43 protein-coding genes (1 of these 43 only partly in view) are annotated in these 45,297 nt (G+C 72.5%); 20 read left to right on the forward strand and 23 right to left on the reverse strand.

The features are described from left to right. The 4 genes from IEZ25_RS18975 to IEZ25_RS18990 form a co-directional block, all read left to right on the forward strand. On the forward strand, positions 1–50 hold the final stretch of the coding sequence (locus IEZ25_RS18975; RefSeq protein ID WP_191201031.1) for a PadR family transcriptional regulator. Its footprint begins 481 nt before the window's first position; only the last 50 of its 531 coding nucleotides appear in the window; the start codon falls outside the window, past its left edge; it ends in the stop codon at positions 48–50. Beyond that, the gene (locus IEZ25_RS18980; protein WP_191201032.1) at positions 47–2,104 is read left to right on the forward strand and encodes an NADPH-dependent 2,4-dienoyl-CoA reductase; all 2,058 of its coding nucleotides are present in this window, start codon (positions 47–49) and stop codon (positions 2,102–2,104) included. Before IEZ25_RS18975 ends, IEZ25_RS18980 begins: the two co-directional genes overlap by 4 nt. Positions 2,105–2,541: 437 nt before the next feature. Continuing rightward, positions 2,542–3,177: a sensor histidine kinase gene (locus IEZ25_RS18985; RefSeq protein ID WP_191201033.1), complete on the forward strand. Its 636-nt coding sequence runs from the start codon at positions 2,542–2,544 to the stop codon at positions 3,175–3,177. A gap of 83 nt (positions 3,178–3,260) precedes the next feature. Then, positions 3,261–3,701 (forward strand): VOC family protein, encoded by a 441-nt coding sequence (locus tag IEZ25_RS18990; protein WP_191201034.1) that lies wholly within the window; start codon positions 3,261–3,263, stop codon positions 3,699–3,701. A 41-nt stretch (positions 3,702–3,742) separates the two neighbouring features. On the opposite strand, the gene IEZ25_RS21950 is transcribed toward IEZ25_RS18990, so the two are convergent. The 6 genes from IEZ25_RS21950 to IEZ25_RS19015 all read right to left on the reverse strand — a co-directional run bounded on the left by IEZ25_RS21950 (position 3,743) and on the right by IEZ25_RS19015 (position 8,867). Continuing rightward, positions 3,743–3,868 (reverse strand): hypothetical protein, encoded by a 126-nt coding sequence (locus tag IEZ25_RS21950; RefSeq protein ID WP_263575255.1) that lies wholly within the window; start codon positions 3,866–3,868, stop codon positions 3,743–3,745. A 106-nt stretch (positions 3,869–3,974) separates the two neighbouring features. Continuing rightward, the gene (locus tag IEZ25_RS18995; protein WP_191201035.1) at positions 3,975–5,300 is read right to left on the reverse strand and encodes an MFS transporter; all 1,326 of its coding nucleotides are present in this window, start codon (positions 5,298–5,300) and stop codon (positions 3,975–3,977) included. Positions 5,301–5,355: 55 nt separating this feature from the next. Then, complete coding sequence (locus IEZ25_RS19000; protein ID WP_191201036.1) at positions 5,356–6,777, reverse strand: FAD-dependent oxidoreductase; 1,422 nt, start codon at positions 6,775–6,777, stop codon at positions 5,356–5,358. Continuing rightward, complete coding sequence (locus IEZ25_RS19005) at positions 6,774–7,556, reverse strand: SDR family NAD(P)-dependent oxidoreductase (RefSeq protein WP_191201037.1); 783 nt, start codon at positions 7,554–7,556, stop codon at positions 6,774–6,776. Before IEZ25_RS19005 ends, IEZ25_RS19000 begins: the two co-directional genes overlap by 4 nt. Next, positions 7,549–8,379 (reverse strand): SDR family NAD(P)-dependent oxidoreductase, encoded by an 831-nt coding sequence (locus IEZ25_RS19010; RefSeq protein WP_191201038.1) that lies wholly within the window; start codon positions 8,377–8,379, stop codon positions 7,549–7,551. Before IEZ25_RS19010 ends, IEZ25_RS19005 begins: the two co-directional genes overlap by 8 nt. Then, a complete protein-coding gene (locus IEZ25_RS19015; RefSeq protein ID WP_191201039.1) occupies positions 8,376–8,867 on the reverse strand; it encodes a nuclear transport factor 2 family protein in 492 nt (163 codons plus the stop codon). The genes IEZ25_RS19010 and IEZ25_RS19015 overlap by 4 nt, the downstream gene beginning before the upstream one ends. A 139-nt stretch (positions 8,868–9,006) precedes the next feature. Between IEZ25_RS19015 and IEZ25_RS19020 the strand changes: the two genes are divergently transcribed. Both IEZ25_RS19020 and IEZ25_RS19025 read left to right on the forward strand, forming a co-directional pair. Further along, positions 9,007–9,705 carry an IclR family transcriptional regulator gene (locus tag IEZ25_RS19020; protein ID WP_318152335.1) on the forward strand — a complete coding sequence of 233 codons (699 nt, stop codon included), beginning with the start codon at positions 9,007–9,009 and terminating at the stop codon, positions 9,703–9,705. A 38-nt stretch (positions 9,706–9,743) separates the two neighbouring features. Then, positions 9,744–10,340 (forward strand): DUF998 domain-containing protein, encoded by a 597-nt coding sequence (locus IEZ25_RS19025; protein WP_191201040.1) that lies wholly within the window; start codon positions 9,744–9,746, stop codon positions 10,338–10,340. On the opposite strand, the gene IEZ25_RS21955 is transcribed toward IEZ25_RS19025, so the two are convergent. Further along, positions 10,341–10,472, reverse strand: a complete 132-nt coding sequence (locus IEZ25_RS21955) for a hypothetical protein (RefSeq protein ID WP_263575256.1) — start codon at positions 10,470–10,472, stop codon at positions 10,341–10,343. Between the two features lie 170 nt (positions 10,473–10,642). Here IEZ25_RS21955 and IEZ25_RS19030 point away from each other — a divergent pair, with 170 nt between their 5' ends. From IEZ25_RS19030 to IEZ25_RS19040, 3 genes are read left to right on the forward strand one after another with little or no spacing between them, the layout of a single operon-like run. Next, on the forward strand, positions 10,643–11,404 hold the full coding sequence (locus IEZ25_RS19030) for a hypothetical protein (RefSeq protein ID WP_191201041.1): 762 nt from the start codon (positions 10,643–10,645) through the stop codon (positions 11,402–11,404). A gap of 24 nt (positions 11,405–11,428) precedes the next feature. Next, positions 11,429–12,139, forward strand: coding sequence for a hypothetical protein (locus IEZ25_RS19035; RefSeq protein WP_191201042.1), 711 nt, complete (start codon positions 11,429–11,431; stop codon positions 12,137–12,139). Between the two features lie 50 nt (positions 12,140–12,189). Beyond that, a complete protein-coding gene (locus tag IEZ25_RS19040) occupies positions 12,190–13,362 on the forward strand; it encodes a nucleotide sugar dehydrogenase (protein ID WP_318152336.1) in 1,173 nt (390 codons plus the stop codon). A gap of 119 nt (positions 13,363–13,481) precedes the next feature. Here the strand turns inward: IEZ25_RS19040 and IEZ25_RS19045 are convergent, their stop codons facing one another. From IEZ25_RS19045 to IEZ25_RS19075, 7 genes are all read right to left on the reverse strand, one after another. After that, the gene (locus tag IEZ25_RS19045) at positions 13,482–15,059 is read right to left on the reverse strand and encodes a glycosyltransferase family 2 protein (protein ID WP_191201043.1); all 1,578 of its coding nucleotides are present in this window, start codon (positions 15,057–15,059) and stop codon (positions 13,482–13,484) included. Continuing rightward, positions 15,059–16,831: a glycosyltransferase gene (locus IEZ25_RS19050; protein WP_191201044.1), complete on the reverse strand. Its 1,773-nt coding sequence runs from the start codon at positions 16,829–16,831 to the stop codon at positions 15,059–15,061. The genes IEZ25_RS19045 and IEZ25_RS19050 overlap by 1 nt, the downstream gene beginning before the upstream one ends. Next, the gene (locus IEZ25_RS19055; RefSeq protein WP_191201045.1) at positions 16,828–17,766 is read right to left on the reverse strand and encodes a glycosyltransferase family 2 protein; all 939 of its coding nucleotides are present in this window, start codon (positions 17,764–17,766) and stop codon (positions 16,828–16,830) included. Before IEZ25_RS19055 ends, IEZ25_RS19050 begins: the two co-directional genes overlap by 4 nt. After that, the gene (locus tag IEZ25_RS19060; protein ID WP_191201046.1) at positions 17,766–18,827 is read right to left on the reverse strand and encodes a sulfotransferase family protein; all 1,062 of its coding nucleotides are present in this window, start codon (positions 18,825–18,827) and stop codon (positions 17,766–17,768) included. The genes IEZ25_RS19055 and IEZ25_RS19060 overlap by 1 nt, the downstream gene beginning before the upstream one ends. A 57-nt stretch (positions 18,828–18,884) precedes the next feature. Next, on the reverse strand, positions 18,885–19,391 hold the full coding sequence (locus IEZ25_RS19065; protein ID WP_191201047.1) for a hypothetical protein: 507 nt from the start codon (positions 19,389–19,391) through the stop codon (positions 18,885–18,887). A 127-nt stretch (positions 19,392–19,518) separates the two neighbouring features. After that, complete coding sequence (locus IEZ25_RS19070) at positions 19,519–19,836, reverse strand: GIY-YIG nuclease family protein (RefSeq protein WP_191201048.1); 318 nt, start codon at positions 19,834–19,836, stop codon at positions 19,519–19,521. Positions 19,837–20,177: 341 nt separating this feature from the next. Further along, positions 20,178–21,527, reverse strand: coding sequence for a GH1 family beta-glucosidase (locus IEZ25_RS19075; RefSeq protein WP_318152337.1), 1,350 nt, complete (start codon positions 21,525–21,527; stop codon positions 20,178–20,180). Between the two features lie 18 nt (positions 21,528–21,545). Here IEZ25_RS19075 and IEZ25_RS19080 point away from each other — a divergent pair, with 18 nt between their 5' ends. Both IEZ25_RS19080 and IEZ25_RS19085 read left to right on the forward strand, forming a co-directional pair. Then, positions 21,546–22,232: a pirin family protein gene (locus tag IEZ25_RS19080; protein ID WP_191201050.1), complete on the forward strand. Its 687-nt coding sequence runs from the start codon at positions 21,546–21,548 to the stop codon at positions 22,230–22,232. Between the two features lie 16 nt (positions 22,233–22,248). Further along, entirely contained in the window at positions 22,249–23,793 is a 1,545-nt protein-coding gene (locus IEZ25_RS19085) for a hypothetical protein (protein WP_191201051.1), read from the forward strand. Positions 23,794–23,831: 38 nt separating this feature from the next. Here the strand turns inward: IEZ25_RS19085 and IEZ25_RS19090 are convergent, their stop codons facing one another. Further along, a complete protein-coding gene (locus tag IEZ25_RS19090) occupies positions 23,832–25,418 on the reverse strand; it encodes an FAD-binding oxidoreductase (RefSeq protein WP_191201052.1) in 1,587 nt (528 codons plus the stop codon). A gap of 17 nt (positions 25,419–25,435) precedes the next feature. Between IEZ25_RS19090 and IEZ25_RS21665 the strand changes: the two genes are divergently transcribed. Continuing rightward, complete coding sequence (locus IEZ25_RS21665) at positions 25,436–26,041, forward strand: TetR/AcrR family transcriptional regulator (protein ID WP_224749280.1); 606 nt, start codon at positions 25,436–25,438, stop codon at positions 26,039–26,041. Further along, on the forward strand, positions 26,038–27,606 hold the full coding sequence (locus tag IEZ25_RS22395) for a glycerol-3-phosphate dehydrogenase/oxidase (protein ID WP_318152338.1): 1,569 nt from the start codon (positions 26,038–26,040) through the stop codon (positions 27,604–27,606). Before IEZ25_RS21665 ends, IEZ25_RS22395 begins: the two co-directional genes overlap by 4 nt. A 142-nt stretch (positions 27,607–27,748) precedes the next feature. On the opposite strand, the gene glmS is transcribed toward IEZ25_RS22395, so the two are convergent. After that, positions 27,749–29,572, reverse strand: coding sequence for a glutamine--fructose-6-phosphate transaminase (isomerizing) (gene glmS, locus IEZ25_RS19100; protein WP_191201054.1), 1,824 nt, complete (start codon positions 29,570–29,572; stop codon positions 27,749–27,751). Positions 29,573–29,634: 62 nt separating this feature from the next. Continuing rightward, entirely contained in the window at positions 29,635–29,895 is a 261-nt protein-coding gene (locus tag IEZ25_RS19105) for a hypothetical protein (protein ID WP_191201055.1), read from the reverse strand. Positions 29,896–30,142: 247 nt separating this feature from the next. Between IEZ25_RS19105 and IEZ25_RS21960 the strand changes: the two genes are divergently transcribed. The 3 genes from IEZ25_RS21960 to IEZ25_RS19115 all read left to right on the forward strand — a co-directional run bounded on the left by IEZ25_RS21960 (position 30,143) and on the right by IEZ25_RS19115 (position 31,628). After that, positions 30,143–30,268 carry a hypothetical protein gene (locus IEZ25_RS21960; protein WP_263575257.1) on the forward strand — a complete coding sequence of 42 codons (126 nt, stop codon included), beginning with the start codon at positions 30,143–30,145 and terminating at the stop codon, positions 30,266–30,268. A gap of 180 nt (positions 30,269–30,448) precedes the next feature. Then, positions 30,449–31,015: a YceI family protein gene (locus IEZ25_RS19110; protein WP_191201056.1), complete on the forward strand. Its 567-nt coding sequence runs from the start codon at positions 30,449–30,451 to the stop codon at positions 31,013–31,015. Between the two features lie 151 nt (positions 31,016–31,166). Next, a complete protein-coding gene (locus IEZ25_RS19115) occupies positions 31,167–31,628 on the forward strand; it encodes a DoxX family protein (protein WP_318152339.1) in 462 nt (153 codons plus the stop codon). A 102-nt stretch (positions 31,629–31,730) separates the two neighbouring features. On the opposite strand, the gene IEZ25_RS19120 is transcribed toward IEZ25_RS19115, so the two are convergent. After that, positions 31,731–33,464 carry a DEAD/DEAH box helicase gene (locus tag IEZ25_RS19120; protein WP_318152340.1) on the reverse strand — a complete coding sequence of 578 codons (1,734 nt, stop codon included), beginning with the start codon at positions 33,462–33,464 and terminating at the stop codon, positions 31,731–31,733. Between the two features lie 94 nt (positions 33,465–33,558). Between IEZ25_RS19120 and IEZ25_RS19125 the strand changes: the two genes are divergently transcribed. The 3 genes from IEZ25_RS19125 (at position 33,559) to IEZ25_RS19135 (ending at position 36,488) form a co-directional block, all read left to right on the forward strand. Further along, positions 33,559–34,494, forward strand: a complete 936-nt coding sequence (locus IEZ25_RS19125) for a GNAT family N-acetyltransferase (RefSeq protein ID WP_191201059.1) — start codon at positions 33,559–33,561, stop codon at positions 34,492–34,494. A gap of 169 nt (positions 34,495–34,663) precedes the next feature. Then, positions 34,664–35,494 (forward strand): response regulator transcription factor, encoded by an 831-nt coding sequence (locus IEZ25_RS19130; RefSeq protein WP_318152341.1) that lies wholly within the window; start codon positions 34,664–34,666, stop codon positions 35,492–35,494. A gap of 211 nt (positions 35,495–35,705) precedes the next feature. Continuing rightward, the gene (locus tag IEZ25_RS19135; protein WP_224749282.1) at positions 35,706–36,488 is read left to right on the forward strand and encodes a response regulator transcription factor; all 783 of its coding nucleotides are present in this window, start codon (positions 35,706–35,708) and stop codon (positions 36,486–36,488) included. Between the two features lie 10 nt (positions 36,489–36,498). Here the strand turns inward: IEZ25_RS19135 and IEZ25_RS19140 are convergent, their stop codons facing one another. From IEZ25_RS19140 to IEZ25_RS19155, 4 genes are read right to left on the reverse strand one after another with little or no spacing between them, the layout of a single operon-like run. After that, on the reverse strand, positions 36,499–39,570 hold the full coding sequence (locus IEZ25_RS19140; protein WP_191201061.1) for an FtsX-like permease family protein: 3,072 nt from the start codon (positions 39,568–39,570) through the stop codon (positions 36,499–36,501). Further along, positions 39,570–41,963: an ABC transporter permease gene (locus IEZ25_RS19145; protein WP_191201062.1), complete on the reverse strand. Its 2,394-nt coding sequence runs from the start codon at positions 41,961–41,963 to the stop codon at positions 39,570–39,572. The genes IEZ25_RS19140 and IEZ25_RS19145 overlap by 1 nt, the downstream gene beginning before the upstream one ends. A gap of 31 nt (positions 41,964–41,994) precedes the next feature. Then, the gene (locus IEZ25_RS19150) at positions 41,995–42,675 is read right to left on the reverse strand and encodes an ABC transporter ATP-binding protein (protein WP_191201063.1); all 681 of its coding nucleotides are present in this window, start codon (positions 42,673–42,675) and stop codon (positions 41,995–41,997) included. Continuing rightward, positions 42,672–43,556: an ABC transporter ATP-binding protein gene (locus IEZ25_RS19155; RefSeq protein ID WP_318152342.1), complete on the reverse strand. Its 885-nt coding sequence runs from the start codon at positions 43,554–43,556 to the stop codon at positions 42,672–42,674. Before IEZ25_RS19155 ends, IEZ25_RS19150 begins: the two co-directional genes overlap by 4 nt. 59 nt (positions 43,557–43,615) lie before the next feature. Here IEZ25_RS19155 and IEZ25_RS19160 point away from each other — a divergent pair, with 59 nt between their 5' ends. Continuing rightward, a complete protein-coding gene (locus IEZ25_RS19160; RefSeq protein ID WP_191201064.1) occupies positions 43,616–44,266 on the forward strand; it encodes a response regulator transcription factor in 651 nt (216 codons plus the stop codon). A 129-nt stretch (positions 44,267–44,395) separates the two neighbouring features. Here IEZ25_RS19160 and IEZ25_RS19165 read toward each other — a convergent pair. After that, positions 44,396–45,297, reverse strand: a 902-nt coding sequence (locus IEZ25_RS19165) for an Ig-like domain repeat protein (RefSeq protein WP_224749283.1), incomplete at its 5' end; no start/stop codon positions are given.

Below are 45,297 nucleotides of genomic sequence, written 5' to 3' on the forward strand. Positions count from 1 at the left end.
AGCGCTTCTGGATCGACTGGATCACCGACTACCTGGAGAAGACGTCATGACGCACCCCCTCTATCCCCACCTCCTCGAGCCGCTGACGCTCGGCGCGGGCGACGACGCGCTGACGCTGCGCAACCGTGTGGTGATGGGCTCGATGCACACCGGGCTCGAGGACCACCCGTGGGACATCGACCGGCTCGCGGCCTTCTTCGAGGAGCGGGCGCGCGGCGGCGTCGGCCTGATCATCACCGGCGGCTACGCACCCACCAAGCGCGGCTGGCTCAAGCCGTTCGCCAGCGAGATGACCCACCGCCTCCACGCGATGCGCCACGAGCGGATCACCGGTGCGGTGCACGACGCCGGCGGCGCGATCGCGCTGCAGGTGCTCCACGCCGGCCGCTACGGCTACCACCCGCTCTCGCAGAGCGCGTCCGACAAGAAGTCGCCCATCACGCCCTTCAAGCCAAGCGCGATGTCGAGCAAGGAGGTCGACCACACCGCGACCGCCTTCGCGAAGAGCGTCGCCCTGGCCCGCAAGGCCGGCTACGACGCGGTCGAGATCATGGGCTCCGAGGGCTACCTCATCAACCAGTTCCTCGCCGCTCGCACCAACGACCGCGACGACCAGTGGGGCGGCTCGGCGTCTCGCCGGATGCACTTCGCCGTCGAGGTCGTACGACGCTCGCGCGAGCTGGTCGGCGACGACTTCCCGATCGTCTACCGAATCTCGCTGCTCGACCTGGTCGAGGGCGGCCAGACGTGGGAGGAGACGGCCGAGCTCGCGCTGCACCTGCAGGCGGCCGGCGTGACCGTCTTCAACACCGGCATCGGCTGGCACGAGGCCCGCGTCCCGACGATCATCACGCAGGTCCCGCGCGGCGCGTGGCGGTCGCACACCGCCCGACTCAAGCAGGTCGTCGACGTCCCGGTCTGCGCGTCGAACCGGATCAACACCCCCGAGCTCGCCGAGGACATCCTGGCCGCCGGCGAGGCCGACCTCGTGTCGATGGCCCGTCCGCTGCTGGCCGACCCGGCCTTCGTCGCCAAGGCGATGGACGAGCGCGCCGACGAGATCAACACCTGCATCGCCTGCAACCAGGCCTGCCTCGACCACGTCTTCAGCAACGACCGCGCCTCCTGCCTGGTCAACCCGCGCGCCTGCCACGAGACCGAGCTCATGCTCATGCCCACCCTCCGCAAGCAGACCGTCGCGGTCGTCGGCGCCGGTCCGGCCGGCCTGGCCGCGGCCACGAGCGCCGCCGAGCGTGGCTTCGCGGTCACCCTCCTCGAGAGGTCACCGTCGCTCGGCGGCCAGTTCCGTCTCGCGATGGCGGTGCCCGGCAAGGAGGACTTCGCCGAGACGCTGCGCTACTTCACCCGCCGCCTCGACGTCCTCGGCGTCGACGTACGCCTCGGGGTGGAGGCCACCCCCGACGACCTCGCCGGCTTCGACCACGTCGTCGTCGCGACCGGGGTCGAACCCCGGATGCCCGACATCCCCGGCATCGACCACGGGTCCGTGGCGTCGTACGCCGACGTGCTGAGCGGCGCCGTCGTGCCCGGGAAGCGGGTGGCGGTGATCGGCGCGGGCGGCATCGGCGTGGACGTGAGCGTCTTCCTCACCCACGAGCCCGAGGACCTCGAGGACTGGATGGCCCACTGGGGCGTCGGCGACCCGGCGCTCCACGAGGGCGGGCTGGTCGAGAAGAAGCCGCGCACGCCGACCCGCGAGGTCACGCTCGTTCAGCGCAAGACCACGCCCATCGGCATCGGTCTCGGCAAGACGTCGGGCTGGGCGCACCGGGCGGTGCTCAAGCAGTCGCACGTGACCCAGGTCAGCGGCGCGACCTACGACCGGATCTCCGACGAGGGTCTGCACGTCACCGTCGACGGCGTGGCCCGGGTGATCGAGGCCGACACCATCGTGGTCTGCGCCGGCCAGGACTCCGTGCGCGGACTGTACGACGACCTCACCTCCCCGCCGGTCGAGCAGGGCGAGGGACGAGCACGTGTCGAGACCAGGGGCCTCCACCTGATCGGCGGAGCCGACGTCGCCGCCGAGCTCGACGCGAAGCGGGCGATCAAGCAGGGCACCGAGGTCGTGGCCGGGCTCTGAGGTCCTCCCTCCCGACACGTGTCCGAGTTCTCGCCCCCGATCCGGGGCTGGAGGGGCAACTTCTCGGACACGTGTCCCCCGGCCGACCCCGACCCCACACGTGTCCGAGTTCTCGCCCCCGATCAGCCCCTCGGAGGGCCACTTCTCGGACACGTGTCCCCGGCCGACCCCGACCCCACACGTGTCCGAGTTCTCGCCCAAGATCAGCCCTTCCGAGGGCGACATCTCGGACACGTGTCCCGCCCAAGACCGCCGCGCGCTCGCGGCCTGACAGATGTCACGCCGGAGTCGTGACGACCGTTCCGTGTGACCGTGGCCGGGCGGGAGGAGCGGAGCCGAACGACTTGGTCACGCCCTCGAGGCGGACGGCGGGCACCTGTCCGGCCTTCGGGCCCGAGGGTCCGGGTGGGTCGGTGTGCGGGAGCTGGGAGGTGGTCATGCTTGCCACGGGGCTGCGCGCGGTGATCAGCCGCAACGTCGACCTGCTCGTCGCCTACGAGGAGAACGCCCGCCTGGCCGTCGACAACGAGCGCACCCGCTTCGCCCGCGACCTGCACGACATCCTCGGTCACTCGCTGACCGTCATCACCGTCGAGGCCGAGCTCGCCCAGAAGCTCCTGCGCGTCGACCCCGACCGGGCGGAGGCCGAGCTCGCCGACCTCGAGCGGCTCAGCCGCGATGCACTGTTCGACGTACGACGGGCGGTCGAGGGCTACCGCGACATCACCCTGCCCGGCGAGCTGGTCCGGGCCCGCGCGGCCTTGGAGGCGGCCGAGATCGAGCCGACGCTCCCCCACTCCACCGAGGAGGTACCCAGCGACCTGCGCGAGCTCTTCGCGTGGACCGTGCGCGAGGGGGTGACCAACGTGATCCGCCACTCCGGCGCCCACCACTGCGAGGTCCGGCTCACGGCCGGCAGCGCGGAGGTCCGCGACGACGGGCGCGCCGAGCTCGGGCCCACCGGGCACGGCAACGGACTGGCCGGGCTCCGCGAGCGTGCCGCGGCGGTCGGCGCGAAGGTGGTCACCCAGGAGCTGCGCCCGGGGTTCTCGCTCCGCGTGGTCCGAGGGTGATCGGGCCCGCGGTGTCGAGAACCCGGAGTCTGCTCCGTCCCCGGACCGTAGGACGAACCCACCACGCTGGAGGATGAGATCGCATGGGACACATCAAGCGCTTCGACCACGTCGGCGTCACCGTCCGTGACCTGGACCGGGTGACGGACTTCCTCGTGAAGCTCGGCCTGGAGATCGAGGGCCGGACGTTCGTCGAGGGCGACTTCATCGACACCGTGATCGGCATCCCGGGCTCGAGGACCGAGATCGTCATGCTCACCAGCCCCGGCGGGGGGAGCTCGGTCGAGCTCTCCAGCTTCGTGCGCCCCGACGCGGTCGAGGGATCGCCGGACGCGGAGGCCAACGAGCTCGGGTTGCGCAGCCTCGGCTTCGAGGTCGCCGACCTGCAGTCCGCCGTCGACGCGGCGGCCGAGGACGGCTACGGGCTGGTCGGCGGCATCGGCGAGCACGAGGGCGTGTGGAGGATGGCGTACGTCCGCGGCCCGGAGGGGATCCTCGCCGCCCTGGCCGAGCGGATCGGCTGATCCGGTGGACGTCCACCCCGTGGGGGGAAGTCCACCGGGGCTCAGGGCAGGGGGTCGGGCTCCGTCGACGGCGGCTGCGGCTCGGTCGGGATCGGCTCCGGGCCGCCCGGGTCACCGGGCGGGACGATCTCGGGCTCGGGCAGGGGCTCGTTCGGGTTGGTGGTCATGGACTCTTCCTACGCCGCGCCCGCCGGGCTCTCCACACCCCGTGGGGTTGCGTCCCGGCGGCGGCCGCCGACCGTGGGATGGTCGGCGGCCGTCGTCGGAGGTTCCTCAGATGGTCTCGGTCTGGACCGCCGGGCTGTCGTCGGAGGCCGGCTTGACCCAGATCAGCAGCACGATCGCGAGCGACATGCACACCGCCGGGAAGATCAGGCTGAAGATCACGTCGCCGGCGACCGAGGTCTTGCCGATCACGAAGGGCCCGAAGAAGCCACCGGCCGCCGCGATCGCGTTGATGGTGGCCAGGCCGACCGCCGTCTGCGAGCGCGACAGCGCCTCGGACGCGAGCGCCCAGAACGGCCCCAGGTAGGAGAACACGCCGATCGCGAGCAGGCACAGGCCCACGATCCCGATGGCGGGCGTCTCGCGGAAGACCATCGTGATCACCAGGCCGAGCACCGCGACGGCGAGGGTGGCCATCACGATCGGCTTGCGGCTGCCCGCCAGGTCGGAGTAGCGCGCGACGAGGAGCATCGCGATCGCGCCGCAGACGTAGGGGATCGCCCCGACCAGCCCGATGTCGGTCGGTGAGTAGGACGGGTTGAGCTGGGCGACGACCTGTGGCAGGAAGAACGTCATGCCGTAGAGGCCGACGGCGTAGAGCAGGTTGATGAAGGCCAGGTAGAGGATGCGCGGGTTCTTCACCGCGTCGAGCGAGATCTCCATCTCGCCGTCGTCCTCGGCCTGGTACTCGCGGGAGATGTCACCCTCGAGCGCCGCGGCCTCGTCGGTGGTCAGCCAGCGCGCCTTGCTGGGCCGGTCGGCGAGGTAGAGGAGCACCCACACGCCGAGCAGCACCGGGGGTGCGCCCTGGAGGATGAAGACCCACTGCCACGACTCCAGGCCGAACCACTCGACGTGGTCGAGGATCAGGCCGGCGGTCACCGAGCCCACGAGCAGCGCGACCGGCTGGGCCAGCGAGAAGCCGGCGATGCCGCGGCTGCGGTCCTGGGTCACGAACCAGTAGGTCATGAACAGCAGCAGGCCCGGGAACAGACCGGCCTCGGCGATGCCGAGCGCGATGCGCGCGATGTAGAGCTGGGTCGTGTTCTGCACGAACCCGGTCGCCATCGTGACCAGGCCCCAGGTGATGGCGATGCGCGCGAGCCAGATCCGGGCGCCCACCTTCTTCATGATGATGTTCGAGGGGACCTCGAGGACGGTGTAGGCGACGAAGAAGATCGCCGCGACCGTGCCGTAGGTGGCCAGGTCGATGCCGAGGCTCTCCGACATGGTCAGCTGCGCGTAGCCGATGGCCGCGCGGTCCATGTAGTTGAACGCGTAGAGCAGGAACGCGACGGGCAGGATGTTGCGCTTGACCTTGGCCAGGACGCTCGCCCGGTCGACGGTCGGTCCCGTGTGGTCGGTGGTGGTCATGTCTCTCCCAGTGAGATCCAGTATGAGGCGGGGTGAGGTGCCTGTCCCGCGCGGGTCAGGCGGTCGCGCCCGCTGCTGCGGACTGACCGGCGAGCCGGCCCATGGTGACGGCGTTGGCGATGGCGTTCCCGCCACCGACGTAGCGGTTCCCGAGCACGCCGCCGCCGGCCTCGCCGGCGGCGTGGAGACCCGGGATCGGCCGGGCCCTGCTGTCCAGGACCGACGCTCGTACGTCGATCTCCAGACCCGCGTGCGTGCACACCAGCTCGGCCGGGAGCACGCGCGTGGCGTAGAACGGCGGGGACGCGATCTCCGCGAGGGGCGCCGTCGCCCCCTTGGCTGCCAGCGTCTGGTCGCGCTGGAAGTCGATGTCGCTGCCCTGCGGCAGCTGCTGGTTCCACCGGGACACGGTGGCGAGGAGGTGGTCGGCGGGCACGTCGATCTCTGCGGCGAGGTCCTCGACCGAGTCCGCCCGGCGGACCGCTCCGCCGGCGACGAGGTCGGTGACGCGGTCGGCCTCCCAGTCGGCGTAGCCGGCCGGGAGCGCGAGCCGGGCCGCCTCGTCGAAGACCATCCACGCCGGCCCGCCCTGGGCCTCGATCAGTCCGCCGCTCACCGCGTAGGAGGCGTCCTCGTCCATGAACCGGCGCCCGCGGCTGTTGACGTGGACGCGGGAGACGGGTGGGAACCCCGCCTGCCAGTGGTGGTGGCGGACGAACTCGGCCGTCGGGAGCATCAGGCCCCACCCCGCGCCGGCGACGGAGGCGTCGACCTGCTCGCCGAACCCGATGTGGTCGCCGCGGGAGCCGGGTGCCGCCACGACGAACAGCGAGTCGCCGGCCGCGAGGGCGTCGGGGAAGAACCGCTTCACGAGCGCGTCGTCCTGGGCGAGCCCGCCGGAGGCGACGACCACGCCTCCGGCGTGGAGCTCGACGCCGTCGGCGACCACGCCGCTCACCCGACCGTCCTCGACGAGGAGCCGCTCGACGCGCGTGTGGAGCGCGACCTCGACCCCCGCGGCCCGGCGGGCCCGGTCGAGGACCTGCACCAGCCCGTAGCCCTGGTCCTTGGGCACGTGGGCGCGCCAGACGTCCTCGACGCCGGCCCGGCACAGGCCGGGGGTGTGCGCGTTGCCCGACAGCTGCGCCGGCACCTCGAGGCCGAGCCCGAGCAGCCACTCCAGGGTGGGCCCGGACAGCTCGCAGAACCGGCGTACGAGACCGGGCTTGAGCAGCCACTGGTTGAGGTCCATGTAGTGCTGGAAGAAGCGGTCGACGCTGTCGTCGACGCCCAGCTCCTTCTGCACGCTCGTGCCGGCGGCGGTGAACATGCCCGCCGACAGCTGCGTGGAGCCACCCAGCTCGCCCTCGGCCTCGAAGAGGATCACCGATGCGCCGCGCTCTGCGGCGGAGACCGCGGCGGCCAGGCCGGCCCCACCGCCTCCGATCACGATGACGTCGAAGTCGTGGTCGCTCACAGGGAGCCCTCCATCTCGTCGAGGATGCGGTGATAGGTGCCGTTGGAGACCAGGCCTCCGTCGACGGTGAGCTCGGCTCCCGTCATGTACGACGAGCCGTCGCCGAGCAGGAAGGAGACGACGGCGGTGACCTCGTCGGGGCGCCCGGTCCGACCGGCCGGGATGCTGGCGACCGCGCTGTCGACGAAGCCGTCGGACCCGCTGAGCAGCGGCGTCGCGACGAGCCCGGGGTGCACCGAGTTGACCCGGATGCCCCACGCGGCGAGCTCGCCCGCCGCCGACTTGGTGAGCCCGCGCAGCGCCCACTTCGAGGTCGAGTAGGAGGGCGAGAAGTAGCCGATCTGGCCGGCGATCGAGCTGATGTTGACGATGGAGCCGCCGCCTGAGTCGCGCATCAGCGGGGCGCACGCCTGGGTGCCGTGGAAGGGGCCGTCGACGTTGATCGCCATGACCTGGCGCCAGACCTCGGGCGTGGTGTCCATGAAGCGCAGCCGGCGCGAGATCCCGGCGTTGTTGACCAGTCCGTGGAGGCCGCCGTGCGTCTCCCCGACCGCGGCCACGACGTCGTCCCACTGCGCCCGGTCCACCACGTCGAGGCGGTGCGAGGTCGCGACACCGCCCGCGGCACGGATCTCCTCGGCGACGGGCTCGGCGTCGACGACGTCGGCCAGTGCGACGCGCCAACCCGCCCCCGCCAGTGCGCGGGCGTGGCCCGCGCCCATCCCGCCCGCGGCACCGGTGACCAGGACCACGCGCCCCGGGTGCACCTGGTCAGACATGGCGCGACCCGCCGTCGACGGCCAGGATGTGGCCCGTCACGTAGCGCGCGCTGTCACTGGCCAGGAACAGCATCGGTCCCACGATCTCCTCGGGCGAGCCGAGCCGGTGCAGGGGGATGCTGTCGAGCGCCTTCGCCAGCGCCTGCGGGTCGTCCTGGACCCAGCGCGTCATCTCGGTGTCGACGAACCCCGGTGCGATCGCGTTGACCCGCACCCCCAGGTCGCCCAGCTCGACGGCGAGGCACTCGGTCAGGTGGGCGACGGCGGCCTTGGAGGAGCAGTACGCCGAGCGTCCCCGACGCACGCGCACCGCGGCGACCGAGGCCATGTTGATGATCGAGCCGCCCGGCTCCATCACCGACGCCGCCGCCTGGGCGCCGTAGAGCACGCCCTCGACGTTGATCGACAGCGTCGCCTGCATCTGCGACACGGGGACCTCGATGGCGGGGGCCTCGGGGAAGACACCCGCGTTGTTGATCCACAGGTCGAGGCGACCGAAGCGATCGCGCGCCAGCTCGGCGACCCGCTGCTGTGCCTCACGGTCACGGACGTCGACGCCCGTCGCGACGACGTCGCCCGCGCCGTCGACGCCCTCGTGCTCGCGAGTGATCGCCGAGGCGGCCTCGCCCATGAGCGACTCGTCGATGTCGGCGCCGACCACGTGGACACCCCGTCGGGCCAGGGCGGCGGAGAACCGGGCACCCATGCCGCGACCGGCGCCGGTCACCACGGCGACCTTGCCGCGCAGCTCGGGGTGGTCGACCTGCATCAGCGTGCCCTCGACACGTCCGGGGTGCTCGGAGGCGGGGATGGTGGCAGTCATGGTCGGGCTCCTGAAGTGCTCTCGGGGGTGCTGTCGGGGGTGCTGTCGGGGACCGGTGGCACGTCGTCGCGGCGGACGTCGCGGCGCGCGAAGCGCCACCCGTCCGCCGAGGCGACGAGCTGGTCGGTCAGCGTGGTGAGCCGCACCAGGCGGCTCGGCTCGCCGGCCGGGGTGGCGACGATCTGCAGGTAGGCATGGGCGACGACGCTGCCCGGACGCGGGCCGGGCACCACGTCGACGTTCGTCACGACGTGTCGACTGGTGGTGCGAGTGGCCCGGGCGGTCTCGGCGTACTGCTCGACGAACGCGACCAGGGCGTCGGTGCCGACGACGGGCTGCGGGTAGGACGGGGAGGCGAACACGCCGTCGGTGGTGAAGGTCGCGGCCCACCCGGGACCGTCGAAGGAGTCGATGAGGCGGGCCTGGCGGGCGTAGGCGCGCAGCACCTGCACGACCGTCAGGTCGTCGACCTCGCCGTGCTGCTCCATGATCCCGGGCCTCCGATGTGCGTTATTCGCACGTTGTATGCGAAAATGGCACGCACAGTTAGCCACGTCGCGTGACGCTCGTCAACCCCGCGATCGCGAGGGACAGTGACGTGCCCGCCCCACCCAGGAGGATGACCGCGTGCCGAACGATCACGATCCCGCTCCCGACAGGCAGATGAGCAAGACGCTGCACCAGGGGCTGCGCGTCCTGGAGCTCCTCGCCGAGCGCGGCGACGGGCTGACGATCACCGAGATCGCCACGGGGATCGAGGTGCACCGCACCGTCGCCCACCGGCTCGCGCACACCCTGGAGGCCCACCGCCTCGTGCGTCGCGACCGCGCGAAGCGGTTCCACCTCGGGGCGGGCCTGGTGCCGCTGGCCGAGCCGGTCGAGCGCGACCTGCGCCTGGTCGCCACCCCGCTGCTGCAGGAGCTGGCCGACGACCTCCAGGCCACGGCACACCTGGTGGTGCGCGAGGACGAGGACACCGCGAGGGCGATGCTGGTGATCGAGCCGCGCAACGCCACGGTGCACGTCGCGTTCCGCCCCGGGCAGGTCGACCGGATCGACCAGGGCTCCGCCGGGCTGGCACTCCTGGCCGCGCGGCCCCGGCGCGAGGGCGAACGAGCGGAGGTCGCTGCGGCCCGCGAGGTCGGCTACGCCGTGACCTTCGGCGAGGTCACCCCCGCCGTCGGCGGCATCTCGGCCCACGTCCCCGGCGGCCACGACGGCACGGCGCTGTCCATCGGGGTCTCGGTCTTCGACGTCTCCGACGCCGGTCGCATCGGACCAGCGGTCGTCGCCGCGGCGGCACGACTGGGACGCGAGCTCGGCTGAGCCGGAGGGCGCTCGGCCCGGGCACTAGCGTGAGGGTCGTGACCGACACCTCCCGCGCGGCCCGGCTCGGCGCCCTGGTCTTCCTGCTGCGACCGACGTACGTCCTCACCGAGGTCGTGACCGCCGCGGGGACGACGGGCGGCTACAGCTTCGTGTCCGACACCGTCAGCAAGCTCGGCGAGGTCGGGTGCACCGACGGCTACTGCTCTGCACGGCACGAGGTGATGAACGGGTCCTTCATGGCCTACGGGGTCGCACTGGCCGGCGGCGCGCTGCTGATGGCCAGGCCGCTCGGTCCGTGGGTGACGGGACTGCTCGTGGTGTCGGGCGCGAGCTCGTACGCCACGGGGCTGGCGCCGCTCGACCAGGACGCCACGCTCCACGCCATGGCCGCGACGCCGCTCTTCGTCGCCCAGCCGCTCGCACTGATGCTGCTCGGGCACCGGCTGAGGCACGATCGGCCCCAGCTGGCGAAGGCTCTGCTCGCGACGGGCCTGGTCACCGCAGCCGGCGCGGTCGGCTTCGTGCTCTCGGGCGAGGACGGCCGGATGGCCGGCGCCCTCGAGCGGCTCGCGCTCTGGCCGGTGCTCGGCGGGCTGGCCGCCTTCGCGTGGGGTCACCGACGGCGTCGGTGATCAGTGGGGCCGACGCCGGTCCTGCACCTTCTTGACCGCGGCCTTGATCTTGGCCTGGTTGTGCGGCTTGCGCGCCTCGTCGTAGATCTTCTTGGCGATCCCGAAGGCCGCGACCTTCTTTCCCATTCCCATGCGCTCAGCCTGTCAGTGACGACCAAGGCAGCGGCCGTCCGAGGAATCGGCGGGAATCGGCGGGAATCGGCGAGAAGGCTACTTAAGTCGGACATCCGTGGCCCGCGTCACGTCGAACCACCCGGTGAGCCGCCGGTCCCGGCGGCCCTGTCGACGAAGGGTCCAGACCCATGCGCCTCCCCAAGCTCCCCCGCCTCTCCCCGTCCATGGCCGTCGCGGTCATGGCGCTGGTCGTGGCGTCCACCGGCACGTCGTACGCCACCGGCATGATCGGCGGCAAGGACATCCGCGACAACTCCATCACGGCGAAGAACATCAAGAACAACACGATCACGGGCAAGAAGATCAAGAACCGGACCATCGAGGGTCGTGACATCAAGAACAAGACGATCGGCGCCCGCCAGATCAAGGACGGCACGCTGCGTGCCAACGCCTTCCGCCCCGGCGAGCTCGCCGGCCAGCAGGGTCCGGCCGGTCCGGCCGGGGTCGGTCGCTGGGCCCTCGTCGACGCCACCGGTGCGATCGTCGCCCAGTCCGGTGGCTTCACCGTGACCGCCGCCTACCCGACGCTCGCGCCGATGGGCGCCGACACCGCGGGCCTGCGCGCCAACGGCAACGTCTACATCGACGCCGGCGAGAACCTCGCCAACAACGGCGTGATCGCCACCATCGCCCTGCAGAACACCGTCGACCAGAACGGTGACGGCATCACCAACGGCCGCGCCCCCGGTGCGGACGCCAACCCGGAGTTCTCCGGTGAGATCTCCGCGGCGATGTGCCAGCCCAACGTCGTCAACTGCGCGCCTCCCGGCACCGGCAACACCAACCACCTGGTCGTCAGCCCGCGCAACAGCGACGGCACCGTCACCACCGCCGACACCCGCAAGCGCTTCTACGTCGTCGTGACCGGCGACTCGAGCGACCGGGGCTGACCGCGACGCGGTAGAACAGGGGCCATGGGCCTGCTCGAGGACACGATCGACCGGATGCGCGACGCGCTGGCAGGTCGGCCGGGTCCCGGGCGGGCCCATGACCGTCTCGGTCCCGCGCCGCTCGTCGGGCCGCGTGGGACGACGACCGGGCACTTCGTGCAGCCGGACCAGACGACGTGCGGCTCCTCGTGCCTGGTGATGGCTCGCATGCTCGGCGACCCGGCGTACGCCACGTGGATCCATACCGGCAGGGACGGGAGCCCGCGGCCCGAGGCCCGCACGGCGCAGCAGAGGTTCGCCGACGAGGCGCTCGCCACCCACGTGCGCACCAACCGCCTCTCCGACGCGGCAGGCGCTCTCCAGATCCCGTGGCCACGCTCCCTGGGCACCACTCCGTGGGCGCTTGCCACCGAGCTCCGCAACACCGGCGGGACCGCCCCTCCGGGCACGCCTCACCAGGTGCGCGCGGTGGCACCGAGCCGCCGCGCCGAGGCGTACGACGAGGTGGTCGACGCCGTCGCCCGGGGCCACGCGATCGCGACGTTCGTCGGCAACAGGCTGCGACCGGGGCACGTCGTGCTCGCCACCGCGAGCTCCGGCGACGGCACCTCCGTCTACGACCCGGCGTCGGGCCGGACCCGCGCCGTGCGCCGCGACGACTTCGCGAGCGGGTCACTGGGGATCTCCGGCTGGGACGAGCCCTGGTTCGTCGTCCTGCCCACCGAGGTTGGGTAGGTCCGCCTCGGGTTCACCTCCGCGCCGCCGTGGTGCGGCAGACTGACGGCGTGACCACCAAGATCTCCGTCGCCGGTCTCGGCTACGTCGGCCTGTCCATGGCGGTGCTGCTCGCCCGGCACAACACGGTCGTGGGCCTCGACCTCGACGAGGGGCGCATCGAGAGGCTCGAGCGCGGAGAGAGCCCGATCCACGACGACGACATCTCGCGCTTCCTCGCCGAGGAGGACCTCGACCTCACCTTCACCACCGACGCCGAGAGGTCGCACACCGGGGCCGACTTCGTCATCATCGCGACGCCGACGAACTACGACCCGGAGACGAACTACTTCGACACCAGCTCGATCGAGTCGGTGATGCGCGACGTGATGCGGCTCAACCCCCGGGCGACGATGGTCGTGAAGTCGACCGTGCCCGTGGGCTACATCGAGGACGTACGCGCCCGGCTCGGCACCGCCGACGTCATCTTCTCCCCCGAGTTCCTCCGCGAGGGACGCGCGCTGCACGACAACCTCCACCCGGCGCGGATCGTCGTGGGAGAGGACTCCGAGCGGGCCCGCGCCTTCGCCGAGCTGCTCGTCAAGGGCGCCGACGCCGACGACGTGCCCGTGCTCTTCACCGCGCCGACCGAGGCCGAGGCGATCAAGCTCTTCGCCAACACCTACCTCGCGATGCGGGTCGCCTACTTCAACGAGCTCGACTCCTTCGCGCTCTCCCGCGGGCTCGACACCCGCCACATCATCGACGGTGTGGGGCTCGACCCGCGGATCGGCACCCACTACAACAACCCGTCGTTCGGCTACGGCGGCTACTGCCTGCCGAAGGACACCAAGCAGCTGCTGGCCAACTACTCCGACGTCCCGCAGACGCTGATCTCCGCCATCGTCGAGGCCAACACCACCCGCAAGGACTTCATCGCCTTCGACATCCTGGACCGGCGGCCGAAGGTCGTCGGCATCCACCGGCTGATCATGAAGTCGGGCTCGGACAACTTCCGCGAGTCGTCGGTGCAGGGGATCATGAAGCGGCTCAAGGCCAAGGGCGTGAAGGTCGTGATCTACGAGCCCGAGCTCGCCGACAAGCAGTTCTTCGGCTCGAAGGTCTACCGCAACCTCGAGAAGTTCAAGGCGAAGGCCGACGTGATCGTCGCCAACCGGATGGTCGAGGAGCTCGCCGACGTCCGCGAGAAGGTCTACACGCGCGACCTGTTCGGCGCGGACTGACCTCGATCGTCGCGACCGCCGGTCGAGCAGGGCCGCCAGGCCCGTGTCGAGACCCAGGCTCCCGATCTCCTTGGCTTCGACACGCTCGCTGGCGCTCGCTGCTCGACCGGCGGGGAGGATCAGCGGCGGCGGCCGAAGATCCCGCGCCGGTGCGCGGCCTCGGGCTCGACCCCCGGCTCGACCCCCGGGGTGCGGGCGGGCGGGGCGTCGTCGGCCTTGCGCAGGGCACGACGCAGCTTGTTCTCCGACTTGTCGGGGTCCATCGGCGGGCGGGCGCCCAGGGTGAAGCGCTCGACCCCGCGCTGGTCGACCGGCACCCAGCCGACCGATCGGGCGGCGTAGGTCTTCACGCCGAAGGACTCGTCGAGCAGGGCCTCGCGGTCGTCGCCGTCACCTGCCAGCCGGGCGACGCGGGCCAGCGCCGAGGTGCGCTCGAGGCGCGCGGCCACCCCGTCGTCGTACGTCAGCACGCGCGCACCGTGGTGGGTGCGCTCGAGGTCGTCGAGGAGGGCCGACAGCGTCTGCGGGAGCGGGGCGAGCGAGACGTCGGGGAGCGTCAGCACGAACTCGGCGTCCGAGGTGCCGTCGAAGGACTCGACCAGGCGCACCCGCGGCTCGTGGACGTAGGAGCGGTGCACCAGACGGGTCTCGAGCACCGGGTCCTCGACCGGCTGGACGCGGTCCTCGTGCACGTCGCCCCACGGGCCGACGACCGTCACCCGGAGGTCGGGCACGTCACCGTCGAGCAGCGAGTCGACGAGCTGGATCGTCTCGTCGGCCGGCCCCGCTGCGAGCACGACCTCCAGGTAGGGGACCTGGTAGGACCGCCCGTGCCGGTTGCGCTTGGGTCGCATGGTCGGGACGAGATCGGCGAGATAGGGGTCGTTGTAGCGGTTGACCTGCTCGGCGCGGCGGAGCACCTGCGAGCGCCCGAGGTGCCAGCTGCGTGCCTCCCGGTCGACCACGAAGACGCCGCCGGCCTGCGCGAGCGAGTGGCCCAGGTGCATGTCCTCACCGAGCCGCAGCGTGCGGTCGAAGCCGTCGGAGTCGACGTAGAGGGCCTTGGTGACCGAGCCGGTCATGCCGATGTGGAAGCGCTGTGCGCGCGGCCCGGCGGTGCGCAGGTCGTCGGTCTTGGCCCAGTAGTCCTCGACCCACTGGTGCGGCTCGTGCTCCTGGCCGGGGAACAGGTCGCCGGCCTCGCCGGCCGCCACCCGGTCGCGTACGACGGCGGGGTCGGTGTCGAGCAGCGAGGCGGGGTCGACGAAGAGCTTGTGACCGCCCGGGACGGCGTAGTCGACGAGGTGGTGCCACCGCGCGTGCGCCTCCACCTCCTCGCGGTAGGCGAGCATGTCGGCGTCGTACCAGTGCAGCACGTCGCCGTCGGCAGCGAGCGCGCCGAGGTGGCAGGCGTTGGCGCGTCCCCAGCCCTCCTCGACGCGGAGGATCCGGGTGTGGTCGGGCCGCACCTCGGGCAGCTCCTGGGCCGGCGAGCTCTGGTCGTCGACCACGAGCACCTCGAGCAGGTGCGCGGGGTAGGACTGAGCGGCGAGGCCGGCGAGGACGTAGGGCAGCGTGCGCTGGTAGTTGAAGGTCGGGACCACGACCGTGACCGACAGCGTGGGCTCCCAGCTGCCGAGGCTCGCGGGCGTGAGCGAGCCCCAGTCGTTGGCGCGCACCACCGGCTGCCGTGCCATCACTGCCCACCCCCGTCAGGCCGGTCGATCGGGTCGACCTCCAGCGCCAGGCTCGGCTGGAAGCCGCTCCACTCCGAGGCCACGATGTCAGGTCGCCGGAACTCCTCGTCGTCCCGCACCCAGGTGTGCCCGTCTCCGGTGCGCCGCAGGATGTAGCCGAGTCCGTGCGTGCGGTAGATCCGTCCGCCGGCAGCCTCGACGCCGGCGAGCAGCTGCGCGTCGACGAACCTGCGCACCCGCCGGAAGTCGCCCAGCGAGCGGAGCAGGCCGCGGTCGACGAGGATCGTGCCGCCGGCGATGAAGCGGGCGAACACCTCCGACGGGTGCCGGCGCCGCACGGTGAGGGCCTCGCGACTGTCGTTGCCGTGGAGGTAGACGAACTCCGACGGCATCCCGACCACGTCGGCGCCGGAGAAGCGCCGGGCCATGAGCAGGTCGTGGACGGCGTCAGGGGCATACCAGTCGTCGTCGTCCATCTTGAGCAGCACCTCGCTCGACGCGGCCCGCGCGGCGGTGGTGAGCACGTCACCGAAGAACGTCGACTGCTCGAAGCCCAGCACCTGGTGCGGGCGGTCGCCGAGCGCCCGGCGTACGGCGTCGCGGTCGGGCTCGAAGCCGTGGGCGGCCAGCACCAGCTCGATCTCCGCGCCCCGCTGCCGGGCGACCTGCCGCAGCGCGAAGTCGAGCATGTCGGGCCGCCGGGTGGACAGCAGCACACTGACCGGCGGCAGGCCGACGTGGCGGGTGCCGGAGCGGTCGGCGAGCGCGGATCGCCACGCGAGCGTCGAGTGGTGGTCGAACGCCGCGCGCCGCACCGCGAGGCTGTGCTCCTCGCGACGCAGCGGGTCGTCGAGGTCGACGGCGGCGTCCAGGGCCGCCGCCAGCGCGGGCGCGACGTCGAGCACGCCCTCGGTGACGACGGGGACGCCCGAGATGGCCAGCGCGAGGAGGTCGGCGGTCGGGGTGTGCGCGTCGAGGCGGACCCCCTGGAAGGCCCGGGCGGCCGCGACGACGTCCTCGGTGACGGGGCCCCGGCTGATGCGGGAGAGCTCGACGACCGGGTGGTCCCAGTCCTTGCGGAAGCCGACAGGGTTGTAGACGCGCTCGTCGACCGGCTCGGGGCCGGGATCGGTGACGACCGTCGGCGCGCGGTCGATGACGTGGTGGTCGGCGATCTCTCCACCACGACGGGCGACGACGACGTCCGGGGGGACGTCGCGTTCGGCCTCGCCGGCGCCCGAGACGTCCGGCAGCAGGACGGACCGGGCGTCCAGTCCCGGAGCGGCGGGACGACCGGCGTAGGCCACGACGAGGCCGCCGTGGGTGGTGTCGCCCGGCCCGGCGACCTGACGCGCCATCTCCATCACGACGAGCTGGGCGCGGGCACCGGAGGCGAAGCGGGCGACGGTCAGCACGCCTCGATCACCCGCCTCGCGGGCAGCGAGGTGCACCAACCGCGGCCACTCCGGTCGCGGCACGAGCACCCACGGGACGGGCGCGTCGGTCAGCCAGCAGGCGACGACCTTGCACTGCCCGAGGAGGGGTACGGCGCTGGCCATCCGCCGCAGCCGGGCGCGGTCCGCGGCCACGACGAGCACTGAGCCCCAGCCCTTGCGCGGGCCGTCGAGCGAGGAGAGCGGGACGATCGTCGGCTCGAGGCCGGGCACGTCCTCGATGCCGTGCAGCGCCTGGATCGCGAGGCGGTCGGCGTCGTCGACGAGCACCAGGGTGGGACCGGGCATCCGCACGTCGTGGAGCGGGTGGGGACTCATGGGCGCACCCTCTCCTTCAACGAGGCCGGCAGCGAGTGCTGGACCAGCGGACGGGGCTGGCGCCAGAGCCAGTCACGGCTGACGTGGTCGATGATGTGCACTCCCTCGGGGGCGGTCACCTTCACGAGTCCGCCGAGAGCCTCGGGGTCACCGTGGCGGATCGCCTCGTCGACCTCGAACTCGCGCAGCTTGCGGTAGAGCCGGGTGTTGGTGAAGTCGACACCGTCGCGGCGCCAGTGGGCGTACTCGTCGGCGTCGAGCCACTTGACCTCGAGCACCAGCCCCTGCTGGAGCACGACCCGCTCCACGCCGGACGGGAACTCGCGCAGCTCCCAGTCGAAGGCCTTCACGAAGGTGAAGTCCGGCCCCATCGGATAGATCCACGGCTCGAGGAAGCGCAGCGACAGGTCGAGCCAGCCGGTCGAGTCGTCGACCACGGTGAGCGGGTGGCGCGGCATCGCCACGATCGCGCGGGCCGCCTCGAGCTGCCACGTGAGGTCGCGCAGGATCCCGGCGCCCTCGGGCGTGAGGACCATGTCACCGTCCCACTTCATCGAGTAGGTCGTGCGGACGTGGGAGAAGCACCAGTTGTAGAAGTGGGTGAGCGAGTGCACGCTCGTCGCCGGGGTGGCCAGGTGCTCGCCACCGGCCCGCGCGACCTGGTGGGGGTAGGCCAGGACCGTCAGCCGGTCGGCTGCGCCGCACTCCTCCGCGACCCGGCGCGCGACGTCGGCGGTGCCGTCGTCGGAGCCGTTGTCGACGAGCAGGACCTGCTGCACGGCCGAGAAGATCGGCGGCAGCACCCACGGCAGGTTGCGGGCCTCGTTGCGGACCCGGAACACGCACGTCAGGCCGGGCTCGAGCGGTTCCCCGGAGGACCACGGCCACGTGACGTCGTAGGCAGGGTCGCCCTCGAGCGAGACGATGTCGGCCATCAGGCGGGGCGCTCCCGGCCGATCGCCTTGCGCAGCCTCCGCCGAGCGGCCGGCGGCACCATCGCGCGGACGGCGTGGGGCACCCGGTCGGCCCCGCTGCGGGCGGTCGTCCTCGCGGGCGGCTGCTCGGCTGCCTCGCGACGCGCGTCCGCGGCCGCCGTACGTCGCTGGGCGACGACGGTCGAGTGCGCGAACGCCTCGGCGTCGGCGTACTGGTCGGCGTAGGCCACGCGGAGCTGGTCGCAGCGCGCCTGGGTGTCGGCCGAGTCGTCGGAGGCGAGCGCGTCGAGGGCCTGCCAGGTCTCGTCGGCTAGCTCACGCAGTCGCGTCGGCACCCCGATGTCGTCCCAGGTCATCGTCACCCGGCGCAACGACGGGTCGATGAAGCGGTGCACCTCGGCGATGTCGACGGCCATCGCGGTCTTCACGCCCGCCAGGTCGAAGGCCTCGCCGAGCGCGAAGACCGGCTGCGTCCAGTCGTCGAGCAGGTCGCCGTAGCGGACGAACGCCCGCTGCTGGCCGCGGGTCGCGCGCTCGGTGTGGAGCATGATGTTGATCCACGCGGCGGTGCGGGTGATCGCGCCCTGGTCGGAGCCGGCGCCCATCTGGCCGTAGTACTTCTGCTTCGAGCCGACGACCTCGGTCACCGGCCGCAGCATGGTGACGTACGACGACGTGGCCGCGCAGCGGTCGGCGGACGCGCGCCACAGGCCGAGGAACCAGGCGGCGCGGGGGTCCTTGATGACCAGCTCATCGCCGACGGCGAACTGCTCCTCGAGCCAGGCCGTCACGCGCTCACGGGTGGCGTGGTCGCCGCTGGTGGTGCCGGTGTCGAGCCAGGCGCGCGGGCGGGCGTCGGAGACCTGGACGTTGCTGCGCGCGAGCAGCTCGGTGTGGAGGTCGACGACCCAGCGGGGCTCGCCGAAGCCCTTGGGGTTGGTGGCGTCGGCCACGACCTCCGGCTGCGGGACGTGGAGGCCCAGGGTGCGCAGCGTGCCGGCCATCGTGCTCGTGCCGCTGCGGCCCGAGCCGACCACGTACACGACACGCCTCTGGCTCATGACCCGACCCTATCGGTGGGGCTCAGGCGTCTGGGGGCCCGTCGCCTGCTCGCGTCGTCAGAGGGGGAGCTGTCCCGTCCTCGCGCGGTGACGCACCCGGAACCAGCCGTAGACCATCACGACGAGGGCGACCATGCCCAGGCCCCACCCGATCATCGATCCCCATGCCTTCTCGCTCGTCGTGCGCCACTCGCCGCGCTGCTCGTAGACGGTGATGGTGTCGCCGGCCTCGGCCTCGCCGAGGCGGCGCAGCTGGTAGAGCGCGGAGGCGTCCTTGCCGTCGGGGAGCTGGAAGTGGATCGAGGCGTACTCCGGCGAGCCGTCGCCGGGCCGGCTCCGACCGAGGGCCTCGAACCCGAGCACGGTCGCCTCCTGCGCCTGCACCCCCGCGGGGGGCTGGCGACTGTCCCAGAAGTCGTAGAGCCGCCACCCGACGACGACCATCATGAACACCAGCAGCGCCAGCGCGACCCGCGTCATCCCGTAGCTGTTCTTCGCCGCGCCCGCGGAGAACCCCTCGTCCCGCGCTCGTGCCGGGTCGGGGACGGGTCGGTCGCGGTCCATGTCGGTGAGTCTGCCAAACGAGCGCTGGGCGCGGAGGTCCCGGACGCCGAGCTCCGTTGGTCGAGGAGGTCCCGGACACCGAGCTCCGTTGGTCGAGGAGGTCGCGCAGCGACCGTCACGAGACCCCTCAGCCCTGGTCTGCCGACCCCCGCCGGGCCTGCACGGCAGCCCAGCTCCGACTGGACAGCGGGCTCAGGTCGTCCGTACGACCGTCGATCAGCGCCTTCCGTTTCGCGCGCGACCAACCCTGGACCCGCTTCTCCATCGCGTACGCGTCCTCGACGCGGTCGTAGTAGCCGCACCACGCCAGCGTCACCGGGCGCCGACGCCGCGTGTACGCCGCACCGAGGCCGAGGTTGTGCTCGGCGATCCGGCGCTCGAGGTCCCAGGTGCTGCCGACGTAGAAGCTGCCGTCGGCGCACTCGAGGATGTAGACGTGCGGCATGCCCCTCAGGCTGTCGCGGCGAGGGGCGCGCTCGTCAGGGGCTCGGAGGATCTGTGGACAGGGAACCGGGTCTCGTGACAGGCGCCAGGGCGCCTTCCTCGACCAACGATGCCCGGCCCCCGACCCGGTGGTCGAGGAGGTCGCCCAGCGACCGTCACGAGACCCCCCAGCCCAGAACCGCCCGACCCACGTGACCGGGTCTCGTGACAGGCGCCAGGGCGCCTTCCTCGACCAACGATGCCCGGCCCCCGACCCGGTGGTCGAGGAGGTCGCCCAGCGACCGTCACGAGACCCCCCAGCCCCGAACCGCCCGACCAACGGTGGCGCGCCGCCGCAGGCTCCTAGAGGTGCTGGGGCTGGGCCTTGATCAGGTCGGCGTACCACTGGAACGACTTCTTCCGCGTCCGCTCCAACGTCTCGAAGTCGACGTGGACGAGGCCGAAGCGCTGGGTGTAGCCCTCGGCCCACTCGAAGTTGTCCATCAGCGACCACGTGTAGTAGCCGCGGACGTCGACGCCGCGGGTGATGGCCTCGGAGACCGCGTTGAGGTGGGAGCGGAGGTAGTCGATGCGGGGCTGGTCGTCGACGACGCCGTGCTCGTCGGGACCCATGTTGTAGCTGCAGCCCGACTCGGTGATCATGATCGGCGGCAGGGCCGCGCGGAAGCGGGCACGGAACATGACCAGCCACTCGCGCAGCGCGTCGGGCACGATCGGCCAGCCGAAGTCGGTGGTCGGGTAGCCGACGACCTCGCGCATCTCGAAGGGGATGTCCGACTCCTCGTCGGCCGCGGCGATGCGCATCGGGTTGTAGTAGTTGACGCCGTAGAAGTCGAGCGGCTGGCGGATGGTGGCCAGGTCGCCGTCGCGCATCACGTCGTCGAACAGCGGCATCAGGTCGACCGGGTAGCGACCGAGCAGCATCGGCTCGAGGAACATGCCGTTCCACAGCGCGTCGAAGATCTTGGAGATGCCGACGTCGGCGTCGTCGTCGCTGGCCGGCCAGATCGGGGCGTGGTTGTTGGCACAGCCGACCGACTCCGCGCCCGCCCGGCGCAGCTCGATCGCCGCGCGGCCGTGGGCCATCAGCAGGTGGTGGGCCGAGGCCAGGCACTCGAAGAGCATCGCCTTGCCGGGGGCGTGACTGCCCATGCCGTAGCCGAGGATCGAGGCGACGTTGGGCTCGTTGACCGGGATCCAGTGCTCGACGCGGTCGGCGAACTTCTCGCCCACGAGGGCGGCGTACTCCGCGAACCGGTCGACGGTGCTGCGGTTGAGCCAGCCACCGTCGTCCTCGAGCGCCTGCGGCAGGTCCCAGTGGTAGAGCGTGACCATCGGCTGCTGGCCGTGGGCGAGCAGGGTGTCGATGAGCCGGTCGTAGAAGGCCAGGCCCCTCGCGTTGGCCGGCCCCCGCCCGTCGGGCTGGATCCGTGGCCACGCGATGGAGAAGCGGTAGCCCCCGGTCCCGAGCTCCTGCATGAGCGCGACGTCCTCGTCGACACGGTGGTAGTGGTCGCACGCGACCGCGCCGCTGCTGCCGTCGGCGATCCGGTCCGGCTCGGCGCAGAACGTGTCCCAGATGCTCGGGCCGCGCCCGTCCTCGGCCGCGGCGCCCTCGATCTGGTAGGCCGCGGTGCTGGTCCCGAACCGGAAGCCGGGCGGGAGCAGGGGGACGTCATGCGGGGAAGCCACATCGGCGAAGATATCGGCATGACCATGGCCCTGTACGCCGGTTCCGACAGGTCGTCGGAGACCGTCAAGGGGCGGTTGACCAGGCATTCCTTCTCGTTCGGGTCCCACTACGACCCCGCCAACCTCGGCTTCGGGCCCCTCGTCTGCCACAACGACGACCGGCTGGAGCCGGGCGGGGGCTACCCCGACCACCCGCACTCCGAGCTCGAGATCGTCACGTGGGTGCTCGAGGGCGCGCTCGTCCACACCGACTCCGCGCGTTCGGGCGAGCAGCACGTGGTCGGGGCCGGGCGCGCCCAGGTGCTCTCGGCGGGTTCCGGCGTCCGTCACAGCGAGGTCGCCGACCCCGCGTCCGGACGCTGCCGGTTCGTGCAGGCGTGGCTGGCGCCGAGCGAGCCGGGCACCGAGCCGGCGTACGTCCTCGGCGAGGCGCCGCTGCCCGGCTCCGGGCTGGTCGAGGTGGCGGGCGGGAGCGGCCTCCCGATCGGGACGACCGGTGCGCGGCTGCTGCTCGCCCGGCTCGCGGCCGGTCAGTCCGCGACCCTGCCCGAGGACCCGCGCCAGCACGTCTTCGCGGCCACCGGGGCCGTCTCGCTCGGACCCGAGTCGCTGCGGGCGGGCGACGCCGTACGCATCGAGGACGAGCCCGGGCACGCGGTCACCGCGAGCGAGGACACCGAGCTCCTCGTCTGGTCGTTCGCCTGAGGCCTATGCTCCCGAGATGAGATGGCCTCGGGCGATGGTGATGGGTGCGATCGTCCTGGTGGTGGCCCCGGCCACGGCCCTCCCCGCCTCCGCCGAGCAGGCGGGCGCCGTGCCCCCGCACCCGGCCTCGCCCCTGGCGGGCCTGCCGCGCGACGTCGCCCACGGGCAGGTCGTCCGGCTCGTCGACGGTGATCGCTACGAAGTCACCCGCTCCGCCGGCGGCAAGGAGATCCAGGGCCGCCGCCGGGACGCGGCGACGGGTGAGTGGAGCGGCTACACGACGGTCTTCCGGCAGTCGGGTCTGCGCTGCTGGAACGTGCAGGCCCGCGGCGCCGGGACCGGCGTCGCGGTGACCTTCGAGTGCGGGCTTGCCCTCGTCGAGCCCGACGAGGGCAAGCCCTACGCCGCGGCGAGCGCGGACACGACGCACTGGCAGTCACGCCGGCTCCCCGGCTACCTGTGGGGTGCGCCGGCGATCTCGCCCGCGGGCACCTGGGCGGCGTGGCTGCGGGGCCGCGACTACATGACCTGGAGCCTCGACAGCGGCTTCGCGCAGCACCGGACGACCCGGTCGACGGGCCGGTTCGAGGGTGCCCAGGCGCCCCTGGTCGCCGACGACGGCAGCGTCACGGTGGCATGGGCGAGCTCGGCGCGCTGCACCACCACATTCGACACCTACCTCGCCGCCGGCGAGCCCACGCGGGAGGTCGTCACCGACCCGCGGGCCTGCGACGACTTCGTGACGAGCCTCGACGCGCGCACCGTGCTGCTGGGCGACACCGGGGACCGGTGGGCCGTGACCCGGCTGACGCGTGCCGACGAGACGTCGCCGTGGGCCGTGACCGCCGTCGCCCCCCTTCTGGCGCCCGGCCTGGTGACCGACACCTTCGAGCCGGACTTCGCACCCCACCTCCTCGACGCCCCGGAGCTCCCGCTCGCCGTCGTGGCGAACTCCGGCGACGACCTCGGCGTGCAGCTCTACGACCCGGTGGCCCAGGCCTGGCAGGCCCCGCTCCCCCTCCTCTCCCGCCCGGGCGGGTCGCGGTGCTCCTTCGAGGACGACGCCACGAGCCGGATCGGCTTCTACGCGCTGACGCTCCGCTGCCGCGGCGGGGAGCGCCGGGTGGTCACCTCGACGGACGGTGCGACGTGGCAGGCGCTGGCGATGCGCTCCCGGATCGTCGGGCGCAACGACCGGGCGGGCCTCCTCGCCGTGCCCGTGCGCACGAGGACGGTCGTGCTCTCCCGCGGCGCCGACCCGCTCGACCTGCCGGTCACCGTCGACCGCAGGTGCGACGTCGTCCACCCGGTCGCGCGCGACCGCGTCCTTCGCGTCACGGCCACCGCGACCAGTGCGGGCTGGCCGGCCCTGCTCCAGCGCTCCACCGACCAGGGGTGGCGCACCGTGCGGCGGCTCGACCTCCCGCACGTCGGCACCTGCCGCCGGGTCTCACCGGGCGGCGTGGGCGGGGCGGACTTCCAGCTGGGCAGCCGGCGCGGGACGCTCGACCTCCGGTTCGTCCACCGCGGCGGGCGCTGGGACGTACGCCGGATGCGCTGAGCCTGGGTCTCGACACGCTCGCTGCTCAACCGCGGCGACTACGGGACCAGCACGCCCGGGTTGAGGATGCCGGCCGGGTCCAGCTCGGCCTTGACCGCGCGGAGCACGCGCACGCCGACCTCCCCGATCTCCCGTGCGAGCCATGGCCGGTGGTCGGTGCCGACAGCGTGGTGGTGGGTGATCGTCGCGCCGGCGGCGATCATCGCCTCGCTCGCCGCGGCCTTGGCGACGTGCCACTGCGCGAGCGGGTCGTCACCCTGCCGGGCGGCGACGGTGAAGTAGAGCGAGCAGCCGGTCTCGTAGACGTGCGACACGTGGCAGAGCACCAGCGAACCCTCGCCCAGCGACGCGGTCAGCGCGGCCTTCACCTCGGCGTACAACCGCTCGCGGTTCGACCAGAACGTCGCGGTCTCGAGCGTCTCGACGAGCACGCCGTGGTCGAGCAGCGCGTCGCGGAGGTAGGGCGCCTCGAACCGGCCGTGCACCCACTTCTCGCCCGGCCCGGTGCCGAGCGGCGTGCCTCCGAGGTCGGCCAGCACCTGTGTGACCGCGGCCTGCCGGTCCGCGACCTGCTCGGTGGTGCCCTCGTGGCCGGTGATCATCAGGCAGCCGGGGTCCTCGGTGCCGCCGATGGACCCGGGATCGGCGAGGTTGATCGCGGTCTCGGTCTCGTCGGAGAGCCGGATGACCGTCGGCAGCAGCCCGGCCTGGGCCAGGGTCCGCATCGCGTCGGAGCCGGCGTCGAAGGACGGCCACCGCCACCCCTCGTACGTCGTGACGGCGGGCGCCCGGCGGACGCGCAGGGTCACCGAGGTGATCACGCCGAAGGCACCCTCCGAGCCGAGCAGCAGCTGGCGCAGGTCGGGGCCGGCGGCGTTGGCGGGCGCGGACCCGAGGTCGAGCGAGCCGGTCGGGGTGGCGGCTGTCAGCCCGACGACCATCGCGTCGAAGCGGCCGTAGCCGGCGCTGGACTGACCGCTGGAGCGGGTGGCCGCGAAGCCGCCGATGGAGGCGTGCAGATACGACTGCGGGTAGTGCCCGAGCGTCAGCCCGTGCTCGGCCAGCAGCGCCTCGGCCTCGGGACCGCGCAGACCGGGCTCGAGGGTGGCGGTCATCGAGACCTCGTCGACGGCCAGCAGCCGCTTCATCCGCACCAGGTCGAGGCTGACGAGCCCGGTGAAGCCGTCGCGTCGCGCGGCCAGGCCGCCGCTCACACACGTCCCGCCGCCGAACGGCACGACGACGACCCGGTGCTCGCTCGCCCACGCCAGCACGGCCGTCACCGCTGCGTGACCGTCGGGACGGACCACCGCGTCGGGCGCGTCCGAGAGGTCGCCCGCGCGGGCGCGCAGCAGGTCGGGAGTCGACTTGCCGCGCGTGCGCAGCGCGCGCGTCTCGTCGTCGAGCAGCACGTGCTCCTCGCCCACGATCGCGCGCAGCCCGTCGAGCAGTGCGGCGTCGAGGGCGCTCGGTGGCGGCGTGGCTCCACTGACCGGCGGCCGGTCCTGGAGACCGAAGGCCAGCTCGACCAGCCCCAGCGCGGACTCCGGCAGCTCGGAACGAGCCGCGACGGCGGGGTCGCCCCAGCGCTGCGGGTGCATCTCGACGGCGGTTCGCGGGGTCATGCGTTACAGTGTGACACATGTCGTCACTTCGTCACACCGGTCGCGAGGTCGGAGACCCACGGCTCGACGGATACCTCGACGCTGCGCGCGCCTGCATCCTCGACGTCGGGTGGCGGCGCACGACACTGACGGAGGTCGCCCGACGGGCCGGGGTCTCGCGGATGACGATCTACCGCGCGTGGCCCGACATGGGCTCGCTGCTGGGCGACCTGATGACCCGCGAGTGGGTCGGGGTCGCCGCCGCGACCACGGAGGCCGCGGGCGACACCACGACGCCGAACGGCATCGCGGCGGCGGCGCTGAGCACCGTCCGCGCGCTGCGCGACAACGAGCTCTTCGTGCGCATCGTCGAGCTCGACCCCGACCTGCTGCTGCCCTACCTCCTCCACCGCCGCGGCCGCTCGCAGGAGGCGCTGCTCGAGATCCTCACCGCGGAGATCGCGAGCGGCCAGGAGTCGGGCGCGATCCGCGGGGGCGACGCGCGGCTGATGGCGCGCTCTCTCATGCTGTCGGGCCAGGGCTTCGTGTTCTCGGCACTGACCATGACGGACGCCGACCTGGGCCTGGAGGTGCTCGACGGTCAGCTCCTCCACCTCGTCTCCTCCTACCTGGCGCCGCGGTGAGCATCGGGCGCCGCATCGCCCCCGGCCTCGTCGGCATCCCCGACGAGGTCGACGTGGTCGTCGTCGGCCTCGGCATCACAGGTGCCGGCGTCGCGCTCGACGCGGTGACCCGCGGCCTCACCGTGCTGGCCGTCGACGCCCACGACCTGGCCTTCGGCACGTCGCGCTGGTCGTCCAAGCTCGTCCACGGCGGCCTGCGCTACCTCGCCCAGGGCCAGCTCGCGATCGCCCACGAGAGCGCCGTCGAGCGCGGGATCCTGATGGACGTCACCGCTCCGCACCTCGTCCACCCGCTCCCGATGCTGACACCCGTCGACGACGCGATGACCCGCGGCAAGGCGGCGCTGACGTGGGGCGGCCTCCACGCCGGCGACCTGCTGCGCCGCACCGCCCACACCACCTCCCGCACCCTCCCGCGACCGCGCCGGCTCAACGTCACCGAGACCCTCAACCTCGCCCCGTCGCTGCGCGCCGACACCCTGCGCGGGGGGCTGCTCGCCTGGGACGGGCAGCTCGAGGACGACGCCCGGCTCGTCACGACCGTGGCCCGCACCGCGGCGTCGTACGGCGCCGAGGTGCGCACGCGCGCCCGCGTCACCTCGGCCACCGGCACCCGCGTCGAGGTGCGCGACGAGCTCACCGGCACGACGTACGCCGTCCGCGCACGGGCCGTGGTCAACGCGACCGGCGTCTGGGCCGGCGACCTCGACGAGCAGGTCCGGCTCCGCCCGAGCCGGGGCACCCACCTGGTCCTGCGCGGCTCCTCGCTGCCCCAGACCCGGGTCGCGGTGATGGTGCCGATCCCCGGCACGAGCGCCCGCTTCGCGATGGTCCTCCCGCAGCCCGACGGCACGATCTACGTCGGGCTCACCGACGTGCCCGCCGACGGCCCGCTCCCCGACGTGCCGGTGCCGAGCGAGGACGAGGTCGACCTCCTGCTCGAGGTCGTCGCCTCCACCTTCACCACCCCGCCGACGCGCGCCGACGTCGTCGGCGCCTTCGCCGGGCTGCGGCCGCTGCTCGAGGTGGCCGGGACCGACGAGACCGCCGACCTCTCGCGACGCCACGCGATCCTCACGTCCGCCACCGGCGTCACCACGATCGTCGGCGGCAAGCTCACGACCTACCGCCGGATGGCCCAGGACGCCCTCGACGCACTGGTCGGGTCCGGTCGTCTCGCAGCCGGTCCGTGCCGGACCGCCGGCCTCCCGCTGCTCGGCGCCGGGTCTCCTGCGCAGCTGCGAGGCCTCGACGCGCCCACCCGGCTCGTACGCCGCTTCGGCACCGACGCCCCACTGGTCCTCGACGCCGCCCGCGCGGTCACCGGACTGACGGACGACGAGCTGCTCGCGCCGCTGTCCGACACGGTGCCGGTGACCCTCGCCGAGCTCGTCTTCGGCGTCACCCACGAGGGCGCGCACGACGTCGACGACCTGCTCGACCGGCGTACACGCGTCGGCCTGGTCGAGGCGGACCGCCGTGCCACAGGACCCCACGCCGAGCGCGCGTTGGCACTCGTCAGGGCCTCACGACGTACTCCGGCGAGGGCGCTGCCTCACCTGTGATCCAGCGGACGCCCAAAAACAGGCGGGACTTGCGGAGAAGCTCGGACAGGACCACGGACCAGGTGGGATCGTTCTCCACGGTGCGCCCCTTGCTGACCCCATGCAGCAAGGGGCGCCCAGTCCGTCTCGGGACCCCTCCGACCTACTCGACCGTGACCGACTTGGCCAGGTTGCGCGGCTTGTCGATGTCGAGGCCCAGGTGCTGCGCCGCGTGGTAGGCCAGCAGCTGCAGCGGGATGGTCAGCAGGATGGGGTCGAGCTCCGGCTCGTTGCGGGGCACGACGACCCGGCGGGCGTCGATCCCACCGAGGTCCACGTCGGCGTGGGTGACCACGACCAGGGGGCCGCTGCGCGCGGCGATCTCGTGCAGCGCCCCGAGGTTGCGCTCGGTCAGCTCGTCGCTCGGCACCAGGGCGACCGTCGGCACGTCGGGGTCGATCAGCGCGAGCGGGCCGTGCTTGAGCTCGGAGGTCTGGTAGGCCTCGGCGTGGCGATAGCTGATCTCCTTGAACTTCTGCGCACCCTCGCGCGCCACCGGGAAGCCGCGCACCCGACCGATGAAGAACAGGCTCTGCGCCTCGGCCAGCACGTGGGCCACCTCGACGAGCTCGCTCTCGGTCGCCAGCACCTCCTCGATCTGCGCGGGCAGCCGCTCGAGCCCGGCGACCAGCCGCTTGCCGTCGGCGATCGACAGGTCACGCACCCGACCGAGCTGGAGCGCCAGGAGCGCGAAGCCGAGGAACATGTTGGTCAGCGCCTTCGTGCTGGCCACCGCGACCTCGGGACCGGCGTGGAGGTAGATGCCGCCGTCGCACTCGCGCGCGATGGCCGAGCCGACGACGTTGACCAGGCCGACGCAGCGCCCGCCCTTGCGGCGTACCTCCTGCACGGCGAGCAGCGTGTCGATGGTCTCGCCGGACTGGCTGACCGCGACGTAGAGGGTGTCGGGCTCGATGACCGGGTCGCGGTAGCGGAACTCGCTCGCCGCCTCGGCGTCGGCGGGGATCCGGGCCAGCTCCTCGATGAGCCCCGCGCCCATCTGGCCGACGTAGTAGGCCGAGCCGCAGCCGAGGATCTTGACCCGTCGGACCGCGCGCAGGTCGCGGGCGTCCATGTCGAGGCCGCCGAGGTGCGCCGTGCCGAACCGGTCGTCCAGGCGACCCCGCAGGACCGCCTGGGCGGTCGTCGGCTGCTCGAGGATCTCCTTGCGCATGTAGGACTCGTGCTCACCGGCGTCGTACGCCGAGGCGTCGACGTCGACCTGCGTCGCGGTCTTGCCGGTCGAGGCGAGGTCGCTGTGCCGCACGGTGGTGAACCCGGCCGACGTCACCGTGGCCATCTCCCCGTCGTCGAGCATCGCGACCGTCGTGGTGTGGCGCACGATCGCAGCGAGGTCGGAGGCGACGTACATCTCCTTGTCCCCCACCCCGACCACGAGCGGGCTGCCGTTGCGGGCGGCGACGATGCGGTCGGGGAAGTCGGCGTGCAGCACCGCGAGGCCGTAGGTCCCGACGACGACGGCGAGCGCGTCGCGGACCTTGCCCTCGAGGGTGTCGGCGTCGCTGCGCGCGACCAGGTGGGCGAGCACCTCGGTGTCGGTGTCGCTGACGAGCGTGACGCCGGCGTCACCGAGCTCGGCACGCAGGGCGGCGGCGTTGTCGATGATCCCGTTGTGCACGACCGCGACCCGTCCCGACTCGTCGGTGTGCGGGTGGGCGTTGACGTCGTTGGCCGGGCCGTGCGTCGCCCACCGGGTGTGGCCGATCCCGGTCGTGCCGGCGAACCGCTTCGGCAGCACCTCGGTGAGCTCACGGACGCGCCCGGCCTGCTTGGCCACGCGGATGCCGCGGGTGCCGAGCACGGCGACCCCGGCCGAGTCGTAGCCGCGGTGCTCGAGGCGGGTGAGTCCTTCGAGGACGACCGGAGCGGCGTCCTGGCGGCCGATGTAGCCGACGATTCCACACATGCTGTCTGTTCCTTCGTGTCGGTGGTCGAGGTGCGGGCGCAGCGAGCCTCGAGACCACGTGGTCAGCCGTAGATGATCCGACGCAGCTGTCGCTCCGAGAGCTGCGGCGCGGCGACGACGCGCTCGGCCAGCTCCTCGGCGATGCGCGCGAAGATCTCGGGATTCTTCGCGCCGTACGTCTTGAGGTGGGCGTGCCGGGTGCGGACGTAGTCCTCCACCGTCTGGGCGTGGAACGCGACCACGTCCTCGATCACGCGGGCCGCCTCACCGGGCGTCAGCGACGTGGTCGCGACGACGTGGGAGACGAGAGCGGGGTCGGGCACCCGGAGATGGTGCGCCCCGCGCCGACCGAACGGCAACTTCCTGCCCGAATTCGGGCAGATCGGGTCCGACAACGGGCGCAGAGGCCCGCGTGCGTCGGTCATGTCCGTCGCAAGTGGAGCAGAAGGCGGCTTCTCGGCTGCTCACACCCCCTCAGGTGGAGCAGATCGGCCTTCTTCGAGCGAAAGGTGTGTGCGCAGGTGGGGACGTGCTACCTTGGGTGAACAGAAAGTGAACGGGAGGTGTCACATGAGCAAGCAGACGATGACCGAAGCGCCGGTCTGCACGTGGATTGCCGTCACGGATGCGTCGGGTCGCACCCACATGGAGGCACGCTGGTCCACCGCCGCCGCGGCCCACAGCAAGGCCGCCTGAGCGCGAGAACCCACGACCACGACGCACCACGCCGAGCCACGCCCCCACCGGGGCGTGGCTCGCGGCACGTGCGGGGTGCGGCAACTTCCTCGCGACCGCGGGAATGAAGAGCGGCACTCGTCCGTTATCGTGGTTGAACTTTCTACCAACCCGTTCGCCCACCTCACAGGAGCAGCTCCCATGTCAGAGTTCGACGCACCCACCACCGCCATCGACGACATCACCGGCGACTACGCCCTCGACGTCACGCACAGCCGCCTCGGCTTCGTGGCCCGCCACGCCATGGTGACCAAGGTGCGCGGTCAGTTCGGCGCCTTCAGCGGCACCGCGAAGATCGACGAGGCCACCCCGTCGAGCTCGAAGGTCGACCTGTCCATCGAGGTCGCCTCCGTCGAGACCGGCACCGCGGACCGCGACGGCCACCTCAAGTCCGGCGACTTCTTCGACGCCGAGACCTACCCGAACATCACCTTCTCCTCGACCGAGGTCTCCCGGTCGGGCAGCGACTGGACGATCACCGGCGACCTGACCATCAAGGACGTCACCAAGCCGGTCACGATCGAGTTCGAGCAGACCGGCTCGGCCGTCGACCCGTTCGGCAACACCCGCGTCGGCTTCGAGGGCGAGACCACCATCAACCGCAAGGACTGGGGCCTCACCTGGAACGCCGCGCTCGAGACCGGCGGCGTGCTCGTCTCGGACAAGATCAAGCTCGAGTTCGACGTCTCGGCCGTCAAGAACGCCTGACCCCTCGCCGACCTCCCCCTTCCTCCCCTGCACCGGGGGGAAGGGGGAGGTCGTCGCACGTGACGGGTGACGCACTCCGTGGCTCACAGGTTCCTCACATCTTCGGCCCCTAGGGTCGATGGTTCAACCGTCAACCATCTCGGAGGAACCCGTGAAGATCCCGACGATCCATCCCCGCACCACTCCCGTGGCCGACATCGCCCTGCTGGTGGGCCGCCTGGCCCTCGGCGCGACGATGATCGCCCACGGTCTCCAGAAGCTCGACCAGGGCGGCCTCGGCGGCACCGCGGAGGGCTTCGAGGCGATGGGGATCCCCGCCGCCGGCGCGGCCGCACTCTTCGCCATCGCGATCGAGGTCGGCGGCGGCGTGCTCGTCCTGCTCGGCGCCCTCACCCCGCTCATCGGCGTCCTGTGGGCAGCCCACATGGCCGGCGCCTGGTGGTTCGTGCACCGTGACGCCTTCTTCGCCGGCGAGGGCGGCTACGAGCTGGTCATGGTGCTTGGCGCCCTCGGCCTGGTGCTCGCCGGCACCGGACCCGGCCGACTCTCGGTCGACGCGCTGCTGACGCGTCGTCGTACGCCTGCACGCGAGCGCGAGCTCGTCGACGCCTGACACCCTTTGCACCCGAGTCTCCCGGTTTGCATCCGGGATCTCGGGTGCAAACCGGGGCGGTCACCGGATATCCGGTGACTCCAGCCGACGGTGGCCCCGAGGTCAGTCGCGGGGGTGCTTGCCCTTGTAGCCGCCGGAGCCGCCCTTGCGGTGGCCGGAGGGACGGTGGCGCGGCGGGCCGTTGTCGGGCTTGATCTCGATGAGCTTGCCCGAGATGCGGGTGGCCGCGAGCCGGTCGAGGGTGCCCGGCGGCAGGTCGGCCGGGAGCTCGACGACGGAGAAGTCCGGCTTGATCGCGATGTAGCCGAAGTCGCCGCGCGACAGCCCGCCCTCGTTGGCGAGCGCGCCGACGATCTGGCGGGGCTCCACCTTGTGCCGCTTGCCGACCTCGATGCGGTACGCCGCCATCGGCGCACCGCTGCGGGACTCGCGTGGCGCGCGGTCGGCCTTGCCGCCGTGGCTCGAGCGCTCCTCGAAGGAGCGGTTGCGCGGCTCGGGCTCCGGCTCGAGCAGCAGTGGCTGCTCACCGTGCATGACCGCAGCCAGGGCGGCGGCCACGTCGACCTCGGCCACGTCGTGCTCGCTGATGTAGTGGGCGACCACGTCGCGGAAGAAGTCGATGCGCTCGGGCTGCGTCAGCGCCTGGGTGATCTGGTCGTCGAAGCGCGAGAGCCGGGTGGCGTTGACGTCGTCGACGGTCGGCAGCTGCATCTGGGTGAGCGGCTGACGGGTGGCCTTCTCGATCGCGCGCAGCAGGTGTCGCTCGCGCGGGGTGACGAAGGCGATCGAGTCGCCCGTGCGGCCGGCTCGACCCGTGCGGCCGATGCGGTGCACGTAGGACTCGGTGTCGGTGGGGATGTCGTAGTTGACGACGTGGCTGATCCGCTCGACGTCGAGCCCGCGCGCCGCGACGTCGGTGGCGACGAGGATGTCGAGCTTGCCCGCCTTGAGCTGGTTGATCGTGCGCTCGCGCTGCACCTGGGCGACGTCGCCGTTGATGGCCATCGCGGAGTAGCCGCGGGCGCGCAGCTTCTCGGCCAGCGTCTCGGTCTCGTTCTTCGTGCGGACGAAGACGATCATCCCCTCGAAGTTCTCGACCTCGAGGATGCGCGTGAGGGCGTCGACCTTCTGCGGGTAGGACACGATCATGTAGCGCTGGGTGATCGAGGAGACCGTCGAGGTCTTGTTCTTGACGGTGATCTCGACCGGGTCCTCGAGGTACTTCTTGGAGATCCGCCGGATCTGGGCGGGCATGGTCGCTGAGAAGAGCGCGACGTGCTTGCTGTCAGGCGTGTCGGCGAGGATCGTCTCGACGTCCTCGGCGAACCCCATCTTCAGCATCTCGTCGGCCTCGTCGAGGACGAGGAAGCGCAGCTCGGAGAGGTCGAGCGTGCCCTTCTCGAGGTGGTCCATGATGCGACCGGGGGTGCCGACGACCACGTGCACGCCGCGACGCAGCGCGGAGAGCTGGACGCCGTAGCCCTGGCCGCCGTAGATCGGCAGGACGCGCACGCCCTTCATGTGCGCGGCGTACTTCTCGAAGGCCTCCGAGACCTGGAGCGCGAGCTCACGGGTCGGGGCGAGCACCAGCGCCTGGGGCGTCTTCTGGGAGAGGTCGAGCTGGGAGAGGATCGGCAGCGCGAACGCGGCCGTCTTGCCGGTGCCGGTCTGGGCCAGGCCGACCACGTGGCGACCCTCGAGCAGCGGCGGGATGGTCAGCGCCTGGATCTGCGACGGGGTCTCGTAGCCGACGTCGGTCAGCGCCTTGAGGACCTCCGGCGCGAGGCCGAGGTCGGTGAAGGTCTGCTGGGGTGCCACGGGCTGGTCGTCACTCACCCGACAACGGTAGGGCTTCAGGCGTGAAACGGGGATTCCGCGCGGGGTGGAAATGCCCGCGACACCGGCATACGTGAGGCAGCACACTCTCCCCATGCCTGCCCCTGATCCGGCACAGCTCCCCGACGGTCTCAGCACCCGACCGCTCCGGACGTCCGATGCGCACGCCGTCTTCGTCCTCATGGCCGCGCAGGAGCAGGAGGACGTCGGCGAGGTCGCGATCGAGGAGTCCGACATCGTCAGCGACTGGGCGCGTCCCAGCCACGACCTCGGCTCCCGCTCGATCGGCGTGTGGGACGGCGAGACCCTGGTGGCGTACGCCGAGCTGATGGGCGCCGACCGTGCGGACACCTCCGTGCTCCCCTCCCACCGCGGTCGGGGCATCGGGACCTGGCTGGCGCACTGGCTGCAGGACCTCGGCCGCAGCCTCGGCTCCACGGTCGTCGGGATGCCGGTGCCCCAGGGATCCCCCGGCGACCGGCTGCTCGAGACGCTCGGCTTCCGGGTGCGCTGGACCAGCTGGGTGCTCCGCCTGCCGGAGGGCACAGCGATCCCCGAGCGCGCGCTGCCCGACGGGTACGCCGTCCGCGCCGCCGAGCCGGACGAGGTCCGCGCTGCCCACGACGTGCTGGAGGACGCGTTCCTCGAGTGGTCCGAGCGTGACCGCGAGCCCTACGAGGACTTCGAGGCCGCGACCACCGGCCGGCCCGGCTTCGAGCCCTGGAACCTCCGGGTCGCCCTCGATCCCTCCGGCACCGTCGTCGGCGTCTCGCTCGTGCTGGTCTCCGACGACGGTCGCACCGGCTACGTCGACCGCCTCGCGGTGCGCCGCGACCAGCGCGGCCGCGGGCTGGCCCAGGCGCTCCTCGTGGACTCCTTCGCCCAGGCCCGGGCCCGCGGCACGACCACCTCCGAGCTGAGCACCGACTCACGGACCGGCGCGCGCGGACTCTACGAACGGGTGGGGATGAGCACCAACAGCGTCTGGGTCAACCGTGCCATCGACCTGGGAGCCCCAGCTCGACCGTGACGCACCACCCAGGGATCCCCGGGAACGCCCGGTCTAGACCGGGGTCACCCTGGGGGGTAGCACGACTGTATTTGAGGCAAACCTGCCACTAACATCGACCGACGCCCGCTCGGGCGGCGCCACGGCGGGGACGTGGGGTCCCTGCTTCAGCATTCAGTGGGGGTATCACGTGCAAGAACTTCATGCTCTGGTCGTCGAGGACGATCCGGACATCTCGTCGGCGCTGGTGGAGACACTCGAGGGCGCGGGCTTCCGCGTCACCTCGGCGCCCGACGGAAGGGCCGCGGTGGGGATCGCGGCCTCCGACCCGCCCGACCTCGTCACGCTCGACCTGACCCTGCCGCACATGGACGGCATCGAGGTCTGCCGCCGCATCCGCGAGACCAGCGACTGCTACATCGTCATCGTCTCCGCACGCTCCGACGAGGTCGACAAGCTCATCGGCCTGGAGGTCGGAGCCGACGACTTCGTGCTCAAGCCGTTCTCGCCGCGCGAGCTGCGGGCCCGGGTGGCGGCGCTGTTCCGCCGACCCCGCTCGGGCGGCGGGACCGAGGACGCTGCGGCCCACACGCCGCACGTACCGAGCCCGGCCAGGCCCGCCGACGAGCCGAGCACGATCAACTGCGGTGCCGGTCTGGTCATCAACTCCGCCCGGCGCGAGGTCCAGGTCCAAGGCGACATCGTCGACCTGACCCGGATCGAGTACGACGTGCTCGAGTACCTCGCCACCCACCTGTCCCGCGTCTGCACGCGCGAGGAGATGGTGCTGGCGATCTGGAGCAGCGCGCTCACCCACGACCACCACCTCGTGGACGTGCACGTCGCCAACCTCCGCGGGAAGCTGCGCCGGCACTCCGACGCGACCTGGATCCACACCATTCGCGGCATCGGCTACCGGATGGACCGCGAGGGGGGCCGGCCGGACCGACGCGCCGGCGGCGGGCCCTACCTGGTGGCCCGCATCGACTCCGAGGACTGGGCCAAGGGCCTCGACTTCTGATCCGCCGCGGCCACGCGCCGGTGGATTCGGCCACGCGCCGAGCCCTCACCACATAACATCGGTGAGGGCTCGGCGTTGTACGCAGTGGGGACCCGGGTGGCCGGGTGCGACGACGAGCCGTGGGGATCGATGTCGCAGCAGCAGCCTCGTCATGAGGTTTGCCGTCATCATGCCCCGGGTAGTTTGATCGTCAACGGGAGCTTGACTGATGATGAATGAGCGCACAGCAGTGGTCGTCGAGGACGACCACGATGTCGCCGACGCCATCTCCGGCCTCCTCGACCAGGCCGGCTTCGACGTCGTCGTCGCGACCACCGGCACCGACGCCCTCTCCGCCATCCGCGACCACCGGCCCGACCTGGTCACGCTCGACCTCTCGCTGCCCGACATCGACGGCGTGGAGGTGTGCCGCCAGATCCGGCTCGTCAGCGACTGCTACGTCATCGTGGTCAGCGCCCGCACCGCCGAGGTCGACCGGCTGATCGGGCTCGAGGTCGGGGCCGACGACTACCTGGTCAAGCCGTTCTCCATGCGTGAGCTCCAGGCCCGGGTCGCCGCCCTCTTCCGTCGCCCGCGCAGCTCGGACGCCTTCGCCAGCGAGTCGGCGACGACGACCGCGGCCGCGGCCCTGCGCACCCACGCCCCGGCCTCGTCGGCGGTGGCGGTGGCCGTGGCGCCGTCGCTCACCATCGGCTGCGACCATCTCACCCTCAACCGGGGTGCCCGCGAGGTGCTGGTCGCCGGTCAGGAGGTCGACCTGACCCGCACCGAGTTCGACCTGCTCGCCCACCTCGTCGTCAACGCCGGTGTCGTCGTGCCGCGCGAGGAGCTGCTGCGGGCGGTCTGGGCGACCGAGTTCGTGCCCGACAGCACCCACGTCGTCGACGTGCACCTGGCCAACCTGCGCCGCAAGCTGCGCAGCGCGGCTCCCGACAACGAGTGGATCCGCACGATCCGCGGCGTCGGCTTCCGGTTCGATCCCTGCTGCCCCTGATCGCCTCGAGTCAGCGCGCCGACTCACGCAGCGTCGAGCCGCGCGCCCCGCGCACGGTCATCGTCGCGCTGGCCAGCGCGACGGCGCCGAGCACGGCCGCGGCGAGCAGCGCCAGCACCACCAGCCGCAGGGGCGAGATGGTCGCGACGAGCGCCGGGGTCGCCAGCCCCTCCGCGAAGCCGAGCGTGATGGAGCGGAGCACGACGTACTGCGCCAGCGACCCGGCCAGGATGCCGGCCACCGCGGCGCTGCCCAGCACGACGGCGAGCTCGCGCACCACGGCGACCATCACCGAGCGGCGGGGCACCCCGACCACGCGCAGGGCGGCGGCGTCGCGACGGCGGGCCGGCAGCTGCACGGCCGCGCTGACGAACAGCCCGGCCAGCGCCATCACCAGCACCAGTGCGGCGACCACGGCGTAGAGCCGGAGCGCCAGTGCGTACGCGGTCTGGCTGAGGACCTGCTGCTCGGCAGCGAGCGTCGTCTCGACGCTGAAGCCCGCGGCCGAGAGCGCCTCGGTGACCTCGGCGGGTGCCCCGGCGCGCTGCAGCACCCGCGTGTCGAGGTTGCTGTTGTAGACCGGTCGGTCGGTGATGAACGAGGAATAGTCGACCAGCAGCCCGGCCGGACCGACGAAGGGCATGCCCTCGATCTGGCCGACCGGGTCGACGCGGATCAGGCCGTAGCCCTCGTCGAGCTTGGCGATCGCGGTCTGCCGCACCTTCGGCCCGGCCAGTGCGGGCCGGTTCTCGACGATCCCACCCGCGGTGAGCCGGGCCATGCCGACCGAGTCGCCGGTGTCGAGATCGAGGTCGATGCCGTCGGCGGAGTCCTCGAGGCGCGTGATCGCCGACCGCACGGCCGGGTCGGGGGTGGCCACCCAGTCGGCACCGTCGAGCGCCCCCGGCACGGGCTCGCCGTCGGCCTCGATCGCGATGATGGAGGCCGTCCCCGACATCGCCGTGTTGGTGCCGGCGCCGCCACCGAGGGTCAGGCCCTCGAGCGGGCACGGCAGGTCCGAGCACCACGGGACCCGGGCCGACGCCGTGGACTCGCCGCGGCCGAAGGGACCGAGGTAGACCTTGAGCGGGATGCCGTCACGACTGCCGAACCGCACCTCGAGCGAGAGCGGACGCTCCGACTCGACCTCGCTGTCCACGGTGACGGAGATCCGCCTCCCGGCGAACGTCGGGACGGTGCCGGGCGGCTTGATGGCGTCCACCACCTCCTCGACGCTCATCCCCGGGCTCCAGGTCGGCGGCCAGGTGGCGACCCGCGCCAGCCGGCTGCTGTCGACGACGGAGAAGGCCGCCCCCGGGTTGAGCACCGACCCCGCGGCCATCACCCACTCGCCCTCGGGGTCGATGCGCCGGGTCAGCTCGAGGGTCTCGGCGAAGGTGACCGGCGAGTGCCAGGTGGTGCTCGCCGGCGAGACGGTCGCCGCCACGCTGGTGCGCCAGTCGGCGGCCGAGGAGTAGACCCCGGCGCCGAAGACGGCCACGGCGATGGCCGCGGTGATCGGCAAGATGACCAGCGTGCCCTCCTGCCGGCGCGAGATCGCACGCGAGGACACGAAGCCGCTCAACGAGCGCCCACGGGAACGGCGCGTCCACCAGGTGGCCAGCTGGGACGTCAGGCGGGTGGCGGCGAGACCGGCGACGACCGCCAGCAGCACCGGCAGCAGGAGGTCGGTCACGTCGGGCTGGCCCTGTCCCGCGTCGGACAGCTTGCTGACGAGGATCGACCCGGCCAGCGCCACCAGCGTGAGCTGCGCGACCACCGACCAGCGCCGCGCCGCCACCGGACGGCGTACGCCCGCCAGCTGGGACGCGAGCGACTCGCGCACCACCAGGCCGACCGCGACGCATGCGACGGCGAAGGCCGCGACCAGCACCAGCACGGCTGCGACCCAGCTGGTGGTGACGACCGGTAGCGGCAGGCCGGGGACGAGCCACTGGCGGACCAGGAGCAGGGCCGTCCCCACGCCCAGACCGACGCCGATCGGTGCGGCCAGGACGAGCAGTGCCACGGGCTCGGCCAGCCCGAGACCCCAGAGGCGACGGGCGGACAGCCCACGCAGGGAGGCGAGTGCCAGCTCGGGGACGCGCAGCTCGCTGGCGGCGTTGAGCAGGCGCATCAGCAGCGCCAGCGCGACCAGGACGAGCGACAGGACGGCCGGGGCGATGGAGCTGCGGGCCGTGCCCTGCTGCGACTCGACCTCCCGCACGACCGAGGCGAGGTCGTTGGTGTCGTCGTCGGTGAGCGTCCCTCCCGCGACCTTGATCGGGGCGTCGTCCGGGATGGCGGCGGCGGACCGGGCCGCCACCTCGAGCTCGGCCGGGGTGATGTCGGCCGGCACGTCGAGGAAGGTGTCCACCCGCACGGTCCAGTCACCGAGCTGCTCGATCGTCTCGGGCGTGGTGATGAGCGGGCCGGGGGAGAAGGGCGTGTAGCCGGTGCGGCTGGAGGCCTCGTTGGTCAGCGTGAGGCGGCGCGGCTCCAACCAGTCCGCGGCGTCGGCGGGGGTGGTGTAGGTGCCGACGACGGTCATCGAACGCAGGGGCGGTCGCGGCACCGCGAGCGCCTCGAGCTCGGGCGGCTCGAAGCCGACGAGGTCGATCGGGTCGCCGATCGTCGCGCCGGTCCTCTCGGCGGCCTTGGCCAGCATCAGCACCTCACCGGGACGTTCGGGGCACCGACCCGTGACCACGAGGACGTCGCACGCCCCGTCGCGCGACCAGAACTGCACCACGCCACGGAGTGCCTTGAACTTCGCGGACTCCGCGATCGCGACGGTGTCGCCCCACGGGCCGTCGTCGAGCGACTCCGACCCGGCCACGGCGTCCCGGGACGCGTCGGCGACGGTCGTCGGGCTCCTCGGGGTGAAGACCCGGCTGATGCCGGTGAGTGACGGCGGTGCCTCACGCAGCCGGGAGACGACGTAGGAGTTGGTGACCGCGGTGGCGAAGATCGGGCCGAGGACCGCCGACCCGATGGCCAGCGCGGTGAGCAGCACCGAGCCGGCGGACAGCAGGGCGCGCGCGCGGAGGCCGCGGACGATGGCCCCGAACAGCTGGGTCATCAGCGCTCCTCCTCGCGGAGCTGGCTCGGCCGGGTGCTCGTCGCACGGACGGCGCGGGCGCGACCACCGACCAGCACCACGGCCGCGGCCGACACGACCGCCGGGATCGCCAGCGGCCACGCGTGCGGCGCGGTGTCGAGCGGCAGCCCGGCGACCGGGACGGTGAGCAGCGGGAGGCCGCCGAGGAGCAGGCGGACGGCGAGCCAGCCGCCCGCCGTGACGGCCACCAGCACCAGACCGGTCAGGCTGACCAGCTCGGCACGCCCCGCCTGGCGGGCGGTGCCCATCGAGATGCCGAGCAGGCGCAGGGAGGCGACGTCGCGGCGGTAGTCACGCAGGTGCCGGGCGACCCCCGCGCCGAGTGCGAGCAGCGCCACGAGTGCGCAGGCGAGGGCGGTGAGGGCGTACGCCACGGACTGGGCGCCGCCGTACCGCTCCCCCAGCGAGCTGCGGACGGTGCCGAACGTGCGCCACGAGGTGTCGGTGGCCGCGCCCACCTCGTCGAGCATCGCCTGCGGGGTCCCGTCGGCCGCGATGACCTGCACCTCTGCGGAGGGGACGGTGCGGCCCGCACCGGCGGCGGAGGTGCGGAGGTCGCTGACCACGCCGACCGTGCCGACGAGGGGCAGGACGTCGTCGACGCCGATGACGTCGGCCGGCCGGTCGTCGCCGCCGAGGTCGAGCACGGTCGGGCCTCCGTCGTCCGCGTCGCCGGCGGCGTCCAGCTCCTGCGAGGCCCGGGTGGTGAGGGCGGGCACGTCGTCCTCGAGCGACTGGTCGAGCAGCCGCAGGCTGCTGGCGGGAAGCAACGACAGCTGGAGTCCGTCGGGACGGTTGACCAGGACGTTGCGGTCGATCTGGTCCGGGTCGAGGTAGCGGTCACCCAGCGCCGCGTCCACCGACAGCGGGTCGGGCACCCAGACGTCCTGGGCGAGGTCGTGGTCGCCGAACCGGATCGACGACGCGAGCACCCGGAACCGGTCGATGCCGTAGATCCCACTGAGGTCGCGCGAGACCTCGAAGCCGTTGACGAAGCACCCGTCGACGCAGTCGCGGACCCGTGTGGTCGCCCGCGCGGGCCTGCCCACCCGGTCCATCCGGACCGTCACGGTGGCCGTGCCCGAGACGTTGCCCACGCTCACGTAGGAGACGGCCACGACGAAGCCGTTGACCGGCGGCGGCGCCGAGCCGCCGACGACCGGCCGTTGGGCGGGCGGGACCGGGAGCTGGAGCGCGGTGGCGTCGACCGTGAGCCGGTCACCGACGACCAGCAGGGGACGGGTGTCGGTGCGCAGTCGCTCCACCTCGGAGGACGCGGCGCCGGCGGGAGTGCCGTCGTAGAAGTCGCCGACCACGGCGCCCCACCTGTCGGCATCGACGTAGGCACGACGCTCGGCGAGGCGACCCTCGTTGGGAACGATCGCCGTGGCGAGGAGGTGCTCCCCCTCCGGGTCCACCCGGTCGGTGAGCTCGACGGCGCCGAGCGCCCCGAGCGCAGTGGCGTCGATCGTGCGCGCGCCGGGGACGTCGATCGCGGTCTGCTCACGGGTCCAGCCGTCGACGGCCACCGAGCCGCTCAGTGCGAGGGCGCCGACCACGGCCGCCGCGACGACGAGCCGGACGGGCGTGACGAGGTCGTCGGCACGCGCCAGCCGGCGGGCGGCGAGGAACGCCCCGACACCGCGCGCCTGTGTCGTCGGGGTCAGACCGCGCGCGGCGAGGCGGACCGCCCAGATGGCCGCCTGGCCGAGCGCCAGCCCGACCAGCGCCGGGCCGAGCAGCACGACCAGGTCGGGGTCACCGGCGGCATCGCGGCTGCGGTACGCCGCGACCACGGTGCCGACCAGGACCAGGACGCTCAGGAAGACGGTCAGCGTGGTCGCGCGGCGGGGGCGTCGGCGTGCCGCGACCTGGACGGCCAGCGGCTCGCGGAGGGCGGCCGCAGCCGACAGCCCGACGATGAGGAGCCCCGCGCCGGCGATGGCGAGGGCGACGAGCACGGCGCGCTGCTCCAGGGCGGGCGCTGTCGCGGCGAGCCAGGTGCGGGTCGCGACGACCGTGCCGAAGGAGCCGACGGCCAGGCCCAGTGCCGTGCCGACGAGGATCGCGAGCAGGGGTTCGACGAGCAGGAACCGCCACAGGCGCAGCCCGTGGATGCCGCGCAGGCGGGCCAGGCCGATCTCCTCGCGGCGGGCGACCGCCAGCTCGGCCCCGATGCTGGGCACGGCGACGGCGCCGATCAGGAGCAGGGGCGCCGCCAGCCACCGCGACGTGTGCGCCGCCTCGGCGAACTGCAGGACCAGGACGGTGCCGCCCACGACGACCAGGGCCATCAGCACCAGCGTCGTCAGGGCGCCGCGACGGCTCCACGCCCCGCGCAGGACACGGCTCAACTACCCGACCTCGTCCGGTCGCGGTCGGTGCTCACCGGACGACCCGGCCCTCGTCGAGGGCGATGTGGAGGTCGCACGCGTCGACGACCGCGGGGTCGTGGGTCGCGACGACGACCACGGCACCGCGCGCCGCCTCCTCGCGGAGCTCGGCGAGCACGACGGCCCGGTTGCCCTCGTCGAGCTCGGAGGTCGGCTCGTCCGCCAGGAGCACACCGGCGCCGACGACGAAGCCGCGGGCGCAGGCCACGCGCTGCATCTGCCCGCCCGAGAGCTCCTCGACCTGCCGCTCGCCCAGGTCGGCGATGCCGAAGCGGGCGAGCGCGGCCTCGGCGGACTCGTCGGCGTCGGCAGGCGCCACGCCGCGGGCTCGCAGGGCGATGGAGACGTTCTCACGGGCCGACAGGATCGGCACGAGGCCGTAGACCTGCAGCACGAACGCGACCTCCGGTCGGGGGTCGCCGCTGCCGGTCCACATGTCCTGGCCGTCGAGCTCGGCGGTGCCCGAGGTGGCCTGCAGGAGACCGCCCGCGATCGACATCAGGGTCGTCTTGCCCGACCCGCTGGGCCCGGAGAGCGCGGTCAGCCGGCCCGCCGGGAAGGTCACGCTCACGTCGTCGAGCAGCGTGCGCCCGGCGACGTAGGTGATCGCCTCGAGGCGGAGTGCTGCCCTCCCCGCGGCAGGCTCCGGTCCGGTGTCGGCGCGGTGGCTCACGGAGCGCTTCCCTCGCTGCTCGCGCGGGTGACGATGATCCGACCCTGCTCGTCGTCCTCGAACCGCACGAGCGTGCCGGGGGGCCACTCCGCGGCGATGTGGCCGGGCAGGTGCAGCACGCCGTCCTCGCCGACCACGGCGTACTCGGAGCCGCCGTGGCCCTCCGCGCCGACGCGGCCGCCCTTCATGGTGACCGTGCGCGGGAAGGTCGCGGCGACCTCGGGCTGGTGGGTGACGACCACGATCGTGGTGCCGAAGTCGTCGCCGAGGGAGTGGATCAGGTGCAGCACGTGGTCGCGGTCGGCGTGGCTGAGCTGGCTCGTCGGCTCGTCGGCGAGCAGCAGGCGCGGCGACGTCGACACCGCGCAGGCCAGGGCGAGGCGCTGGCGCTGCCCGCCCGACATCGTGGACACGACCTGGTCGGCCTGGTCGAGCAGCCCGACGCGGTCGAGCAGCTCGGTGTCGACCAGGGCGTCGCTGCGCTCGGCTGCGGAGAGGGAGAGCCGGGCGAAGGCGATGTTCTGGCGGGCGGTGGCATAGGGGAGCAGGTTGCGCGTCGCGCCCTGCAGCATGGTCGAGACCTGCCGCGACCTGATCCGGGCGAGGAAGCGCTCGCCCATCCGGGAGACCTCCTCGTCACCGAGGTAGATCTTGCCGGCGCTGGGCTTCTGGATCCCCCCGAGCAGGGCGAGGAGGGTGGACTTGCCGGAGCCGCTGGGCCCGAGGAACGCGACGCGCTCGCCGGGTCGGATCGTGAGGTCCACACCGCGCAGGGCGACGACGTCGTGGCCGCCGAAGGTCTTGTAGAGGTGGACCACTCCTTCGCACCGGACTCCCAGACCGCCCGTACGGGTGTCCTCGATCGTCGCGCTCTCCCGCACCTCGCCCCCATCCGTCGAACCGACGCCTCAACATACATAAAGCGCAGTAGATTGAGGCCATGGTGATTCGAGTCGCGCTGGTCAACGACGACGAGGTCGTCGTGCGGGGCCTCGACGCGATGCTGCGCAGCTACAGCCACCGGGTCGAGGTCGTCGAGCTGGCCGCCGGACGCATGGTCACCGCACCGGTCGACGTCGCCCTCTACGACACCTTCGGGATGGGGCAGGGCAACGGGCCCGTCGTGGAGAAGCTGGTCGGCAGCCCCCAGGTGCGACAGGTGGCGGTCTACACCTGGAACTTCCAGCCCTGGCTCACCCGCGACACCCTCAACCAGGGCGTCCGCGGCTACCTCTCCAAGAGCCTGCCGGCCGCGAGACTCGTCGAGGCGCTGCAGTCGATCTCCGCCGGTCAGGTCGTGGTCTCGCCCTCGCGCGGGCGCTCGCCGCTGGTCGGTGGCGACTGGCCGGGTCGCGAGGAGGGCCTCACGGCTCGCGAGGCCGAGGTGCTCTCGCTCATCACCATGGGGCTGAGCAACCAGGAGATCGCCGAGCGCACCCTGCTCTCGCTCAACTCGATCAAGTCCTACATCCGCTCGGCCTATCGCAAGATCGACGTCGACTCCCGCTCCAAGGCGGTGCTCTGGGGCGTCGAGCACGGCATGCGCGCCGACCGGGTGCGGATCAACGGCTCACCCGCCCGCGAGGGCTGACCCCCGTCGCCGCCCGCCCTCGCGGCCGGTCTGCGCTCCGCTGCAGGTCGGGCCACCGGCCCGCGTGCGGCGCCGTCCGAGCGAGGCGGTCGTGGTGGACCTGCGGCAGGTCCACCACGACCGCTCACCTCAGCGGGTGCGTCGTGCCGGGTCGAAGGGTGCCCGGAGGGTCTTCGCCCTGACGTTGCCGGCGACGTCGGTGGCGCGGAGCCTGACCACCACCCAGCGACGGTCCTTGCTGATGAACACACGGGCGGTGCAGGAGCGCACGCCCGATCGCCTGTCCCGCGCACGGCACCCGACGGCGGGCCGCTGGGAGTAGGTGCGCTTGGTGGAGAAGCCGGTGGCCGACACCTTCGGCTTGCGTCGGTCGACGCTCACCGTCACCGTCACCGTCGCCGTGTCGCCATCGACGGTGCCGATGGTCCGCGTGACGGCTCGGTTGGTCGACCCGCGACGCACCACCTCGGGGGCGGGGCAGGGAGCCACGAGCGCGCTGCCGGCACCGTCGCACGTGTACTCGATCGTGACGGGCGTGCGATACCAGCCCGACGACGTCGGCGCCTTGGCGCTGCTGAGCTTGGCGGTGATGGTCGGTCGACCCACGTTGACGACGAACGAGCGCCTGACGACCGGGCCCACGTTCCCCGCGGCGTCGACCGCACGCACCTCGAAGGTGTAGGTGCCGTCGGCCAGGGCGCCGTAGGACGCCTGGCCGGACGTGCAGGGCGCGAACTGCGTCGTGGTGTCGCCCTGGGCAAGCAGGCGGCACTGGAGCTCGGTCCCGGCCGCCTCGTCGTCGGTGACGAACTGGAACGACACGCTCGATCCCACGACCGTGCCACTGTTCGCGCCGACGACTCGGCTGACGGGCGCCACGGTGTCGACGGTGAACGACCGCGACGTCATCGGGCCGGTGTTGCCGGCCGCATCCACCGCACGGATGTCGAGCGTGTACTCACCATCGACCAGGTCACCGAACGTCACCGGACTCGTGCACGTCGACCACCCGCCGGACGTCCCGGCAGGAG

It is taken from the genome of Nocardioides hwasunensis, from assembly GCF_014779665.1.
Taxonomy (GTDB): Bacteria; Actinomycetota; Actinomycetes; order Propionibacteriales; family Nocardioidaceae; genus Nocardioides; species Nocardioides hwasunensis.

Coding starts and splice junctions, on each gene's coding strand:
- IEZ25_RS19065 (WP_191201047.1), bottom strand. CDS start 19,391: ATGGACCGCGACCGACCCGTCCCCGACCCGGCACGAGCGCGGGACGAG.
- glmS (WP_191201054.1), bottom strand. CDS start 29,572: ATGTGTGGAATCGTCGGCTACATCGGCCGCCAGGACGCCGCTCCGGTC.
- IEZ25_RS18980 (WP_191201032.1), top strand. CDS start 47: ATGACGCACCCCCTCTATCCCCACCTCCTCGAGCCGCTGACGCTCGGC.
- IEZ25_RS18990 (WP_191201034.1), top strand. CDS start 3,261: ATGGGACACATCAAGCGCTTCGACCACGTCGGCGTCACCGTCCGTGAC.
- IEZ25_RS19055 (WP_191201045.1), bottom strand. CDS start 17,766: ATGGCCGACATCGTCTCGCTCGAGGGCGACCCTGCCTACGACGTCACG.
- IEZ25_RS19060 (WP_191201046.1), bottom strand. CDS start 18,827: ATGAGCCAGAGGCGTGTCGTGTACGTGGTCGGCTCGGGCCGCAGCGGC.
- IEZ25_RS19080 (WP_191201050.1), top strand. CDS start 21,546: ATGACCATGGCCCTGTACGCCGGTTCCGACAGGTCGTCGGAGACCGTC.
- IEZ25_RS19030 (WP_191201041.1), top strand. CDS start 10,643: ATGCGCCTCCCCAAGCTCCCCCGCCTCTCCCCGTCCATGGCCGTCGCG.
- IEZ25_RS19010 (WP_191201038.1), bottom strand. CDS start 8,379: ATGACTGCCACCATCCCCGCCTCCGAGCACCCCGGACGTGTCGAGGGC.
- IEZ25_RS19135 (WP_224749282.1), top strand. CDS start 35,706: ATGAATGAGCGCACAGCAGTGGTCGTCGAGGACGACCACGATGTCGCC.
- IEZ25_RS21960 (WP_263575257.1), top strand. CDS start 30,143: ATGAGCAAGCAGACGATGACCGAAGCGCCGGTCTGCACGTGGATTGCC.
- IEZ25_RS21665 (WP_224749280.1), top strand. CDS start 25,436: ATGTCGTCACTTCGTCACACCGGTCGCGAGGTCGGAGACCCACGGCTC.
- IEZ25_RS19035 (WP_191201042.1), top strand. CDS start 11,429: ATGGGCCTGCTCGAGGACACGATCGACCGGATGCGCGACGCGCTGGCA.
- IEZ25_RS19140 (WP_191201061.1), bottom strand. CDS start 39,570: ATGACCCAGCTGTTCGGGGCCATCGTCCGCGGCCTCCGCGCGCGCGCC.
- IEZ25_RS19160 (WP_191201064.1), top strand. CDS start 43,616: ATGGTGATTCGAGTCGCGCTGGTCAACGACGACGAGGTCGTCGTGCGG.
- IEZ25_RS21955 (WP_263575256.1), bottom strand. CDS start 10,472: ATGGGAATGGGAAAGAAGGTCGCGGCCTTCGGGATCGCCAAGAAGATC.
- IEZ25_RS19005 (WP_191201037.1), bottom strand. CDS start 7,556: ATGTCTGACCAGGTGCACCCGGGGCGCGTGGTCCTGGTCACCGGTGCC.
- IEZ25_RS19085 (WP_191201051.1), top strand. CDS start 22,249: ATGAGATGGCCTCGGGCGATGGTGATGGGTGCGATCGTCCTGGTGGTG.
- IEZ25_RS19015 (WP_191201039.1), bottom strand. CDS start 8,867: ATGGAGCAGCACGGCGAGGTCGACGACCTGACGGTCGTGCAGGTGCTG.
- IEZ25_RS19090 (WP_191201052.1), bottom strand. CDS start 25,418: ATGACCCCGCGAACCGCCGTCGAGATGCACCCGCAGCGCTGGGGCGAC.
- IEZ25_RS21950 (WP_263575255.1), bottom strand. CDS start 3,868: ATGACCACCAACCCGAACGAGCCCCTGCCCGAGCCCGAGATCGTCCCG.
- IEZ25_RS19045 (WP_191201043.1), bottom strand. CDS start 15,059: ATGGCACGGCAGCCGGTGGTGCGCGCCAACGACTGGGGCTCGCTCACG.
- IEZ25_RS18995 (WP_191201035.1), bottom strand. CDS start 5,300: ATGACCACCACCGACCACACGGGACCGACCGTCGACCGGGCGAGCGTC.
- IEZ25_RS19050 (WP_191201044.1), bottom strand. CDS start 16,831: ATGAGTCCCCACCCGCTCCACGACGTGCGGATGCCCGGTCCCACCCTG.
- IEZ25_RS19070 (WP_191201048.1), bottom strand. CDS start 19,836: ATGCCGCACGTCTACATCCTCGAGTGCGCCGACGGCAGCTTCTACGTC.
- IEZ25_RS18985 (WP_191201033.1), top strand. CDS start 2,542: ATGCTTGCCACGGGGCTGCGCGCGGTGATCAGCCGCAACGTCGACCTG.
- IEZ25_RS19125 (WP_191201059.1), top strand. CDS start 33,559: ATGCCTGCCCCTGATCCGGCACAGCTCCCCGACGGTCTCAGCACCCGA.
- IEZ25_RS19110 (WP_191201056.1), top strand. CDS start 30,449: ATGTCAGAGTTCGACGCACCCACCACCGCCATCGACGACATCACCGGC.